This is a genomic window from Rhodococcus sp. PvR044, from assembly GCF_040548995.1.
Classification (GTDB): domain Bacteria; phylum Actinomycetota; class Actinomycetes; order Mycobacteriales; family Mycobacteriaceae; genus Rhodococcus_G; species Rhodococcus_G oryzae.
In genome coordinates this window covers 340,389-396,659 of sequence record NZ_JBEPSX010000004.1, presented here as the reverse complement: position 1 = coordinate 396,659, position 56,271 = coordinate 340,389, and the positions used below count along the sequence as shown (strand labels likewise).

Here is a 56,271-nt window from a genome sequence, read left to right as displayed (position 1 = left end):
ATGCGCTCCAGCCGGGTCGGCTGGGCGGGCTCGGAACCTGCAGGCGGGAACGACGCAGTCATGGCGTCAGCCTGCCACACCCGAGCCCGCGCGGCTTAGGCCTGGACGCGTTGGTGTTCGGCGTCAACCGGGGGCTTGTCCCCTTCCCGGATCGGCCGCGAGAAGCACAGCGACGCAACGAAACCGATCAGCAGCACACCCGCGGGCAGCAGCACCGCCTGCGCCATCGAGGTGCTGAACCCGTCGACGATGAAGCTCGGCATCGCACCGCCCGCCTCGTGCTCACCGCCGGTGGGTACCCCGTTGACGGTCAGCCGCGAGGTGATCAGGGCACCGATGCCTGCGCTACCGAGCACCGCACCGACCTGGCGGGTGGTGTTGTACACACCCGAGCCCGCGCCTGCCGCGTTCATCGGCAGGTTCCTGGTGGCGGTTGCCGCCAGCGGCGACCAGATGAAGGCGTTCGCGACGCCCATCAGGGCGATGGGCAGCAGCAGCTCCCAGATCGCGACGTGCGGCTGCATCACCAACGCGAGCCAGCCGAGCGAGATCGAGAGCATCAGGAAGCCGGGCGCGGCGATGTAGCGCGGGTGCACCCGGTCCACCAGCTTGCCGACGTTCGGCGCCAGCGCGCCGGTGAGCACCGCCATCGGGACCATCAGCAGCGCCGAACCGGTCGGCGAGAGCCCACGGACGGCCTGCGCGTAGAACATCAGCGGCACCACCATCGCGGTGATCGAGAAGCCCATCGACGTGATCGCGATATTGGCCAGGGAGAAGTTGCGGTCCTTGAACAGTCCCAGCGGCAGCAGGGGCTCGTTCTTGTTCCACGACTGGTACCAGATGAAGACCGCGAGCAGGATCAGGCCGGCGACGATCGACAGCCAGACCAGCCCGGACCAGTCGTAGGTGTTGCCCTCCTGAAGGCCGAAAACCAGGAAGAACATGCCAGCGGCGCTCAGGATCACCCCGGGGATGTCGAAACGGTGCTGATGGGTCTCGAGCGACGGCACGAACCGCCACGCGGCGAAGAAGGCGATGATGCCGACCGGGACGTTGACGATGAAGATCCACTGCCAGCCGAGTCCGTCGACCAGGACGCCGCCCGCGAGCGGGCCGACCAGGGTGGCGACACCGGCGACGGCACCCCACAGCCCCATCGCGGTACCGCGCTTGTCCGGCGGGAAGATCCGGGTGATCACGGCCATCGTCTGCGGGGTCATCAGCGCGGCGCCGAAGCCCTGGAACACGCGGGCGACGATGAGCATCTCGATGTTGCCGGACAGTCCGCACCAGAGCGAGGACGCGGTGAACAGCGTGAGCCCGATCAGGTAGAGGTTCTTGGGACCGAACCGGTCACCGAGTCTGCCCGTGACGAGCAGGGGGACCGCATAGGCCAACAGATAGGCGCTGGTCACCCACACGACGCTGTTGATGTCGGTCTGCAGATCCTCCATGATCGCCGGGTTCGCGACCGCGACGATGGTGGAGTCCACCAGGATCATGAAGAACCCGAGGCACAGCGCCCAGAGCGCCGGCCATTGCTTGATCTCGGTTTGCATGTCAATCCTTCGCAAGTTGGGGATTGCGCTTACTGATGAGTTCCTCTGTGAGCCAAGGTAGTTCGCCGCTCTCGATCTCCACGATCAGGCCCCGCAGCCAGTCGGCCTCGGCCTTGGCAACTGCCCGCAGGTAGTCCATCCCGAACCAGAAGACCCGCGGGATGTCCTCGGCCACCACCGCCTGCCGCATCCCTTCGAGTTCCCGGATGTCCTCGTCGATCCGGGACACCCGTTCGCCGAGCAGCTCGCAGACGGTGTCCGCGTCGAGATTGTGCGCCTCCGCGAGGGCCACCGGGAACTGCGGGTACTCACTGACCGGGGTGGCCAGGATCTCGCGGATCCGCACGGTCAGCGCCGCCCGTCCCGCCTCGGTGATGGCGTAGGTGGTGCGCTCGGGACGGTTGCCCTCACGCTCCGTGCCGAGCACTGCGACGAGTTCCTGCCGCTCCAACCGGTCGACGGTGTGATAGAGCGAGCCCGGCCGGATCTTCACCAGCCGATCATCGCGCCGCTGGATGAGCAGTTGGAACATCTCGTACGGATGCATGGGCCGCTCGAACAGCAGCGCCAGCACCGTGATCCCGAGGGGAGTCAACGCCGTTGCCGCCACGTCCACGCCTTCCTATTCCGCGCCAATTAATCCAGATGGAATATACGGCGCGGAGGGATGGTTCGGCAACAGCTTTCTCATGAAGCTCTCATCTGGGCGCGGCATCCTGATCCGAATGGGGATCCAGAAGGCGAAGGCCCGTGGCCGCGTATCGCGGTTCATGCCGGGCGCGACGATCGCGGCGACGTGCGCGATCGCGTTGATGCTCGTGCACTCGGTGTTCGTCACCACCGAAGGCGGCCAGCTCCTCGACCAGCAGATCATGCGCACCGCGAACGCCGCACCCGACTCCTGGCACGAGGCGGGCTTCACCCTGCTCGGAGCGGTGAACGCGACGGTCATCGCCGCGGCGATCGGCGCGATCGTCCTCATCGGGCTGATCCGTCGTCGACCTCGCTCGATCGTGGTCGCGCTGGCGGTGATCGCCGGCGCGAACCTCACCACGCAGGCGGTCAAGGTGCTGCTCGACCGGCCGTATCTCGGCTGGGGCGCGCAGAACACGCTCCCCAGTGGGCACGTCACCGTGATCACCTCGCTGGCGGTCGGGCTGGCGATGGTCCTGACCCCGGGCTCGCGGTCGGCGGCCGCCGCGCTGATGTGTGGGGCCGCCGCCGCGGCCGGGTCCGCTGTGATGATCTGCCAGTGGCACCGGCCGAGCGACGTGATCGCCGCGGTGCTCGTCGTCGTCGGCTGGGCGGCGATGCTGTGGCCGGCGTGCGCCGCGCGCCGGGACCGATACCGTGACGAGGGTGGACGCCCATCAGATCGACATCATCGCCCTGGCCTGGGCCAGGGAACTGGGACTGCCGGACCTCGGCCTGGTGCGGCCGGGTACCCGTCACATCCGGGTGGACCAGAGCTCCGACCGGGTCCGGTTCCTCCGGCTGGCTGGAGCGAGCGCGCTGGTGGGCCCGGACTGGGCGATCGAGCGGGCGGAGCGCTACAGCGACGATGAGCTGACCGACGGCGCGACGATGCTCACGATCACCAAGGACCACGGCGGCAGTTGTTCGGGCCCGCGGCTGCTGTCCTTCGCCGCCGACGTGGGCACCGAGATCGGCCGCGAGGACCCACTGATCTCGCACGACCTCGAACACGTGCTTGCCCTGCAGTCGGCCTGCCCGCCCGACGACACGGCGGAGGCCGATCTCACCGGCAAGCGGAACTGGTTCACGCTCGTCGATGCCGCCGGGACGCCGCTGTCCTCGTCCGGGTACGCGGAGTGGCAGGGCATCCTGGCCCACATGGGCACACTCACGTCGCCGGACCATCGCAGGCGCGGACACGGAGCCGTGGTGGCCCGGCTGACGACGAACGACGCGATCGACGTGGGCCTGATCCCGCAGTGGCGCAGCCACCCCGGCAACACGGCCTCACGCCGACTGGCCGCGTCGCTTGGCTACGAAGAACTGGGCGTCCATACCGTGGCCACGCTCCCCCGAAGTACCGTGTGATTGTTGCCCACTATCGACGGAGTTGATGAACAGTGACCGACGAGAACAGCACCGCGGGGTCGTATGTCGAAGCGGGCCAGGAGTTCACCCGCGACACCCGCTACATCACCACCCGGATCACCGCGGACGGCCGTGACGGCTACCCGGTCGAGCCCGGTCGCTACCGACTCGTCGTCGCGCGGGCCTGCCCCTGGGCGAATCGCGCCATCATCGTGCGGCGACTGCTCGGCCTCGAGGACGTCCTGTCGATGGGCATCTGCGGGCCGACCCACGACCAGCGGAGCTGGACCTTCGACCTCGATCCGGGCGGGCTGGACCCGGTGCTGAAGATCCCGCGCCTGCAGGACGCGTACTTCGCCCGCTTCCCCGACTATCCGCGCGGGATCACGGTGCCCGCGATCGTCGACATCCCGACCGGTCAGGTGGTGACCAACAACTACCCGCAGCTCACCCTCGATCTCTCGACCGAGTGGAAGCAGTTCCACCGCGAGGGCGCACCCGACCTGTACCCGGAGGCGCTGCGACCGGAGATCGACGAGGTCGCCGAGCTGGTGTTCAAGGACGTCAACAACGGCGTGTACCGCTGCGGATTCGCCGGCACCCAGGAGTCGTACGAAGAGGCCTACGACCGTCTCTTCGCGAGGCTGGACTGGCTGACCCACCGGCTCGCGACGCAGCGATTCCTGGTGGGCGACACCATCACCGAGGCGGACGTCCGGCTGTTCACCACCCTGGTCCGGTTCGATCCGGTCTACCACGGGCACTTCAAGTGCAACCGCAGCAAGCTCACCGAGATGCACGTGCTGTGGGACTACGCGCGGGACCTGTTCCAGACGCCGGGCTTCGGCGACACCATCGACTTCGCGCAGATCAAGAAGCACTACTACGTGGTGCACTCCGACGTGAACCCGACCCAGATCATCCCCAAGGGGCCGGATCTCGCCAACTGGCTCGAGCCGCACGGGAGGGAAGCGTTGGGCGGCAGACCGTTCGGCGACGGCACGCCGCCGCATCCGCCGAAGCCCGACGAGGTGGTCCCCGCCGATCACTGGGTCCTGGGCGGCTCGCCTGCGTAGGTGCCGAAACTCCAGTACACGCCTTCGGGATCGCGGCAGGTGAACCCGCGGGAGCCGTAGTCCTCGTCGGTGAGCCCCTTCACGATGGTGGCCCCGCCATCGACGGCACGCAGGTACAGCGCGTCGGGGTCCGGGACGACGATGTACACCGAACCGACCCCCGTCGGCAGGTCCCCCACCGCGGAGTCGGGGCGTTGCGAGCCGAGCATGACGCCGCCGCCGCCCGGCCAGTCGAGCTGGGCATGGTCGACCCGCTCCCCCTCGCCGTAGACGGCGGTCTCGATGAATCCGAAGGCGTCCACGAGGAACGCGATGGCCCCTCGCGCGTTCGCGTAGCTGAGCGTGGGCCAGATCGTGGTGGTGTTGATCGTTTGTGTGCTCATGCCCTCGACACTGCTCCTTCCGATGTCTGGTCCGCTTGGATGAATGAGAACAGCTCCTCGGCCCGCCACCTCGACGGCGGGATCCCGACGATGTCCCGCCAATCGCGCGCCAGGTGGGCCTGGTCGTAGAAGCCGGACCGGGCGGCGACGTCGGCGAGGGAGATGGACGGCCGGCTCCGCAGGAGTTGATGCGAGCGGTGGAAGCGAGCAAGCTTGGCCGCCTCCTTGGGGCTGACTCCGAACTCCGCGGCGAACCGGCCGACCAGGTGCCTTCTGCTCCAACCGATCTCGCGGGCCACCTGGCCGACCCGGACCACACCGTCGGCGGCCGTCAGGAGCTGCCACGCGTGCTCGAGGTGCGGATCGATCTCGGCGTCGGCGAGGCGGCGGGACAGCACCTCGTCTAGCACCGCGAAGCGGGCCTCCCAGGAGTGCTGCGCCGCGATCCGGTCGCTCAGCTCGGCGGCGTCGGTGCCGAGCAGGTCCTCGAGCTCGACGACCCAGGCACCGAGCTCGGCGGCGGGCACACCGAGGAGCGCCCTTGAACCGGCCGGGGTGAGGGCGAGCTGGACACCGTGCTGGTTGCCGTCGTGCCGGATCGTGACCGGCGCGGTGGACAGGCCGCTGGCGAGGGTGCCCCAGGCGCCGGGCTGCTGCCGCGGATCGGACATCCGTGCGAGTTCGAGCGGGGCGTCGAGCGCGATGATCACCGTCAGGTACGGCGAGGGCAGGCCCAGGTGCGAGCCGGGCTCGAACCCGGTCAGTCGATAGCCCTCGTAGGGACCGACGAACGGGCGCAGGGCCTGCGCGGGCGATGCCCGTCTACCCTCCGAGTGCCCGGTCATGATCTCAGCGTAGGCAGTGATCTGCGTCGCATCCAGGGACGACGTGCCCGGGCCAGGAACAAACACGACGAGGCCGACCGTTGGACAGGAGTTCGGCCGCGGACGGTGCTGGCCGTGACGGAGGGGAAGACCATGGCGGACAAGCTGGGACGCATCGAGCAGGTCATCGTGTCGCTGCTCGACAACGGCGCCAAGCTGCAGGGACCCGCGATCCAGAAGTACGTGGACCGGGTTCGCCGGGCCCATCCCGACGAGAATCCCCAGCAGATCGTCGAGCGGATGGAGAAGATCTTCCTCACCGCGGTGACCGGTAGCGGCGGCGCGGTGGGCGCCGCCGCGGCGGTGCCCGGCATCGGCACGGTCGGCTCCATCGCGGCGGTCGGCGCGGAGTCGGTGTTCTTCCTGGAGGCCTCGGCCCTGTTGACGCTGGCGATCGCCTCGGTGCACGGCATCTCGGTGCAGCAGCACGAGCAGCGCCGGGCGCTGGTACTCGCGGTGGCGCTGGGCGCCTCGGGCATGGAGATCGTGGAGAAGGCCGTCGGCGCGACCACGAAGAACTGGGGCTCACTCATCACCAATCGGCTCCCGGCGCAGACGATGACCGGGATGAACCGGACGCTGATCCACAAGTTCGTCACCAAGTACGCGGCCCGCCGGAGTGCGCTGATCCTGGGCAAGCTGGTACCCGCGGGCATCGGAGCGGCGATCGGCGGCACCGGCAACCGAGTGATCGGCAAGGGCGTGATCAACAACGCGCGCGACGCCTTCGGGCCCGCACCCGCGCGGTGGCCGCTGGAGCTCACTACCTGACCCCCGCAGGGTATGGTCTAGGCATGGACCGGGTCCGCCTCGCCCCGCAGCGCGCCGCACTGTCGTGCGCGCTGCTGCTCGGCGCGCTGGTCTGCGGCCTGCTGGCGATGCATCACGTGGCGGCGGCAGTGAAGGACGCCGGGCAGGCGCACGGTTCGCGGGCCGCGGTCAGCGCGGCTGCGGTGGATACGCGCGACGCGGGCACCCCGGGCGCAGCTCACGGGGCGATGACCGGATACGAGTCACCCGTCATGGCACCGGACCTGCCGACGCCCGATACCGAGATGTCGGCCCATGTGGCCGCGCCCGCGGACCAGCGGCCGGCCGACCACACCGGCGGCCACCACATGCTCAACGCGTGCGTCGCAGTCCTGCTCTCGGCGGTGCTGCTGGCGATGTCCCTGATCGCGTTCGGCCTCCCGTCGGGCGCGGGCACCCGGATTCGCCGCGGCCGGTCCGCGGTCACCTACACCGGTCGCGGGCCACCGTTTGCCGTGCCCACCTCGAATCGCCTTGCCACCTTGTGCCTTCTGCGGGTCTGACAGGGCCACTGCGTCGCGCTCGACGCAGTTCGGCCACTGTCCCACTCGAAAGACCAAGGAAGAACGATGAACACACGTACCAAGACCACCGGCATGATCGCAGCGGCCGCTGCCGCCGTCGCACTGATCGCGGGCTGCTCCAACGACGACTCCGGATCCGGCCACTCGATGGATTCGATGGGCTCGATGTCGATGACCTCGAGTGCGGCGCCGTCCGCATCGGCGGGCACCCACAACAACGCCGATGTCATGTGGGTGCAGATGATGATTCCGCACCACCAGCAGGCCGTGGAGATGGCGGCGCTGACCGAGGGCCGCACCGAGAATGCGGAACTGCTGGCGCTGGCCGGCCAGATCAAGGCCGCCCAGGACCCCGAGATCGTGCAGATGACGGGGTGGCTCGCCGAGTGGGGGGTGCCGACGATGACAGCAGACATGAGCCACGCCGATATGGGCCACGGCGACGGCGGCGACGGGATGATGACTGCGGAGCAGATGACGCAGCTCGAGCAGTCGTCGGGAGCCGATTTCGACCGGGCGTGGCTGGAGATGATGATCGCCCACCATCAGGGCGCGGTGGAGTCCTCGTCCGCGATCCTGACTGACGGACAGAGCGAGCAGGTGCAGGAGCTCGCGAAGAAGATCATCGCAGGCCAGCAGACCGAGATCACCCAGATGAAGGCGATGCTCGGGCAGTAGTCGCGCGCGAGCCTCACCCGCTGAACGTCCCCGTGGTCACCCTGGTGGCCGCGGGGACATTCGCGTTCAGAACGGTGGCGGCACTGGTGGTGTTTCCGGTTTCGGCAATGGGGTCCGGCCGCGGCGGCCCGTGATGCGCGGGGTTGGGGTTGCGAGGGTGTGGCTGCCGTGGGCGCCGGTGGGGAGGGTGAGGGCGGTGGTGCCGGTCCTTGAGGTCCAGAGCATTGTGTGGCCGGGTAATGCGGTCACCGTCCAGAGGCCGAGGGTCTTGAGTTGATGATGGAACTGGCAGAGGCAGTGCAGGTTGGCGACGATGGTCCAGCCGCCGCCGAGGGGATCGTGGGCCCGGTACTCGATGATGTGGTCGAGTTGGCATCCGGCCGCGGGGCGGGTGCAGCCAGGGAATCGGCAGTGCCCGTCGCGTGCGTGGACGAGCGCTGTGGTGGCGGCGTCGGGGCGGTAGGTGAGGGCGCCGGCAGGTGGGGCGGTCAGGCCGCCGTGTCCGTCGGGGTGTTCCGGTCGGGCCAGGGTCGGATCGGCATCGATGGCAGCGAGGACCGCGTCGGTGATGGTGCCGATGCTCGTCGGTGGTGGTGGTGAAGTGCACGATCGCGGTGGAGCAAGCGTTCCGAAATCGGGGATGTAGCCGGCTTTCCGGCGACTGCCGCGGGCGAGGTACGAGCGCACGCAGAACCGCGGCGGCAGTGACGGGGGCAATGCCTCGGGGCCGGGCGGGTCGGCCTTGATATGGGCAGACCTCTCCCCATCGGTTTGGTCTATTGCTTCTTCGCCGACCCCCGCGGCTGGCACTGACTCGGACTCTGGCTGCGGGGCAATGTCATTGACAGTTCCTAGAGCCGCGCGGTCGCCGTTGCCATCGCCGGCGGCGGCGTCCTCGCCATGGGCGATCAGCCCTAGTTCCTCGGCCAGGTTGAGTGCCTCGGTGAGCAGTGCCTGCCAGGTTCCGTCCGCGGCCAGTTTGCGCGCCAGCTCGGGGTCGATCAGCCCGTGGCCGTGCAGGTAGGCGGGTTCGGACAGTAGCCCCACCAGCGTCGGGACATCGATGGTGATCTGCGTCAGCGGCGCCCGCCGACCCGGCAACGCGGCCCGACCCGCCTGCGCGCAGTCGGCGCGGTCGCAGCTGCACCGCAGGTACGACTCGCCGTGCATCATCGCCAACACCGCATCCACCAACCGGCACTGCTTGCCGCGCTTGTCATGAGGGCAGACCGTGGCCGCGAACTCCGCGACCAGCTGCATCACCTGCTCGGCCTCCTCCGGCGACACATTCACCTCGATGGTCGAAGTGTTGCCGCGGGAACGCTTGACGACCCGGCGCCCCACCTCCTGCGCGGTCTCCCGCTGCGCGGCCGCCTCCTCCGCCGAATATTCGGCTACGAGCCGGCCGATCTCGCCGGCGAGCGGGCCCGGCGTCAGCCGCCGCGCGGCCGCCACAATCCCCGGCTCCAACGCCGCCACCGTCTCCGGCTTCAGCCCCGTCGTCTCGCGGCCGATGGCCCGCACCCGCGGCAGGTCCAGCTCACCGGCCTCGAACGCCGCACGCGCCAGCGGCAGCCGCAACCGCAAGTCCATGCCCAGCGAGGCAAGGGACTCCGCGACGGTCTTCGAACAGCCCATCCGCACCGCCAACTCCGCGACCGCACCATTGCCGCAATCGACGATGTCACCCGACCCCAACCGGATATCGCGCTCGATCCACGACTCCCAGAACCGGCCCGCCGCCAACACCTTCCGCGCCGCGAACCGATTCTCCGCCCGGCAGGACCCGACCACCTCGTCGAGGGCAGCGGCGTCGGCCAGCAGCGAGGCGGCCTCCGCCTCGACACCGGACCTCACCCCGCCACCGATCTCGAACATACATTCGATTCTACGCCGGGAGCCTGACATAAATCAGGGCTTGCACGAAGTCCAGCCCTGCGCCGAGTCGTCTACTATCCACCGTAGTAGCCGATGAGTTGCGAGGGGGCCTCATGCCGGTTGACACCACACTGGCGCAGTACAGCGATTTCGCGTTCGCGTCCGCGTTCGCGATCTACGTTCTTGCTCTGGGTCTTTCGGCATTCGATTTTGCGGGCACTTCCGTTCGCCGCCGCACCGCAGCGGACGCCCAGGTGCGGGCCGTGGCCGCTGTCGGCGCATCAGCCTCGAACATGCCGGGGCGAATCTCGGCCGCGGACAGCTACCGCCCGCCAAGCGAGCGAGCTGGACGTGCCGCCATCGCCCTCACACTCGTTGCCCTGACACTGAACGTGGCCGCGATCGTTCTGCGTGGCCTGGCGACCGACCGCTGGCCGCTGGGCAACCTCTACGAGTACGCACTCTTCCTGAGCGCAGCGACTGTCGTGTGTTGGCTGGTCGCCGTGAGGCAGTACCCGATCCGCAACCTGACGGTCTTCGTACTCGCACCGGTGGTCGTACTCCTGTTCATCGCCGCATCGGCGATGTACAACGACGCCGCCCCCCTCGTGCCGGCGTTGCGCTCCTACTGGATCGCCATCCACGTCACCATCATCGTGTCCGCCTGCGGGATCCTCACCTTCGCCAGCACAGCCAGCCTGCTCCACATCGTCGCCGTCCATGGACACGCCAACGACCGCGGCCCGAAAGCCTGGATCGCCAACCGGCTTCCATCCGCAGACCTGCTCGACCGAGTCGCCTACCGCACGACCATCGTCGGCTTCCCGCTCTACACCATCGGTGTCATCTGCGGCGCGATCTGGGCCGAGGCCGCATGGGGACGCTTCTGGGGCTGGGATCCGAAGGAGACCGTTTCCTTCATCGCGTGGGTGCTCTACGCCGCCTACCTACACGCGCGAGCTACGAGCGGGTGGGGGACCCTTCGCGCGTCGTGGATCAACGTCGCAGCCCTCGCCACCACACTGTTCAACATGTTCGCCATCAACTTCGTCGTCTCGGGCCTGCACTCCTACGCAGGAATCAACTAGCGCACGACCACGCGCTCCGACTCCGGTACCTCCGCCCGAGCAGAACGGAGCAGCGGCACAAGGAACGCCAACCCGAGCACCAGGATTCCGGCCGCAAGGGCGAGCGACCGCGAGTAACCGGTGTCGAGCAACGGGGCCACCATCAGGGGGCCGAGCACCTGGCCGAGCCCGTACAGCGCCGTTCCGATCGCGGGGGCGCGCGGGCCCACCAGCTCGGTACCCTCCGCGAGCGTCAGCATCACGATTCCCATGAACGTGCCGCCGAAGGCCAGCGCAGCCAACAATTGCACGGCCGTCGCGTCGAACAGGGCCGAGGCCCCCACCCCGATGATCTGGACGGCGAACGCCACCGCCAGCATCGCCACCCGGGAGTGCCTGCGTGACAGCCTGATCCACAGCACGCAGGACGGGAGCCCGGCCAGCCCGACCGCGATCCACACCGCGCCGCCCAACCAGGTCGCCGTTCCGATGGAGGCCACCGCGGCGACGATGAAGGTGGCCGACACGATGTAGCCGATGCCCTCACAGAAGTAGGCCGCCATCAGCCAGGCGAATCGCGTCCGGTCCCGGCGCGACACCGGCGACTGCTCACCCGCCGAGGTCGCGGTCGCCGGGTCACCGCCGGGCAGCGACCACGCGAACAGCGCCAGGACCGCCGCCAACGCGGCCACCACCAGCCAACTCACCCGCCACGATCCGCCGGACCCCAACGCGAGAAGCGCGCAGCCGGACAACGCGATTCCGGCCCCGATGCCACCGAACACCCAACCGACACCGTCCCCGCCGCTCCTGACCTGCTGGTGCGCCACCCGCGCAGTGAACACGAACAGCACCGCGCTGGCGATACCGGCCAGGAACCGCAACGTCAGCCACAACGACATCGACTCTGCCGCCGGCATCAGCGCCAGCGTCGCGATCAGCAGGACAAGCGAGACCCGCAGCGCCGCCCTGCTCCTGGGAATCCAGTGCGCGAAGATCGCCGCCACCGCACCCACCAGGTAGCCGAGGTAGTTCGCCGTCGCCAGCGTGGCCGCGGACTCAGCGGTCAGCCCCGTCTGACCCACCATCAACGGCAGAATCGGCGTGAACGCGAACCGGCCCAGCCCCATGGCGACGGCCAGCGTGAGGCTCGCGCGCAGCACGAGCAGCCGATCCTTGCCCCCGGTAACCACCATGATCAGCAGGCTACGACCCTCCGAAGATCGCCGAATCAGGTGCCGGAATGAACTCCGGCATCGCGGGGTTGCGCAAAGCATCCCTATGGCAAGCCAATCGGACGGAGAGCCCATGAGCGTCATCGAAGAAACCCCCGACCTCGGCCGAATCGGTGTGTGGCAGCCCGCATACTTCGCGACTCCCGAGTTCGGTCAGGCGCTGGAACGGCTGGGTTACGGCACCGTCTGGCTCGGCGGCTCCCCGCCCGCGGACCTGAAGACCGCCGAGGCCCTGCTCGACGCGACCACCGGTCTCACCGTCGCCACCGGGATCACCAACATCTGGGTCTCCCCCGCCGCCGAGGTCGCCGCGTCGTTCCACCGACTGGAGGCGCGCCACCCGGGCAGGTTCCTGCTCGGCATCGGCGCCGGTCATCCCGAGCACTCCGCACAGGTCTACGCGAAGCCCTATCAGGCACTCGTCGCCTACCTCGACGAGCTCGACGCGGCCGGAGTCCCCGCCGGGCGCCGCGTCCTCGCGGCCCTCGGGCCGCGCGTGCTCAGGCTCGCGGCGGACCGCACCGCAGGCGCGCACCCCTACCTGACCACCCCGGAGCACACCCGCGAGGCGCGCGAGTTGCTCGGCCCCGAACCACTTCTCGCACCCGAGCACAAGATCGTGCTCGACACCGACGCCGCGGCCGCAAGGGCGATCGGCCGCCCCGTCGTGGAGAACCCGTACCTGCACCTACAGAACTACATCGCGAACCTCACCCGGCTCGGATTCACCGAGGCCGAACTCGCCGACGGCGGCAGCGACCGGGTGATCGACGCCCTCGTCGCGCACGGCGATGCCGCCGCGATCGCCGCCCGCCTCACCGAACACCTCGACGCGGGCGCGAACCATGTCGCCATCCAGGCGCTCCCCGTCGACGGCGACCAGCTGCCCGCCCTCACCGCGCTCGCCGTCGCGCTCGGCCTGCAGAACTGAAACCACGCGGGAGATCCGCCCACCCCTCCCTCCGCGGATAGGCTGGCGCCCATCACGGAGGGAGGGCACGGCATGAGCGCAGGGGGACACCCGGCGGCACTCGAGGCGATCGGACTGTCCAAGCAGTTCAAAACCGTTGACGCCGTATCGGATCTGAGCTTCACCGTGCCGCAGGGATCGATCACCGGGTTCCTCGGCCCGAACGGCGCAGGCAAGACCACCACGCTGCGCATGTTGCTAGGCCTGGTGCGGCCGACCGCGGGCACCGCCACCATCGCCGGCGTGCCGTTCGCGGCGCTCACACAACCCGCGCGCGTGGTCGGCGCTGTTCTCGATTCGCTTAGCCTGCACCCGAACCGCACCGCGCTCGGCCATCTCCTCGTCTACACCGCCGCGACCGGGCTCCCCGATTCGCGCGCCCGACAGGTCCTGGCGCTGGTCGGGCTCGAACAGGCCGCACACCAGAAGGCAGGCACCTTCTCGCTCGGCATGCGGCAGCGGCTCGCGCTGGCCACCGCCCTGCTCGGCGACCCCCAGATGCTGGTCCTCGACGAACCCGCGAACGGCCTCGACCCCGAGGGCATCGCCTGGCTGCGCGAGTTCCTCAAGGCATTCGCCCGGTCCGGCCGCACGGTCCTGGTCTCCAGCCACATCCTGCGCGAGGTGGAGCAGACCGTCGACCGCCTGGTCATCGTGAGCGAGGGCCGCCTTGTCTACCAGGGCGGCATCGATGACCTTCGGCGTTCTCGCCAGGGCCGCATCCTGATCGCGGGATCCGATCCCGCCACCCTTGCGATCGCCCTGGCCGCCAACGGGATCACCGACGCGCAGGTGCTGCCCGACGGCCGCCTGGCCGTCACCGGCGCCGAACTCGACACGATCGCCGCCATCGCACAGCCCGCAGGCGTGCGCATCTTCGGCGCCACCGCCGAGCCGGTCGACCTCGAGCAGGTGTTCCTGTCGATGACATCCGGCCGGTACGCGGCCGACTACCAGCCGGGCCAGCACTACGGAGGTCCCCGATGACCGCGCTGCTCACCGCGGAACTCCGCAAGGTCACCACCCTGCGCTTCTGGTGGGCCCTGGCGATCGCACCGCTGGCGGTCGCCCTGTTCGCCGGAGCGATCTTCGCGGCGGTCGACGACACCCTCACCACCATGGACGCCGAACTCACCACCAGCGCGGCGAACGTCGGGCTCTTCATCACCATCGGCTGGGTGGCCCTGTTCGCCGGCCTCTTCGGCGCGGTGAACGCGGGTACCGAATTCCGGTACAGCACACTGACTCCCACCTTCCTCATGGCCTCGGACCGGGACCGGGTGCTCGCCGCGAAACTGATCGTGACGGCGGCCTTCGGCGCGCTGTACGCGATCGCGGCCATGGCGCTCGCGGCGATCTGCCTGACGGCGTTCGGCGGCGCACTGGAATTCGACGGCTCGTTGGCGGAACTGTTCGCCGCCGGGGTGCTGACGTCCATCGCCTGGTCGCTGATCGGGGCCGGGCTGGGACTGGCGTTCGCCTCCTCGATCGGCGCGGCGATCGCGCTGCTGGCCTGGTACCCGGTCGGCGAGATGATCGTCGGCGCGATACTCGCCGGGTTCGGTGCGGGATCGGTCGCGGCGTGGTTGCCGGGCGCGCTCACCCTGTCCACCGTGCTGGGCGCGGCCACCGACGGGCTCTCGGACACCGCGCCGTGGCCGCTCGCGCCGATCGTGCTGCTGGCCTGGGCCGCACTGTCGGCCGGCCTCGGCTGGTGGCTGACGCGAGCCCGCGACATCACCTAGCCCTGAGGCGTCCGCGTCGGACCCCGGGGCTACCGTGGATTTCGATGGTGACCTCGGAGAGCAAACGCGGCTGGATACGTCGGCTGACGGCCGAATGCTGGGCCCACCGGACCGTCGTGCTCGGCGCACTCGCGGTCACGGTGATCGCCGCGATCATCGACATCTCGTTCCCGCTCCTGACCCGGATCGCGATCGACGACGCCACCAGCGGCGCCACCGAGATGATCGCGACCGTGGCCGCGAGCATCGCGGCGCTGGCCGTGGTCCGGTTCGGATGCCAGTTCGGCCGCCGGATGCTCGCCGGCCGGCTCTCCATCGATGTGCAGCACGACCTCCGCCTCGGTCTGCTCAGCTCGCTGCAACGCCTCGACGGCGCGGGCCAGGACCAGATCCGCACCGGACAGGTGGTGTCCCGCTCGATCACCGATCTACAGCTGGTGCAGGGCCTGCTCGCCATGGTCCCGCTGTCCGCGGGCGCGCTGATCCAGTTCCTGCTCGCGGTCGTGGTGATGGCCTACCTCTCCCCCCTACTCACCGTCGTCGCGCTGCTCGTGGTGCCTGCGGTCTCGCTCGTGGTCTGGCTGATCCGACCCAAGCTGTACGCGGCCACCTGGTCCGCCCAGCAACGCGCAGCCGACCTCGCGCAGCACGTCGAGGAGACCGTCACCGGCGTCCGGGTGGTCAAGGGGTTCGGCCAGGAGGCCAGGGCGGTGCAGCGCCTCGAGGGCCTCGGCCGCGACCTCTACGCCGAACGGATGCGGGCCGCCCGGATCAACTCTCGCTTCGCTCCGACCATGGCCGCGCTGCCGCAGCTCGGGCTGGTCGGGGTGATCGCCCTCGGCGGCGCGTTGGCGCTGCAGGGCTCGATCTCGGTGGGCACCTTCCTGGCGTTCGCGACCTACGTGGCGACGATGTCGAACATCAGCCGCCTGCTGTCGTCGGTGGTGATCATGGCCCAGCTGTCGCGGGCGGCGGTCGAACGCGTCTACGAGGTGATCGACACCGAGCCCTCGGTCGCGGACCCGGCGCACCCGATCCCGTTGCCCGCCGGGCCGATCGGGGTCCGGCTGCGCGGGGTCACCTTCGGCTTCGAGTCCGGCCGCGAGGTGCTTCGGGACCTGGATCTCGACATCGCTCCCGGCGAGACGGTGGCCGTCGTTGGCCGGGCCGGATCCGGCAAGACCGCGCTGTCGCTGCTGCTCCCCCGCTTCTATGCGCCCACCGAGGGCAGCGTGGGACTCACCTCGGACGGACAGGCCATCAACGTGGCGGACCTGCGGGCCGATCAGCTGCGCGAGGCCGTCGGGTTGGTCTTCGACGAGCCGTTCCTGTTCTCCGACACCATCTCCGCGAACATCGCGCTCGGCCGCTCCGACGCCAGCGCCGAGGAGATCGCGATCGCCGCGAAGATGGCGCAGGCCGACGAGTTCATCGAGGCGCTGCCCGACGGCTACGACACCGTCGTCGGCGAGCGTGGTCTCACCCTCTCAGGCGGCCAGCGCCAGCGGGTCGCACTGGCGCGCGCGCTGCTGGTCGATCCGCGGCTGCTCATCCTCGACGACGCCACCTCCGCCGTCGACGCAGCCACCGAGGCCGCGATCTTCGACACCCTGCGCTCCCAACGCGACCGGACCACGCTGATCCTGGCGCACCGGCGCTCGACGCTGACCCTGGCGGACCGGGTCGCCGTCCTCGACGAGGGCCGGATCATCGACAGCGGGACGATCGCCGAGCTCGACGAGCGCTGTCCGTTGTTCCGGGCGCTGCTCGCCGACCCGGACCCGGAAGGCGCGCACTCGGACCCGACGCCGGTGCCGACGGGGCCCGAACCCACCGACACCCAACTGTGGCCCGAGACCGTGCCGTCCACCGAGTTCGACGCGATCGTCTCCGACAACCCGGCCGCGTCCGCGGGGCACGGCGGCGCCCCCGGCCGCGGCGGAGGGGGTGGCGGAGGCGGAGGGCCGATGGCGGGCGCCCTCGGCGATGTCGCGGCGACCCCCGAGCTGCGGGCCGCGGTCGAGGCGCTGCCGCCAGCGGTCGAGAACCCCCGGATGGACGACGCCGGCCTCCGCAGGCCCGATCCCGACTTCCGGTTGTCCTCGCTGCTGCGGCCGGTCCGCTGGATCCTCGCAGCGGTGGTCGTCTGCCTCGCGCTCGATTCGCTCGCGGGTGTGCTGTTCCCGTCGATCGTGAAGTTCGCCATCGATCACGGCGTGGTCCCCGACCAGCCGTCGGCGCTGTGGTGGGCCACCCTCGCGGGGGTCGCGCTGGTGGCCACCAACTGGGTGGTGGTCGCGGTGATGACGGTGATCACCGCCCGCGCGGGCGAGAAGGTCCTCTACGGCCTGCGCGTGCGCAGCTATGCCCACCTGCAGCGGCTCGGACTCGACTACTACGAGCGCGAGCTGTCCGGCCGGATCATGACGCGGATGACCACCGACGTCGACGCGCTGTCGTCGTTCCTCCAGACCGGCCTGTCCACCGCCGTGGTCAGCGTGCTGACCGTCGTCGGCATCTCGGTGGCGCTGCTGCTCACCGATGTCGTCCTCGCGCTCGTCGCCCTCGCCGTGGTGCCGCCACTGATCGTCGCCACCCTGATCTTCCGGCGGGTGTCCTCCGTCGCGTACTCGGTCTCCCGCGAACGCATCTCCATCGTGAACGCCGACTTCCAGGAGAACATCGCCGGCCTGCGCGCCGCCCAGGCGTATCGCCGTGAGGACTTCGCGGCGGAACGGTTCGCCGCCAGGGCGGACAGCTACCGCCACAGCCGGATGCGCTCGCAGCTCGCGATCTCGATCTTCTTTCCGTTCATCACGCTGCTCTCCGACCTGGCACTCGCCGCCGTGGTCCTTGTCGGTTCGCGCGAGGTCGCGAGCGGCGACGCCACCGCGGGGACGCTCGTCGCGTTCGTCCTCTACCTGGGGCTGCTGTTCGGTCCCATCCAGCAGCTCTCGCAGGTGTTCGACGGCTACCAGCAGGCGAGCGTCGGCCTCACCCGCATCGGCGACCTGCTGCGCACCTCGAGTTCCATCGAGACCGCCAACCAGCCCGACACCGTTCCCATCGAAGGCCACCTGCGCGGCGACGTCTCCTTCGGCGCCGTGAGCTTCCGCTACAGCGGTGCCGAACGGGAGGCGCTGAGCGGGGTGGATCTGCGGATCGAGTCCGGCACCACCGTCGCTCTCGTCGGCAAGACCGGCGCGGGCAAGTCGACGGTGGTCAAGCTGCTCGCCCGGTTCTACGACCCGAGCACCGGTTCCGTTCGCGTCGACGACGTCGACCTGCGCGCCTATCCACTGCACCGATACCGCGGCCGCCTCGGTGTGGTCCCACAGGAGGCGCACCTCTTCTCGGGGGACGTGGCGAGCAACATCGCCTACGGGAAACCCGACGCCACCCGTGACGAGATCGTCGCCGCGGCCCGCGCGGTCGGGGCGCTGCAGACCATCGCCGGATTCCGGGGCGGGATGTTCCAGCCGATCGGGGAACGCGGCCAGGGGCTGTCGGCCGGGCAGCGACAACTGATCGCCTTGGCCCGCGCCGAGCTGGTCGACCCCGACCTCCTGCTGCTCGACGAGGCCACCGCGACGCTCGATCCCGCGACCGAGCGGACCGTGCTGGAGGCGGGCCGACTGCTCACCCGCAGGCGGACCGCGGTCATCGTGGCGCACCGCCTTGCCACTGCCGCCCAAGCCGACCTCGTGGTCGTGATCGACGACGGGCGGATCGTGGAGAAGGGACGGCATCGCGATTTGCGGCGTGCCGGTGGTCACTATGAGCGGCTCTGGGATGCAGCGCAGAGCCAAGAAGGGAATAATTCGCGGGGACTAACCGTCATCGATAGTAGTGAACCCGGCGGCCTGAAGTGATGTACTTCACTCGGCGGGCGCCCGGTGCGCGCTCGTCACAGATGGGGTCTAGCCTCAGGTCTATCCGCGCTGATCTGGGACCAAGAGAGAAACGAGGCGAACACCTGCCGTGAGCAGCAGTTCTACGTCACAATTCGGACAGAACCAGTGGCTGGTCGACGAGATGTACCAGAGGTTCCAAAAGGACCCGGCATCAGTCGACGCGAGTTGGCACGAATTCCTCACCGATTACACGCCAGATGCTTCCGGAGCCGGCAACGGCGTGAGCAGCCCCGCTGTTCCCGCGGCGCCCGCCCCGACGAACGGCACCGCCGCACCCGCAGCGACGAACGGCACGCCGCCCGCCCCGGCCGCCGCCGCACCGCCTGCCGCCGCACCCCCTGCCCCCGCCCCGGCAGCCCCGGCGCCTGCCCCCGCAGCAGCCACACCGGCAGCAGCGCCCGCGCCCGCAGCCCCGGCCCCCGCTGCCAAGCCCGCGGCCGCGGCCCCGGCTCCCGCAGCCAAGCCCGCGCCCGCAGCCCCGGCTGCCAGCACCGACGAGTCCAAGGTCCTGCGTGGCGCCGCGGCCTCGCTCGCGCGCAACATGTCCGCCTCGCTCGCGATCCCGACCGCCACCAGCGTGCGCGCCATCCCGGCGAAGCTGATGTTCGACAACCGCGTCGTCATCAACAATCACCTCGCCCGGACCCGCGGCGGCAAGATCTCGTTCACCCACCTGCTGGGCTACGCCATCGTCCAGGCCGTCAAGGCCTTCCCGAACATGAACCGGCATTTCGCCGAGGTGGACGGCAAGCCGAACGCGATCACCCCCGCGCACACCAACCTCGGTCTGGCCATCGACCTGCCCGGCAAGGACGGCAGCCGCTCGCTGGTCGTCGCCGCCATCAAGGGCACCGAGGCGATGAACTTCGCCCAGTTCCACGGCGCGTACGAGGACATCGTCCGCCGCGCCAGGGACGGCAAGCTCACCGCGGAGGACTTCGCGGGCGTCACCATCTCGCTCACCAACCCCGGCACCATCGGCACCGTGCACTCCGTGCCGCGCCTGATGCAGGGCCAGGGCGCCATCATCGGCGCGGGCGCGATGGAGTACCCGGCCGAGTTCCAGGGCGCCAGCAACGAGAAGATCGCCGAGATGGGCGTCGGCAAGCTCATGACGCTGACCTCGACCTACGATCACCGCATCATTCAGGGCGCGGAGTCCGGGGACTTCCTTCGGACCATCCACAACCTGCTGATCAGCGATGACTTCTACGACGAGCTGTTCCACGCGCTGCACATCCCGTACGAGCCCGTGCGGTGGCGCCAGGACATCTCCGCGACGGACATCGACAAGAGCACCCGTGTTCTCGAGCTGATCGCGGCGTACCGCAACCGCGGACACCTGATGGCGGACACCGATCCGTTGCAGTTCGTGAAGGACAAGTTCCGCAGCCACCCCGACCTCGACGTCACCACCCACGACCTGACGCTGTGGGACCTCGACCGCGAGTTCAACGTCGGCGGCTTCCACGGCAAGCAGCGAATGAAGCTGCGCGACGTGCTGTCGATCCTGCGCGACGCGTACTGCCGGCACATCGGCGTCGAGTACACGCACATCCTCGACCCCAAGCAGCAGCAGTGGCTGCAGGAGCGCGTCGAGGCCAAGCACGTCAAGCCGACCGTCGCTCAGCAGAAGTACATCCTGAGCAAGCTCAACGCCGCCGAGGCCTTCGAGACCTTCCTGCAGACCAAGTACGTCGGCCAGAAGCGGTTCTCGCTCGAGGGCGCCGAGTCGGTCATCCCGATGATGGACGCCGTCATCGACCAGAGCGCCGAGCACGAGCTCGACGAGGTCGTCATCGGCATGCCGCACCGCGGTCGCCTCAACGTGCTCGCCAACATCGTCGGCAAGCCGTACTCGAAGATCTTCACCGAGTTCGAGGGCAACATGAACCCGGCGGCCGCACACGGCTCCGGCGACGTGAAGTACCACCTCGGCGCCGAGGGCACCTACATCCAGATGTTCGGCGACAACGACATCAAGGTCTCGCTCACCGCGAACCCGTCGCACCTCGAGGCCGTCGACCCGGTCCTCGAGGGCCTCGTCCGCGCCAAGCAGGACATCCTCGACAAGGGCGAGGAAGGCTTCACCGTGCTGCCGCTGATGCTGCACGGCGACGCCGCCTTCGCCGGCCAGGGCGTGGTCGCGGAGACGCTGAACCTGTCGCTGCTGCGCGGCTACCGCACCGGTGGCACCGTGCACATCGTCGTCAACAACCAGGTCGGCTTCACCACCGCCCCGGAGCACTCGCGCTCCTCGGAGTACTGCACCGACGTCGCGAAGATGATCGCCGCGCCGGTCTTCCACGTGAACGGCGACGACCCCGAGGCCTGTGTCTGGGTCGCGCAGCTCGCCGTGGACTACCGCGAGGAGTTCGGCAAGGACGTCGTCATCGACATGATCTGCTACCGCCGCCGCGGCCACAACGAGGGCGACGACCCGTCGATGACGCAGCCGGCGATGTACGACCTGATCGACACCAAGCGCAGCGTCCGCAAGAGCTACACCGAGGCCTTGATCGGCCGTGGCGACATCTCGCTCAAGGAAGCGGAAGATGCGCTGCGTGACTACCAGGGTCAGCTGGAGCGGGTGTTCAACGAGGTCCGCGAGCTGGAGAAGTTCAAGCCCGAGCCGTCGGAGTCGGTCGAGCTCGACCAGACCCCGCCCGCCCGCCTGACCACCGCCGTCGAGCCGGCCGTCCTCGAGCGGATCGGCGACGCGTTCGTCAACGTGCCCGAGGGCTTCACGGTGCACCCGCGCGTCAAGCCGGTCATCGAGAAGCGCCAGGAGATGTCGCGCGACGGCAAGATCGACTGGGCGTACGCGGAGCTGCTGGCGTTCGGTTCGCTGGTCGAGCAGGGCGCGCTGGTGCGCCTGACCGGTCAGGACTCGCGCCGCGGCACGTTCACCCAGCGCCATTCGGTGCTGATCGACCGCAAGACCGGCGGCGAGTACAACCCGATCTCCGCGATCGCGGCGAACGCGGGCAACGGCGGCAAGTTCATGGTCTACGACTCGGCACTGACCGAGTACGCGGGTGTGGGCTTCGAGTACGGCTACTCGGTGGGCAACCCCGACGCGCTGGTGCTGTGGGAGGCGCAGTTCGGCGACTTCGTCAACGGCGCCCAGACGATCATCGACGAGTTCATCTCCTCCGGTGAGGCCAAGTGGGGCCAGCTCTCCGACGTCGTGCTGCTGCTGCCGCACGGCCACGAGGGCCAGGGCCCGGACCACACGTCCGGCCGCATCGAGCGCTTCCTCCAGCTGTGCGCGGAGGGCTCGATGACCGTGGCGGTGCCGTCCACCCCGGCGTCGTACTTCCATCTGCTGCGTCGTCACCACCTCGACGGCATCCGGCGTCCGCTGGTGGTCTTCACCCCGAAGTCGATGCTGCGCAACAAGGCCGCGGTCAGCGATCTCGCGGACTTCACCACCGGCAAGTTCCGCTCGGTGTTCGAGGAGCCGGAGTACGAGACCGGCGGCGGCGAGCGCGACAAGGTCAAGCGCGTGCTGCTGGTCAGCGGAAAGCTGTACTGGGAGCTGCTGGCCCGCAAGCAGAAGGACAACCGCGAGGACATCGCGATCGTGCGGATCGAGCAGCTGTACCCGCTGCCGAGCCGGCGCCTGCGCGAGACCCTCGACCGGTACCCGAACGCGACCGAGTTCCGTTGGGTCCAGGAGGAACCGGCGAACCAGGGTGCCTGGCCGCTGTTCGGTCTGGCGCTGCCGGAGCTGATCCCCGACAAGCTGACCGGCATCAAGCGGATCTCTCGCCGCGCCATGTCGGCCCCGTCCTCGGGCTCGAGCAAGGTGCACGCCGTCGAGCAGCAGGAGATCATCGACGAGGCGTTCAAGCCGATCGCGTAGTTTGACCGCACCAGACCTGCCACTGAGCCGGGTCGAATTCACTCGAAGGAGTGGATTCGACCCGGCTTCGTGGTATCTCGACCTGCCCTCGATCGGCGAACTGTGCAGGGACGGAATCGATTTCACCAGCCCGGTGACGGTCGTCGTGGGCGAGAACGGCGTGGGCAAGTCGACCCTGGTCGAGGCCATCGCCGGCGCCTGGCAGAACGGATTCCGCGGCGCCCAGGACCGGCTGTGGTCGGCGGGCGGCAGCGCCGAGGACACGGACCTGCCCCGTCACCTCACCTGCATCGGCGCGCAGCCCAGGCCGTACGGCGGCTGTTTCCTGCGGGCCGAGTCCATGCACTCGCTCTTCGACCGGGCCGACACCGATCGCGTCCGGGACACCGACCAGGGGCTCAACGAGCTCTCCCACGGCCAGTCGTTCCTGCGCTATGTGGCGGACCGGCCGATCGGTGTCGGCCTGTGGATCCTGGACGAGCCGGAGGCCGCGCTCTCGTTCCAGTCCTGCCTGGCGCTGCTCGGGGTGATCAAGGACCTGGCGGCCGAGGGCTCCCAGGTGATCATGGCGACCCACTCCCCCGTGCTGGCCGCCTGTCCCGGCGCCGAGATCTGGGAGCTGACCGAGGACGGCATCGAGTACCCGCGGTGGGACGAGCTCGACCTGGTCCGGAACTGGCGCTCATTCCTGGACGGCCCCGACCGGTTCCTGCGGCACCTGTAGCGGCTGCGCCACCCGTGCGCGAGTCGTACCGCTACCGGGGTGAAACGCACGCACGGCAGCGACCCCGAGCACCGTGGCCGCGATCAGGGCGCCGCCCGCCGCGAGGGTGAGCGCGTCGGGGTCCGTGAGCGGCTGCCCCCGCAGCGCCTGCCACGACAGCAGCGCCAGCAGGCCCGTGTAGCCACCGGCGAGCACCCCCATCACCGCGGCCCGCGAGCCCTCCTCCCGGAGCCACGCGACGCGCGGGGCGAGCGCAGCCAGAACGACCGCGGCCAGCAGCAGGACCTGCAGCGCGTGCAGCCCGACGAAGTGCGGGATACGCAGGTCCCCACCGGTGGTGCTCCAGTTGGTGATCGGCATGCCGGGTCGGTCGTCGGTCGCTCCGACGGTGTGCCTGGCGCCGAGCTCGACCATGCGACCGTTCGCGTCGCGCGCCGTTTGATCGCCCTGGAAGCCCACCATGTATGCGATCGCCATTCCGGCCAGCGCGAGCCACAGCCCGGCCTTGACGGCCCTGGTGGTCGGGTGGTCGGCCAGCCGCTGCCGCAGCAGGATCACGGCGATCACGAGGTTGGCGGCGAACAGCCCCAACACGCCGAACCCGAAGATCGTCTGCCCCACCGAGTTGACGATGTCGTCGGAATTGTTGAAATGGCTGAAGGTTCCGCGGGCCGCCTGGACCGCGATGAAAGCGACATCGGTGAGGCCGGCCACCGCGAAGACGAGAGCCAGCAGACGCGTCCAGCGACTCCCCCGGTGAGGCAGGTTCAGCAGCCACGCCAGGGTGGCGCCGTAGAGCGCGAAGGCGATCGCGAACTTGAACGGTTTCACCCAGACCGACACCCCCAGCAGCGTGCGGTCGTCGACCACCATGCCGACGGCGCAGGCGAACGCGAGCAACATCATCGCGGTGACCATCACCATGAGGGGCCGCTGCCGGGCGAACAGGGAGCGAACCTGCGATCCGAGGGTGTCCATGCACCGACGGTATGGACGCGGACCCGATCGGCACCTCCCGCTGCGGAGTGAGATCGGATCCCATACCCGGGTATGAGAAGGGCGCGACTAGATCTCGTAGGAGATGTTGCCCATCATGCCCGAATCCTGGTGAAAGCTGTTGTGACAGTGGAAGGCCCACACCCCCGGATTGTCGGCGTCGAAGTGGGTCGTCATCGTGGTCCTCGGCAGCACGAGGACGGTGTCCTTGCGGGCACCCGACTCGGCGAGCTGAAAGGTGTGGCCGTGCAGGTGCATGGGGTGCCACATATCGTCCGCCGAGCGCCACCCGGAATGCCGTGTCGGCGCCCGCGTTGACGATGCGCAGTCGGGCACGGTCGCCGGGCTTCGCGGTGAACTGCGGCGGATCGGCCGGGATCCTGCCGTTCACCAGGTAATAGGGGTAGTTCACCTCACCGGTGTCGCCGCCGAACCCCCGGGTGTTCGCCGCGACTCCGCCGAGGTCCACGGTCACCGGCCTGGCCGACAGGGCCATCGGGACCACCGTCGCCGAACGAGCCAGCGCCCGATCGCGCGCCGCGATCTCGGGGTCGGCGGGGGTGATGAAGCGCGGCTGCGGCGGCGAACTCGCGCACGCCACGGCGAGGCCGCCCGACACCGTCGCCACGGCAGCGTACTTCAGGAAGACCCTGCGAGACACGGCATCCATCGCGGCACCCTCCGCTGTGAACTGCGACAAGTCAATCCGTGACCGGGCAGCGCACAATGCCCGCGGAGCACCCCGTCACAGACGCTTCAGACCACGCAGGACTCTCATGAACGACACGGAGCTGAGCAGGGTGTTGGAGAGGCGAAGGTGCACGAAGGATGCGGCGTTGGCGAGGACGGGATACCGCATCCCGTGGTCACGCCACTCGGCCAGACGATCCAGAATCTCGGCAGGCGTGCCCACCAAGAAGACCTCTCGCAGCAGCGATTGGGGCGTCCGCTCGGCGTAACTCATCACGGTCGCCTCATCGAGGGCCTGGGGCAGCAGATCCTGCATTCCCGAGAAGTCAGCGCCGAGGGGGTGCTCGGCACCGTGCCGTGACCACACCTCGGCCGACGCGCACAACGCGAATGCCTTCATCCCCACGGTCCCCAGCATCTCGTCGACCTCGTCCCGATTTCGACCTGCGCAGACCGGAAACCACGCCGCTGGGGTGATCGCATCGGGATCCCGGCCCGCATCCGATGCGGCGCTGCACACCGCGGCCAGCCTTGCACCGTAATCCTTCGGTCGTTGAGCGAAGGCCGGGAACCAGGCGTCGGCGTGCCGCCCCGCACATCGCAGCATTCTCGGCCCGTGAGCGCCCATCCATATCTCCGGCCTGGTTCCCCGATGCGGCGGGATGTCGAAGGTCGCATCGCGGAGCGGGAAGAAGTCGGACTCCCTACTGACGGCGCTCCCGCCCGAGTTCCACAGTGTTCGGATCGTCGCCATCGCCTCTTCGAACCTCGCGACCGGCTTGGACCAGTCGACTCCGTAGGGTTCGTTGCCCTCCCGCTCGCCCGGGCCGATCCCGAGGATGGCCCGACCGCGGGTCAGCAGGTGCAGGGTGGCCGCCGCCTGGGCGGTGACGGCAGGATTGCGCCGCCCGCTGTCCGTGACGCCAACCCCGAGACGCAGCCTGGGGATCCGGTTGCGCGCCGCGAGGTAACCCAGCGCCGTCCACGGCTCGTAGATCGCGTCCACCTTAGGTGCCAGCCGGGCCGCGGCGGTGTATTTCGGCTCCCACATCGAGGCAGGCAGAAGACCGTTCAGGTGATCTGGCAGCCACAGCGAGTCGGCGCCGGTTGCCGCAGCAATGAATTTGCTGATTCGAAAGAAGAGGTCGGGGGCCAACCGCGGGATCGTGGCCGACTCCATCACACCGGTACGCATGTCACGCTCCTTCGCGCACGCACGCCGCGCCGCGTGCCGACGCCGAGCGGTCGTGCCGTCCCTCGATCGTCCACCGGCAAAGCCCAGCCGACGCGCGTAGTCGGCTACCCGACTTCCTCGGCAGATCCCTCTGGCGTTACGCGCCGAGCAGCGCCGCCGCCTCCTCCGAGCTCAGCGCGACCGCGGGCAGCGCGGTGACGATCAGGTCGATCAGTTCCTCGCGGGCGATCTCTGGGTCCTTGAGCCAGCTGATCGTGGCCTCCTCGACGAACGCGATCCAGCCCCGGACCGCGAGGGTGATCCGGGGTCCCGGTTCGATGCCCAGCTTCGGCAGCTGCAGCGTTATCCGCTCCGCCATGATCGCCCGGGTCCGCTCGAATTCGTCGCGCATCTCGGGGTCCCCGCTCGCGGTGCCGCGGAGCAGCGAGACGTAGGTGTTCCGGTTCTCCGAGACGTAGTCGACGTAGGAGGTGATCGCGGACCTCAGGATCTCGAGCGGCTCCAGGCTGAGGTCTGGTTCGGTGTGGGCGAGCATCTCGACGTTGGTGTGGCGCACGATGGCGAGATGAAAGTCGCGCTTGGACGCGAAGTAGTGGAAGAGCAGTCCCCTGGAGACGCCGGCCTGGTCCGCGATGTCCTCGACCGACACCTGCTCGAGTGGTCGCTCCGCCAGCATGCGCGCGCCCAGGTCGATGAGCTGAGCGCGCCTCTCCTCGGGGCTGAGCCGGGTGCGCTTGGTGACCGCCATGACCATCAGCTTACTGAATTTTTGTCAATAAGCTATTGACTGTGACTCAACAAGCCCCTACTGTGTGGTACATGAGTCTTTCAGTTACAGATACCGCCGTGAAGCCGGGTGGAGCTCCGCGACACGTCGACACGCTGATCATCGGCAGTGGCTTCGCGGGCCTGGGCGCCGCGATCAAGCTGGTTCAAGAGGGCAAGCGGGACTTCGTGGTCCTCGAGCGCGGCAGCGAGGTGGGCGGTACCTGGCGCGACAACACCTACCCCGGCGCGGCCTGCGACGTCCCGTCGCATCTGTACTCGTACTCATTCGCGCTGAACCCGACCTGGACCCGGTCGTTCTCCAAGCAGCAGGAGATCCAGAACTACATCAGCTCCGTCGCGCGCAAGTACAACGTGCTCGACAAGCACGTCTTCGACTGCGACGTCCAGGAGGCGCGCTGGAACGACGTCAGCGCACGCTGGGAGGTGCAGACCTCGCAGGGCTCGTTCACCGCCAAGATCGTGATCACCGCCGTCGGCGCGCTGTGCGAGCCGTCGCTGCCGGACATCAAGGGCATCGACGGCTTCGAGGGCGAGATCTTCCACTCCGCCCGCTGGAACCACGACGCCGATCTGACGGGCAAGCGCATCGCCGTGATCGGCACCGGCGCCTCCGCCATCCAGATCGTCCCCCAGCTCGCCGCGAAGGCCGGCCGGCTCGACGTGTACCAGCGCACCGCGCCGTGGGTCCTGCCCCGCGCGGACCGCGAGTACACCACTCTCGAGAAGCTCGCGTTCAAGTACGTGCCCGGGTTCCAGAAGCTCTCCCGCACCGGTATCTACTGGATGCGCGAGACCCAGGTCGTCGGCCTGGCCAAGGCCCCGATCTTCATGAAGCCGCTGCAGTTCGCGGCCGAGCGCCACCTGCGCATGCAGATCAAGGACCGGGACCTGCGCGAGAAGGTCACCCCGAACTTCCAGATCGGCTGCAAGCGCATGCTGATCTCCAACAACTACTACCCCGCGCTGACCCAGCCGAACGTCGACCTGGTCACCGACGGCATCGCGGAGGTCACGGCCAACGGGATCGTCGACCGCAACGGCGCCACCCGCGAGGTCGACGCGATCGTGGTGGCCACCGGCTTCCACGTGACCGACTCCCCCACCTTCGCCGGGATCATCGGCAAGGACGGCCGTTCCGCCGCGGAGGTCTTCGAGGCCAGCGGACAGCAGGGCTACAAGGGATCGGCGATCGCCAACTTCCCCAACATGTTCTTCCTCGTCGGCCCGAACACCGGCCTTGGCCACACCTCGATGGTCTTCATGATCGAGTCGCAGCTCAACTACGTCATCGACGCAATCAACACCATCGAGCGCAACGGCATCGGGACCATCGAGGTCCGCCAGGACGTGCAGGACGCCTACAACAAGGACCTGCAGGACAAGCTCGCGCGCAGCGTCTGGAACAACGGCGGCTGTGCCAGCTGGTACCTCGACAAGCACGGCAACAACACCACGCTGTGGCCGGGCTTCACCTTCCAGTTCCGCAACACGACAAAGAAGTTCGACCTCGCCGCGTACCGCAGCGTGGCCACCAAGGATCTGCCCGCGATCACCGGCGACGAGATCGCCGCCGAAATCGAACGCGGGACGGCATCCACTGTCGGCATCGCCGACGACGATGAGAAGGTTGTTGCACAGTGAGCGATTTCGCAGGCAAGGTCGTCGTCATCACCGGAGCGGGATCCGGCATCGGTCGCGCGCTCGCGCTGAACCTGGCCAAGAAGGGTGCGCGGCTCGCCCTCTCCGACTTCGACAGCGTCGGACTGGCCGAGACCGTTCGCCAGGCCGAGGCGCTCGGCGCCGAGGTCAGGTCCGATCACCTGGACGTGACCCAGCGCGAGGCCGTGCTGCAGTACGCCGAGACGATCGCGGCTCACTTCGGCAAGGTCAACCAGATCTACAACAACGCGGGTATCGCGTACCACGGCGAGTTCGAGAAGTCCGAGTTCAAGGACATCGAGAAGATCATGGACGTGGACTTCTGGGGAGTCGTCAACGGCACCAAGGCATTCCTGCCGCACCTGCTCGCCTCCGGCGACGGTCACGTGGTGAACGTCTCCAGCCTGTTCGGCCTGCTCTCGATGCCCGGCCAGTCCGCATACAACTCCGCGAAGTTCGCGGTTCGCGGCTTCACCGAGTCCCTGCGGCAGGAGATGCTGATCGCCAAGCACCCGGTCAAGGTGACCTGTGTGCACCCCGGCGGCATCAAGACCGCCATCGCCCGCAACGCGACCGCCGGGCCAGGGGAAGATCTCGCCGCCTTCTCCGAGTTCTTCGACAAGAAGCTCGCGCGCACCACGCCCGAGCAGGCCGCGAAGGTCATCGTGAACGGCGTGCAGAAGGGCAAGGCGCGGGTGCTGATCGGCGCCGACGCCAAGTTCCTCGATGCCTGGGTCCGCCTGGTCGGCTCGAGCTACCAGCGTGTGGTGGCCGAGATCGCCGGCCGCGTGATGCCGAAGGGGAAGTAGCCCAGTGGTGTTCCTGCCCCGACCGCTGGTCGCCGCGAACCTCGGCGCGTTCTACCGGGTGGCCCTGCACGCGAAGATGCCGGTACCCGCGGCGCGCGCGCTGCTCGACGCCGGATCCCCGCTGCAGCGGCTCCCGCGCGACACCGTCGTGCGCGAGCTGACCCTGGCTGGCCGCAGGGCCGAGCGCATCACGGTCGGCGCCAGCGAGCGCCGCACCGCCGTGCTGTACCTGCACGGCGGCGGCTACACCCTCGGATCGCTCGCCACCCACCGGTCGCTCGCCGCGTACCTGGCACGGGAGTCCGAATCCGCGGTGTACCTGCTCGACTACCGTCTCGCCCCGGAGAATCCGTACCCGGCCGGGCTGGAGGACGCGGTCGACGCGTACCTCGAGCTGCTGGTCGAGCACGGGTACACCGCCGATCAGGTTGCCATCGCAGGGGATTCGGCGGGCGGCGGACTGTCGCTGGCCACCGCGCGGCGCCTGATCGACGCGCACGACGTGCACCCGGCGGCCCTCGGATTGATCGCGCCCTGGGTCGACCCCGGCGCCCGCGACGCCCCGAAGGATCGCGATCTCGTGGTCAACACGGCGTGGTCGTTCGTCGCGGCCGAGGCGTACCTCGACGGGGGCGACCCGACCGACCCGGGCTTCGCGCCGCTGCATGCCGACATGGAAGGCCTGCCGCCGACCATCGTGCACGTCGGCACCTCCGAGGTGCTGTACCCACAGGTGGTGGAACTGGTGGGCAAGCTGCGCGCCGCCGACGTCACGGTTCGGTTCACCGAGTACCCGAAGCTGTGGCACGTCGCGCATCTGCAGGCGTCGATCCTGCGGGAGGCCAACGACGCCGTGCGCGAGCTCGGCGGCTTCCTACGCGAGGCGCTCGAACGCACCAGGGTCTAGCTCACGCATCGAACGGGTGGTTACCGGGACGATTGCCGAGACGCGAACCCGGTAACCGCCCGTTCGTGCGTCACCGCCGCCAGCCGTCTACCTTCGGCGCCTGCGCACGGCGACCCAGCCGATGAGCGTGCCGCACAACACGACTCCGGCCACCGCCACGGCGATCACGGCGGTCGACGAACTCGAGTCCGAGGTGCCTGCCCCGCCCGCCGCCTCGACCACCACGGTGTCGGCAGCAGGACCGCCGGTGGGCGGGGCGTTCACAGCCTGCGTCGTCGCGTTCTCGCCGAAGATCCCGTTCGCAACCCCGGACGAATACGAGGGACCCTCCTCAACCTTCCCCCCGACAGTCAGGTCCAGCCGGATCGGCACCGGACGCTTCTCGCCCTCCGCCGCAGTCGAGCCCACCTTGACCGCGATGTAATACGACCCGGCCACGGCTTCCTTGCGGGTGTCCAGGACATCGGATGTGCGGTTGTTGTAGCGGATCGGCACCGTGGCGAATGCCCCGTTCGACGGCAGCATCCGGTCGGTGCCGGTGTACGACCCGGTATCCAGGTCGATCTCCTCGCGGACCGGGGAGTACACGGCGGTCTGGATGTTGGAGATGTTCTCCACGCCTCGGCCGCCGTTCTCCCCGTAGTGCACCCGATACGCGAGCCCCTGCCCCCAATCCAGCGGAACCCGGTAAAACACGAACTCGCCGGGCTGCAGGGTGTCGGTGTACCGACCACTGCCGTCGAGCTCGGTGGCCACATTGAAGGACCCGCCGCCGACGACCGGGGTACCCGGACCGGCCTGCTCGGTAGAGGCGATCGGCGGAGCCACGGCGATCGGCCCGGGATCGGTTGCGGCGGGCTCGATGCCGATGAGCAGTTCGATCGGCAGCCGTTCCGGCACACCGTGGGACACCGTGGCCCAGGTCGGCGCGAAGTAGTAACGCCCGCCGCCCCTGCACTTGTCGGCACCGCTGCCGTCGTCCGCGCGCTTCTCGGTCGCCCCGTCGAAGGTCTCGGCCACCGTCAGTGCCGCGCCATCGCTCGAACTCGTCACCTGTTCGAACACGAACTCGTTGCAGTCTCGGCCGTCCCTGCCGTAAACCCGCAGGTTGAGAACATTCATGTCCTCGGTGCTCGAGATGTCGGGCAGGCGGGGAAAGGAGATCGTGCCGCTGAAATAGGCGGTGGCCCCGTCGGGAACATCGACCGCGTAGTAGCGCGTCTCCTTCTGGCCCATGGTGTCGAGGTATTGACCGGGCTTCGCCACCGGGGCGGTCTCGTACGTGGGCGTTCCGGCGATCGGTGTCCCGGCCGCCGTGTAGTTGCGCAGCGCAGCGGCCGTTACCCGTGGCAGCGTCCGCTCCAGCGCGGGTCCGTCGGCGGCGTCGGTGTAGGTGCCGCCGGTGGCCTGCGCCATGCAGGTGAGCTGGGCGCGGGCCTTTCCGTCCACCGCGAAGCCGATCGCGTGCATCACCAGGTCGACGCCTCGCTGTTTCAACTCCCTGGCGACCTCACACGGATCCGGTGGGGAACAGGTGTCGTCGCCATCGGAGACGAGCACGATCGAGCGCGGTCCCGAGTCCGGGAGGGCGGCGGCCGCCTGGCGCATTGCGGTGCCCATCGGCGTCCACCCGCTGGCCTTGATTCCGTCGACCGCATTGGTCAACGCGGCACGGTCAAGGGTGTCGGGCTTGTGCAGCACCTGCACGTCACGACATCCTGCGGACTTGTCCGCCTCGGTGTTGCCTGTGCCGGTGCCGTACACCGTCAGTCCTACCTTCGATTCGGCAGGCGCGGCGCCGACAAAGGTGCGGACGGCGTTCTTCGCGGCGTCCATCATCGTGCCCGCCGGATCGGGACGTTGCATGGATCCGGACGCGTCGAGAATGAGCATGGTCGGCGCATACTGCGGAGCCGACTCGGAGCTCGCCTGCGCTTGGACAGGTGGTGCGGCAATCGAAAGGCCGATCAAGGCCAGCGCCAGCCCTGCGATCAGCTTGGTCGGTAACTCGGCAATCCTCGGCATTGGCCCCCGCCTGCTTTGTGTGCTCTGCTGCATCGGGGTTCGACATTACAGACGCGATTCGGGCGGCCTCATTGCCCACCGATCACCGACAGAGCCGATCCGCCTGGTTGCCGGATCCGCTTCCGCGGCAGCTCACTACGTGCAGGGGATCCTCTCAGCGAGCCGCCCGCCATTCGTCCGCGGCCTGCTCGGGGGTGAGCTCGCCTACGCGAACCCGCTCCGCCATCGACGCCAGGTCGTCCGAGGTCAGCTCGCCCGCAACGACGTTGAGCGCCTTGACCTGATCCTCGGTGAGCACGCCGTTGCGCATGAGGGGCACCACGTTCTCCGCGGGTGCCGAATCATCGGCCTCCAGCTCCGCCTCGCTGTAGTCGGAGACCGAGAGCCCCTCCGGCAGAGACCTGTTCAGCTCCTCGAAGACCTCATCGGGATCGGTGAGCGCCGAGTCCGGCTGGAAGTAGTGCAGGAGCTGCCCGGTGAAGTCCGGCACCAGCGTGATGTCCGCCGCCCCGAGTCCCTCCACGTACTCCGCCCTGGTCTCCGGTGAACCCACCTCGACAGGGGATCCGGTGCCACGCAGGATCCCCGCGTAGATCTCCGCGACGACCTGTGACTCCGCGCTCTCCCCGGATCCGACGGTGATCGCCGCCGGTGCCTGCGTCTGGTCGAGCCGGGAATTGTCCACCGTGCATCCGGCGAGCGCGCACACAACGGCCGCGGACATCGCTGTCATCGCGGCCTTCCTCCACCGAGCCGTCATGGCGCGCCACGCTCCCTCTCCTCACCCAGCGAATGTCCTCCCTATCGTTACACTCGGTGGCCAGCACCATCTCGAGCGGCCGAGAGATCCGGCTTGTCGACGCCGCAGCAACCAGTCCGAAGGGGACGGGTGCTACCGCCGGAACCGATGGAAGGACGCCATGAGGTTCTCAGCTCTCCGCTCCGCCCGCCTGCGCTCGATGGGCATTCCGCAGGCTCCACGCCTGCGCTCGATGGGCATTCCGCAGGCTCCACGCCTGCGCTCGATGGGCATTCCGCAGGGTCCACGCCTGCTCCCCTTCGCCGTCGTCGCGGCGGTCACCTCCCTTGCCCTCGCCGGCTGCGGCGGTGACTCCGACCCGCTCAGCAGCAGCGGAGGCACCAGCTCGGACCCGAACGCGATCATCGTGGGGTCGGCGAACTTCCCCGAGTCCGAGACCGTGGCGAACATCTACGCGGAGGCACTGCGTGCCAACGGCTTCGACGTGCAGACCAAGCTGAACATCGGCAGCCGGGAGACCTACATCCCCGCGGTCAAGGACGGGTCCATCGACGTGATCCCGGACTACACCGGCAATCTGCTGCAGTACCTCGACAAGGACACGACCGCGACCAGCGCCGCCGAGGTGGACGCGGCCCTGCCCGCGGCGCTCGGCCCCGACCTGGCGATCACCACGCCCGCGCCAGGTGAGGACAAGGACGCGGTGGTTGTCACCCGCGAGACCGCCGACAAGTGGCAGCTGACCTCGATCGCGGATCTGGCGCCGCACTCCGCCGAGGTGAAGTTCGGCGCACCCGCCGAGTTCCAGGAGCGCGCGGGAGGGCTGCCCGGACTCGAGGCCGACTACGGCCTCGTCATCAGCCCGCAGAACTTCGTGCCGATCGCGGACGGCGGCGGACCGGCCACGGTGGCCGCCCTCTCCTCCGGCCAGGTCACCGCGGCGAACATCTTCACCACCTCGCCTGCCATCGCCAAGAACAACTTCGTGGTCCTCCAGGACCCGAAGTACAACTTCCCGGCGCAGAACGTGGTGCCGGTGCTGCGCGCCGACAAGCAGTCCGAGAAGCTGGCAGCGGTCCTGAATGCGGTGTCGGCCAAGCTGACCACCGACGAGCTCATCGCACTGAACACCTCGGTCTCCGGCGACTCGAAGACCGAACCGGACGCCGCCGCCACCGAGTGGGTGTCGGCCAAGGGGCTCGACAAGCCGGTGTCGTAGGCGGCAGGCCTTGATCTCTTTCGAGTCGGTCACCAAGCGCTATCCGGACGGCACCACCGCTGTCGACGATCTCGACCTGGTCATCGAGCCCGAGTCCTTCACCGTGTTCGTCGGGCCGTCGGGCTGCGGTAAGACCACGTCCATGCGGATGATCAACAGGATGATCACGCCCACCTCCGGCAAGGTGATCGTGAACGGCCAGGACGTCACCCGCACGGACGCGGTCAAGCTCCGCCTCGGCATCGGCTACGTGATCCAGAGCGCGGGCCTGTTGCCGCACCGGACCGTGGTCGACAACGTGGCCACCGTGCCTGTGCTGCGCGGCGATTCGCGGCGCGCGGCCCGCAAGGCCGCGCTCGAGGTGCTCGAGCGGGTCGGGCTCGACCCCGCACTGGCCACCCGCTACCCGTCCCAGCTCTCCGGCGGCCAGCAGCAGCGCGTCGGCGTCGCAAGGGCGCTGGCGGCCGACCCGCCGATCCTGCTGATGGACGAGCCGTTCAGCGCGGTCGATCCGGTGGTCCGCGAGGACCTACAGGCCGAGATGCAGCGCCTGCAGGCCGAACTGCGCAAGACCATCGTGTTCGTCACCCACGACATCGACGAGGCGGTCCGGCTCGGCGACCGCGTCGCGGTGTTCGGCCCGCACGGCAGGCTCCAGCAATACGCCGATCCGCAGACCGTGCTCGCTTCCCCCGCAACGGATTTCGTCGCCGACTTCGTGGGACGCGATCGCGGGTACCGCGGGCTGTCGTTCCGACCCGCCGACGAGGTGCCGGTACACGAGATCCGCACCGCCGTCGAGTCCGAGCTCGCCGCGCTTCGCCTCGACCAGGGCGAGTGGGTGCTCGTGGTCACCGAGGACGGCGCGCCGCGCGGCTGGATCGACGTCACCGGCGTCGAGGGCATCCGGGCAGGCAACACACTGGCCGAGAGCACATCCGCGGGCGGTTCGTTGTTCACGCGGGGCGGGGACCTGCGGCAGGCGCTGGACGCTGCGATCTCGTCGCCGTCCGGAATCGGCGTCGTGGTGGACGAATCCGGCTCGGTGGTGGGCGGGGTCAACGGATCCGAGGTGATCCGCAAGCTCGCGGACCAGCGACAGGCCGAGGACCGGGCCAGGAACCGGCACTTCTTCAACGGCGAGACGGCCGGCTGATGCGCTGGTTGATCGACAACTTCTCGCAGGTTGTCGACCTCGCGAAGACGCACCTCTACCTGGCGCTGCTGCCGCTGCTGATCGGGCTGGTGATCGCGGTGCCCGCCGGCATCGCCATCCGAAATGTCCCGTGGCTGCGCAAGACCACCATGACGCTCGCCTCGCTCGCGTTCACGATCCCCTCGCTCGCGCTGTTCGTCACCATCCCGCCCCTGCTCGGGCTGAACATCCTCGACGAGATGAACGTGGTGATCGCGCTGTCGATCTACTCGACCGCGCTGCTGGTGCGCGCGGTGCCCGAGGCGCTCGACTCGGTGCCAGAGTCGGTGATCGACTCGGCCACCGCGATGGGCTTCACCCCGCTGCGCCGCGCGCTGACCGTCGAACTGCCGCTTGCCGTCCCGGTCCTGATCTCCAGCATCCGGGTCGTCGCCGTCACCAACATCTCGCTGGTGTCGGTCGGCTCGCTGATCGGCATCGGCGGACTAGGTGAACTGTTCACCAAGGGCTACCAGCGCGACTACCCGGACCAGATCCTGGCGGGGATCATCGCGATCGTCTTCCTGGCGTTGGTGATCGACGGCCTGCTCTACCTCGCGGGTCGCGTGCTGACGCCCTGGACCAGGACCGCCCGCAGCCGCAAGGCCGAGGAGCCGGCCGCGGTCCTGCGCGCGACGGAGGGCCCCGCATGAACCTCTTCGGCTCCGCCTTCGACTTCATCGCCGACCCGTCGAACTGGTCCGGCCCAACCGGCATCGGCGCCCGCATCGTCGAACACCTCTGGTACAGCCTGCTCGCGGTGGCCGTCTCCGCGGCCATCGCGATCCCACTGGGCCTGCTCATCGGGCACTTCCGCAAGGGCGACGCCATCCTGGTCGGTCTGGTCAACTCGCTCCGCTCGCTACCGACCCTCGGCATCCTGACGTTCCTGGTGCTGCTCCTCGGGCTCGGCCTGATCCCGCCGATCATCGCGCTGGTCCTGCTCGGCATCCCGCCGATCCTGGCAGGCACCTATGCGGGCGTCGCGAACGTCGACCCTGTCGTGGTCGACGCCGCGCGGGCGATGGGGATGACCAGGGCACAGGTGCTCGGCCGGGTGGAGGTCCCGAACGCGCTGCCGCTGATCGTCGGCGGGCTGCGCAATGCGACGCTGCAGGTCATCGCCACGGCCACGGTCGCCGCCTATGTCAATCTGGGCGGACTGGGGCGGTACATGTTCGACGGCTTGGCGCTCGGTGACTATGCCCGCGTCCTGGTGGGTGCGATCCTCGTCGCGGCGCTGGCCCTGATCCTCGACGGCATCCTCGCGGTCGCGGTGTGGGCCTCGGTACCCGGCACCGGGAGGCTGCGCCGCACGCCGACGCTGAGCTGAGCCCGCGTCCGGCAAGACCGGACACCCCGAACGCGAAGGGGCCCCATCGTGCGGTGTCAACCGCACGACGGGGCCCCTCGAGCTCTGGGCTGGAGGCTCAGGCCTGGGCGACGCCCTCGGCCTTGGCCGCGGCCGCGACGGCCTCGGCGACCGCGGGGGCGACCCGCGGATCGAGCGGGCTCGGCACGATCTTGTCGACGGCCAGCTCGTCGGCGACGACGGACAGGATCGCCTCCGCCGCGGCGAGCTTCATGCCCTCGGTGATGCGGCGGGCGCCTGCGTCGAGCGCGCCCTTGAACACGCCGGGGAAGGCGAGCACATTGTTGATCTGGTTCGGGAAGTCGCTGCGGCCGGTCGCGACGATCGCGGCGTGCTTGCGTGCGATGTCCGGGTGGATCTCCGGGTCCGGGTTGGACATCGCGAAGATGATCGCCTCGGGGGCCATCGTCGCGATGATCTCCTCCGGCACGGTGCCCGCGGACACGCCGAGGAACACGTCGGCGCCGTCGAGCGCCTCGACGATGCCGCCGGTGCGGCCTGCCGGGTTGGTGCGGGCGGCGAGGTCGGCCTTGATCTCGTTCAGGTCGCCGCGGTCGCTGGACACGATGCCCTTGGAGTCGAGGACGGTGACGTCGGCGATGCCGGCCGCGAGCAGGATGTTCGCGCAGGCGACGCCTGCCGCGCCCGCACCGGAGATCACCACGCGCAGCGCGGTGATGTCACGGTCCTGGACCTTGACCGCGCCCTTGAGCGCGGCGAGCGCGACGATGGCGGTGCCGTGCTGGTCGTCGTGCATGACGGGGCAGTCGAGGGCCTCGATGACCCGCTTCTCGATCTCGAAACAGCGCGGGGCCGAGATGTCCTCGAGGTTCACGGCGCCGAAGCTCGGGCGGAGCCGGATGAGGGTCTCGACGATCTCGTCGGGGTCCTTGGTGTCGAGCACCAGCGGGATCGAGTTCAGGCCCGCGAATTGCTTGAACAGCGCGGACTTGCCCTCCATCACCGGCAGCGAGGCGCGCGGTCCGATGTCGCCCAGTCCGAGCACCGCGGTGCCGTCGCTCACGACGACGACGAGACGGCTGGTCCACGTGTAGCGGTCCGCGAGCGTCTCGTCCGCCGCGATCGCGCGGCTGACCTGTGCCACACCGGGCGTGTATGCGATCGACAGGGCGCGCTGAGAATCGAGGGGGGCGGTCGTCTCGACAGAGAGCTTGCCGCCGACATGGCCCGCGAAGATCTCTTCGTCGGTCAGCTCAACCTTTTTCGGTGTGGTTGCTTCAGACACAAGAGACACGATTGCACTCCTACTCATGCCGCTCCCACTCGGGGGCGGGTTACTGGGAAGTAGCAGCGCCGAGGTGGAAATCGACGCAGCCGCAGGTTTTTGGTCGAGATGGGGGTGAGGCTAACCGAGGGTGCACGATCAATTCCCGATTGGTCTACGGGCCGCTGCACTCAACTCGGAAGCGCGAAGGCGCCAGGCGGGGTGAGCCCGGGCGCGAAATCTGCCGCTGGTGAATCCGACTCTCGCTCCGTTACCGGGGGGTAGCACCGGCGCGAAGTGCAACAAGTGTGCCACCGCGGCCTCACCGCACGCAAATCTCACCGGTGAGTAGCTTTTTTGGTGAGCTAACGCCACCACTGGGTCCACAGCAACAGGCCTGTGACCAAGAACACGCCCACCGAGCCGAAGACGGCCGTGACACCCCGCCGGTGATCGGCCACCCGCTGCGCCAGCAACACCAACACGACCGCGACGATGTGCGCGCCGACCGAGACCTTCCCCGGCCCCGGGAACCCGCGCTGGCCGCCGAGATACGACGTGCCGAGGACGACCACCGCCAGCACCACAACGCCCGCCGCCATGGCACCGCTCAGCGCCCGCAGTCCGCGGGCGACTCCCCCGCTGCTCTCTGCGTGGTCCTCGTACTCGTCGACCGACACGTCCCTACCCACCTGCGATGAATCCGCGGACCGAGTCCGCAATGAGCTGCACCGCGATCGCGGCCAGCAGGAGTCCGGCGATCCTGGCCAGCAGCGAGATTCCGCTCACGCCCAGCAGCCGGATCAGCACCGTGGAGAACCGCAGCACCACGAACAGGATGAGGTGAATCGTCAGAATCGCCAACCCCACGGCCAGCGGGGCACCCGAATGCCCCTCGGCCTGGTTCACGAAGACGATCACCGCGGCGATCGCGCCGGGCCCCGCCATCAGCGGCGTCCCGAGCGGCACCAGCGCGACGTTGACGTCCTCATTGCCCTTCGGCTGATTCGCGTCCCGGCCGGTCAACAGCTCCAACGCGATCAGCAACAGCAGCAGGCCGCCCGCGCCCTGCAGCGCGGGGATCCCGATGTGCAGGTAGTTGAGGATCGCCTGGCCGCCGATCGCGAACACCGTGATGACGGCAAGCGAGACCGCGGGCGCCTGCCATGCGGCCCGGTTGCGCGCCTCCTTGCTCTTGCGGCCGACCAGGGACAGGAAGACGGGGATGGCGCCCGGCGGGTCCATGATCACGAAGAGAGTGATCACGGCCGTCATGTACAGGGTCGTGTCGAAGGACATCAGCACTCCTCCCTCATGCCGAGATCACGTCGATGCCGGTGGCCCTGGCCACGATCCGTTCGAACTCGCTGGGCGCGGTGAGAAATTCGCCGAGCTTCACCGCCTTGTTGACGCCGTGATAATCCGAGGACCCGGTCACGATGAGTCCGTGTTCGCGGGCGATCCCGGCGAGGATCTCCCGATCCGCGGGCAGGTGGTCGTGATGGTCGATCTCCACCCCTGCGAGACCGTCCGCCACGAGTTCGCCGATCTGCTCCATCGCGAGCAGGCGGCCGCGGCTCGCGGCCCGCCCGTGCGCGATCACACTCACCCCGCCCGCGTCGGACACCATCCGCACCGCCTCGGGCAGCGGCGTATCCGCCTTGTGCACGTAGTAGCGGCCACCGGTCTTGAGCAGGTCACCGAACGCCTCGTCGACGGATCCGACCACCCCCGCCGCCACCAGCGCCCGCGCCAGGTGCGGGCGACCGGCCGCGGGCCCCGCCGCAGCCATCACCTCGTCCGGGTCCACCGGCAGGCCGTCGAGTGCCATCCGCTCGGCCATCGCCCGCAGCCGCGACGTCCGCTCGGATCGCAGCCGTCCACGTTCCGCGGCGAAGGCCGCGTTCGTCGGGTCGAAGAGGTAGGCGAGCAGGTGAACCGCGACCGGCCTGCCGTCCTCGCCGCGGCCCTCGCACGACATCTCCATGCCACGGACCAGGCTCAGCCCGGCCGGCAGCGCGGCGGCGGCCTCCGCCCAGCCGGCGGTGGTGTCGTGGTCCGTCAGGGCCACCACGTCGAGCCCGGCGTCCGCGGCGTGCCGCACCAGGTCAGCGGGGCTGTCCGTCCCGTCCGAGGCAGTTGTGTGAGTGTGGAGGTCGATGCGCACCGAGCCATTGTCTCAGGCTGTGGGAAGCGGTTCGACACCTCGCAGCTCAGCGTCCGCCCGATTCCACCGGGGCTAGGATTGACCCCAGATCATCGCCGGGCTCGAGAGGGAGTGGCTGCTGTGCCGTCCATGCCGTCGCTACGCCCGACCCGCAGGTCGCCCGGCATCACCCCGGCACGGATCCCCGTCCCGACCGCAAGGGCCATCGTGGACTGCGCCGTGTACATCGACGGCGAGCGACTGCCGGGGAAGTTCACCCACTCCGCCGCCCTCGCCGAGGTCCGCGCCCGCGGCAAGGGCTTCGCCTGGGTGGGCTTGCACGCCCCCGACGAATATCAGATGGGCAGTGTCGCAGAGGTTTTCGGCTTGCACGAGCTGACAGTCGAGGACGCCGTGCATGCCCACCAGCGGCCCAAGCTCGAGCTATACGACGATGTGCTCTTCCTGGTACTGAGGACCGTGAATTACGTTGAGCACGAGTCGATCACCACGGCCAACGAGGTGGTCGAGACCGGCGAGATCATGATCTTCCTCGGCGCCGACTTCGTGGTCACCGTGCGGCACGGCGAACACTCCGGCCTGGCCGGTGTCCGGGCGCTGATGGAGGCCAACCCCGGTCGGCTCGCGCTGGGTCCGTCGGCCGTGTTGCACGCGATCGCCGACCACGTGGTGGATCAGTACCTCGCAGTCACCGAATCCGTCGAGAAGGACGTCGATCTCATGGAGGAGGAGGTCTTCAGCCCCCGCACCCGGGTCCCGATCGAGCAGATCTACCTACTCAAGAGGGAGATCGTCGAGCTACGCAAGTCTGTGAACCCGCTCGCCAGTCCCCTGCAGCGGCTGAGCCAGGACACCACCACCGGGGTGCCGAAGGAGGTCAGGCGCTACCTACGCGACGTGCAGGACCACCACACCATCGTCGCCGAGCGGATCGCCGAGTTCGACGAGGTGCTCAGCACCCTCGTCGAGGCCGCCCTGGCCAAGGTGGCCGTGCAGCAGAACACCGACATGCGCAAGATCTCGGCCTGGGTCGCGATCGCCGCGGTGCCGACGATGATCGCGGGCATCTACGGGATGAACTTCGACCACATGCCGGAGCTGCGCTGGAGCTACGGCTATTACGGTGTTGTCGCGGTGATCGTGATCGCGTGCGCCGGCCTGTTCGTCACGTTCCGCCGCAACAACTGGCTCTGACTAGAGCGAGGCCGCCCCGCGCGCCGGGTCGCGCACGTCGATCCCTGCCTCCGCCCACGCCTCCCGCAGCGCCGCGGCTCCGCGCAGCCGCACCCAGGCGGCCTCGGTCCCGGTGATCGGCACCGCGGCGAGGAAGCGCACCGGATCGGCCGGCTCGGGCAGCTCGAGGTCCTCGACGTCGCTCTCCCCCAGCAGCACCGCGGTGAACGGGGCGCCCTTCCACAGCGGCTCGCCCACGTCGAGCAGGCCGTCGACCGTGAGGACCACGCCCTCCACCGCGGGCGCGGCGGCCAGGATCGCCAGCGTCTTGTGCACGCCCGAGGCGACGCCGACGCCGCCGCGCAGGGTCAGCATCAGCTCCGCGCGTGGCCCGCGCACCGGGTCCGCGATGGCGTCGCTCGGATCACCCATCGGATGCCGCGAACAGCCGAGCGAGACGTACCGGACCAGGTCGTCGGAGTCGGCGGGAAAGCGGAGTACCTCCAGCGGTTCCAGCCCGAGGAAGGTTACGGAGGCGGCGGAGGGCGCGGGCCCACCGATCCGCTCGGTGAGGTGCGCACGGACGGAGGCGATGACGCTGTCACTCACCCGTTCATCTAACACCCCACGCCCGTCAGGCACCGATCAGGGCGCCGGGGTGAGCGTCACGGTGACGTCCTCGTCCGCCTGCGGCTGCCGGAGGGTGAGCAGCCGGGATTGCTGATCCCAGGCCAGCACCTCGCCGCCGTCGACCGCCACGCCCGCGGGGAAGCCGCGCTGCGGCAGGTAGATCTCGGTGGGCGCCGAGATGTCGCGGTCGGGCCGGAAGGTCAGCTGGAGCCGGTCCGCGGACGCCTCCCACGAGATCGGCGTGCCCGCGACCGCGCGCGGGTACGGCGTGTCGAGTGCGGTGACGAGGTTGCGGGCGGTGCCGTCCTCCCCGTACGGACCCCACGGACCCGGATCGCGCGACCAGTAGCTCACGCCCGCACCGATCTCCGCCGCCGTGGCGTAGATCCGGTCCACGTAGTCGAGCGCACCGGGGAGCGTGGTGTCGAGCCCGAACTCCCCCAGGATGATCGGGGCGTCGCCGAGGGCGGCCGCGGTGCGCACGGTGTTGTCACGCCAGGAGGCGACGGTCGCGTCGACCAGGTCGCGGGAGGTGCCCTCGTAGCCCCCACCGAGGTCCATCGGCAGCGGATAGATGTGGGGGCAGTAGGCGATCCGCGCGTCGCCCTCGCGGCTGTCGGTGATCGCGCCGAGGCCGCTCGGGGTGCCCCAGTTGTTGCCCATCGCCTGCGGCGCCACACAGACCCAGCTGTCCTGGTCGACGGTGCGGATCGCGTCCGCCGACTTCTGGTAGAGCGACGTGAGCGGCCCTGACTCGAAGACGGGGCCCTGCAGGGTGCCGCCGTAGGGCTCGTTCATCAGGTCGTAGGCGACGACGGCGGGATGGTCGGCGAATCGCTCGGCCACCGCCCGCCACGCATTCGCGTAGTGCTCGGAGAGTTCGGGGTGCGCTCCGGTGGTGTTCCAGAAGTTGTCGAAGGCGCGGATCACGCCTGCGTCGAGGTAGTACTGCTCCCACATGTCGTGCGATCCGACCGGCAACCCGTCCATGTACGTGGCCCACGCGGGGGCACCGTTGCCGGCCTTGCCGCCCGGGGTGATCGCGGCCCCCCAGGTGTCCTGGTGCATATCGAGCATGACGTGATAGCCGCGGTCCGCGTACCAGTCGATGCGGTCCTCCACCCGGTCCAGGTATTCCTGGCTGTAGACGCCGGGCTCCGGCTCCACCGAGCGCCAGGAGATCAGGAACCGGACGAAGTTGGTGCCCATGTCGGTGTGTTCCCGCTCGAGGTCGGCCTCGGTGAACTCCGGCATGCCGTCGGGGGTGCTCTTCGCGCTGGATGCCGTGTTGAATCCGCGGAGGACGAGCGAACGTCCCTGGCCGTCGGTGAGGTACGACTCGGCAGGCGCCGGATCTGATCGCAGCACCGCGCCGACACCACCGGCGAGGACGAGCGCACCGGCCGCAACGAGGGACACCACTCTGGTTCGCCGCACAGGACTCACACCCAACTTTCTGCATGATTCTGGACGCTTGGTCCATTCGATCCCGTTAATGTTGCGGCATGTCTGACGCCAGCGCTGCTGTTTCGGTGAATCCGCAGGTCGATGCCGGTTTCCGCGCCCCGTGGCCGGCTGTCGCGACGCTTGCGGCGATCTCGGTCCTGTTCGGGGTCTGGTCGATCACGGGCGCCGTGCTCACCCGGATCCCGGAGCTGCTCGTCCCGAGCGCGATCGGGCTGCCCTTCGGCATCCCGGCGCTGCGGTTGTTCCCGCTGGGCGAGACGACCACCACCAACTGGCTCGTCGATTGCGCCGCGGCACTGGTGATGCTCGCCGTCGTCTGGATGCGGCTGACCGACTCGGCGCGCAGGCACCCCGGCGGCGGGGTCGGGCGCGCCTTCTTGGCGGGCCTTGGCGCCACCGTGACCGGCGTCCTCGCAGGCAACCTGATCCGCACGGTGTACCTGAGCTTCGTGCTGCAGGAGGGACCGGGCGCCTACCTGGCCTCGCTCGTCGGCGGCGCGCTCGTGTCGGCGGTCTGGGGCGCGATCGTCGGGCTGTTCGTTGGCGCGGCCCACGCGCTCGCGCGGCGGATCTCGCGGGGTACGGCGGCGGCGGAAGCGGGCAACGACCTTCCCGCAGCGGGCGAGTCGTCGATGGCGGAGGCGGCTACCGCGCGTCGGTGAACCGGATGTCGTGATCGTCGGCGTCGGGGTGCGCGAACGTCAGCAACCGCTGCGCCTCGGCCTCGAGCGCCGACGTGGCGCCCTTCGCGACCGGGGCGAATGTCGCGATCTCGACTGCCGCCGAACGCTTCTTGGCGGTGACCGTGACGAACCCGGCAACCTGGCCGCCCACCAGGACCGTCGGCTTGATGATCCCGTTCACGGTGAACACCACCTTGCGGTGCTCGTCGGCGATCACCCGACTCCGGTTCGCGTGGCCCAGCAGGACGCTGTCGTAGGGCGCGAGGATCCGTGGCGGCAGGCTTCCTGCCGGGTCAGGCCGCGGGGCGTCGGGCAGATCGAACAGTTCGGCACCGTCCTCGTCGACGAACACCCGCAACCTCGGGCGAAGTCGGTCGAACACCTCCCCCAGCCTGGTCAGGCCGGACCAGGCCTGTGCGTCCGCCGCCGACGCCGGGCCGTAGGCCGCCAGGTAACGCAGGATGATCTCGTCCGGAATCGGTTCGGACAGTGGCGTGTCCGTCCACCGCTCCAGGGTGGTGCAGACCGGCTGACCGGACCTGCCCCAGATCCCCCGCGGGGGCACCTGCACGAGCGGGAGCAGGGCCCGGACCGCATGTGCGAGGGCCACCGGGTCGCGGTCCGGCCAACGCTCGGCCAGCAGCGGCCGAAGGTCGGCCAGGCTCAGCGGGGTGCCCTCGAGGGTCGCCCGACTCCAGTCCGTCAGCGCCGCGAGGTCCATCCCGACGAGGGCGGCCTTGTGCTGGGTGTTCGTTCGCAGGTCCGCGTCCATGATGGGCCGCACCCACGGCCGCAGCGAGAGGGCATCGGCCGCGGTGACGGCGTGCACCGTGCCGCGCATCAGGGCGATCCGTACGACGTCCCGGTTCTCGATCGGCGCGGACAGGTCGGCGGGCCGAAATCCCTTGAGCCGAGCCCACAACGCGAAGTACGGCGCCATCGGCGCCTGCGCCTGCAGGCCGAACAGGTGGCCGACCAACTCGAGCGCGGTGCCGCTCGTGCGGCGCAGCAGGTGCTGACGGTCGAGCGTCGCGCGGCTCAGGGCCCTGCGGGACAATCGTTCTCGCCTGGCCTCGAGCCCCGCTGACATTGCACTCCCCTACCGCCGAAAGACTTCCGTCGCCGCACCAAGGGTAGGACATCGCACCACGAAACCCTCGGCACCGCGCACTCACGCGATGCGGCCGGAACGAAGTTCGGTCACCGCGATGTGAGCGGCCCGTCCGATCGCCCGGTCGACCACGGGCAGCACAGGATCGGCGCGCGCCGCCCGTGTGAAAATGGCTACGGCAACCGGAGTCTCGCCAGGGAAACCCACGACTGCCACCTCGTTGCGGATGGCCCCGATCGTCCCGGTCTTCCCCGCCACGGTCACCCCCGCATAGGGAAATCCCGAGCGGATTCGATGCGGCCAGATCTGTCCCGCCATGACCTCCCGGATGAACTGACCCTGATCCGCAGACACCACACCGTCGGTCCAGATCGCGTCGAGTAGCGACGTCATCTCTCTCGGGGTCGTCGCGCTCGTGAACGCCGGATCGTAGGCGGAGCCCGCCCACGCCTCGTCATTGTCGGCGAGTACCTCGAACGCTTCCCTCGTCGTGTGCGAATTCGCCTCCTCGAGCATGGTCCGATGGATATCCGCTGTGCCGCCGACGATTCGCGTGCGGAGCAGTCCGAGTTCGGCGAGCACCCGATCGATGCCGTCGAGTCCCACTCGTCCGAGGATGAGGTCCGCGGCGGCGTTATCGGACACCGTCATCATCGACAGGGCCAGATCGCGCCAACTCATCACCACCGGGTCCCGGAAGGTCGACACCCCGGTCGGCCCCGGCGTGCAGTCCGCGGGATTGATACGTACCGTCGCTGTCGGGGAGAGGGACCCCACGTCGAAAGCCCTGCACAGGGCAACCAAGAGTGGGAGTTTGTAGACGGACGCCGTCACGACGAGTTCGTCGGCACCGACCGAGACGGCGTCTTCGTCGTCGTCCGCTCGCCGCGTTCCGATGCGCCTGGCGTGAAGCCAGCCGGTGCAGCCGGCGTCGGCGAACACGTCGCGGATCCGCTTCTCCGCGGTCGTGCTCATCGTCCCGCCTTGAGGAGCACCCGGTCCAGTGCGCCTGCCGACAGCGCGAGATCGGCACCCGCCCGCCAGACGATACGAAGGCGCAGCGCAAGTTCCTCTCGCACCATGTCGACCCAGGACACGCCGGGCATCGTTGTCGGCGGAGTCGTCGTCACCCCGAAAGTGCCACCGGCCGCCACGCGGGCGAGCAGGTCTCGCGGCCCCGTCGAGACGACCACGTCCGGGTCAAGGCCACGGGCCCGCCACATGTCCACGAACAGGTCGTGAGCGGGGGGATTGTCCGATCGTGGACCTGTCGACAACGTCAGTCCCCGAAGCATCCGGACCTGCGCCTTCTTCGCGATCGCGGCCGGATTGTCGTCCGGCACGACCACCCAACGCCGAATCTTCAGTACGGGCCCACTATCGAGACCCGTGAGCAGCGCCGGGTGTTCGACCACAGCGACGTCGAGACTCCCTGTTCGGACGCTCTCCACCAGTTCGGTGGTGGTCGCAGTGGTGGTGACGACCCTGGTGGGCCTTGCCTTGTCGGCGTCGCGGAGCGCGCGGACACACCGCACCACCACGTCGTCGCCAAGCGAGTGCGTGACACCCCATCTCACCGCTGCGTCATGTCCGCCCGTGATGCGCCGAGCCTCGTCCTCGAATCTGGCAGCGTCGGAGACCAGGAGCCGTGCTCGCGGAAGCAACTGTCGCCCAGCGTCCGTGAGCCCGACGCCACGAGCGCTGCGGTGGACGAGCTCGGTGCCCAGCCTCTGTTCGAGACGCCGCAGGCCCTGCGACAACGGCGGTTGTGTCATTCCCAATCGTGCCGCGGCATTTCCGAAATGCCCCTCTTCCGCAACTGCGACAAAGAAATTCAAATGGCGGACCAGATCCATGGCCACCATTGAATCAGCCGATCAGGGGGCGTCAGGGGCGCGCGACGAATTGCTCCACACAGAATTGCCTCCTGAACTGGCGAGATAGCATTCTCGACTCGTCTCGACGCTGTGACCGTCTTTGCGCACGGCGGCGCCGACCCCGACATTGGGGTCATGACCAGAAATCGAGTTCATCCGAAATCGAAGCGGGGCAGCATCGGACATCACGGTGCCCGCACCCTCGCTCTCACTCTTCCGCTGCTTCTTGGCGCGTGCACGGCCGCCGCGGATCAGACCGTCCAGGACACTTCGGTGGCCGTGACACCGGAACTGCCCTCACTCGACACGAAACTCGACGCGCTGGAGGCCCGCTACTCCACGCGAATCGGGGTCACCGCAATCGATCCCGCGACCGGCCAGATCTACCAGCATCGGGGCGACGAACGATTCGCCCTGTGTTCGACGTTCAAGACGTACGCGGCCGCCGAGGTACTCCGCCGGACGCGGGCGGGCACATCGTCACTCGACAAACCGGTCCTGGTCGAACCCGGTGACCTCGTGGAGAATTCACCCGTCACCGCGGCCGCCGTCGGCACCCCGATGACACTGCGGCAGATTGCCGAAGCGGCGCTGACCCGGAGTGACAACACGGCAGGAAACTATCTACTCGAGGAGATCGGCGGGCCGCCCGCGATCACCTCACTCGCCCGCGAGATCGGAGACGAGAGCACCCGCCTGGACCGGTGGGAGACCGAACTGAACAGCGCGCTCCGCGGGGACCCGCGGGACACCTCCACACCGAAAGAACTCGCGGACGGCTACCAGGCACTGCTCCTGGGGGACGCGCTCGGATCTCCCGAACGCGCGCAACTCGTCGACTGGATGCGGGCGAGCAAGACGTCGGACAAGCGAATTCGCGCCGGTCTGCCGGACGGGTGGACCGCTGCGGCAAAATCCGGCGCAGGCCGGTTCGGGACCGTCAACGACGCAGGCGTCGCCTGGGACCGGGACGGCAACCCCCTGGTTCTCGCTATCCTCACCGACAGCCTGACCAATCAGGAGGATGCACAGGGGAACAATGAGGTGGTTGCCGACACCACCGCTGCGGTGGTCGAGGCCATGACTTCGCCGTGAGTCACCCGTGTGGAGACCCCTGGTGCGGCGGGAACCGTCAGATGGCCAGCTTGGCGAGCAGATCCCGCGCCCGCTCGGCGGTCTTCGGCTCGCACAGCACGTCGTAGCGGCCGGCCACCAACTGCATGGTGGACGCGAAATCACGCTGACCACGCGTGGCGGCGTACGGGATGGTGGTGGAGATCAATCCGAAGATGATGCCGCCGATGATGCCCGCGACCAGCGGGCCGAGGAGGCTGTCGGTGAAGAGTCCGAGCAGCAGGCCAAGGAACACACCCAACCAGGCTCCCGAAACGATTCCGCCACCAATCACTTTCGCCCAGGTGAGCCGTCCGAGAACGCGCTCGACCTGCATCAGGTCCACGCCGACGATGGTGACGTCCTCGACCGGGAAGGCCTGGTCCGACAGGTGATCGACGGCGCGCTGCGCCTCGGCATAGGTCGGGTACGAACCGATCGGCCAACCGGTGGGAGGGGTCGGCAGCGGCCCGCCGCGTCCGGTCCGATTCGGCTGTGCGAGCGGATTGGTCATCGTCTGTGCTCCCTCATCGGTGATTCAGCTCGTGAGAACTGCACTCTCGTCGATGTCCATCTTACTGAGAGTTCGGGTCGAACCGTGTGGTCCGCACCATGCCTGCCGCGCGCCCCTTGCCCGCGACGACCAGCGCCATCTTGGCGCTCGCCTCGTCGATCATCTCGTCACCGAGCATCGCGGCGCCGCGCCCGCCGCCCGCCGCCGAGGTGTGGAACTCGTACGCGTCGAGGATCATCTCGGCGTGGTCGTAGTCGGCCTGACGCGGGCTGAAAACCTCGTTGGCCGCATCGATCTGGCCGGGGTGGAGCACCCACTTGCCGTCGAAACCGAGCGCCGCGGTCCGCCCGGCGGCGCGCCGGAAGGCCTCGACGTCGCGGATCTGCAGGTACGGCCCGTCGATCGCCTCGAGCCCGTGCGCCCGCGCCGCCATCAGGATCGTCATCAGGATGTGGTGGTAGGCGTCGCCCGGCTCGTAACCCTCCGGCTGCTCGCCGACGACAAGGGTGCGCATGTTGATGCTCGCCATGAAGTCGGCGGGCCCGAAGACCAGCGTCTGCACCCGCGGGCTGGCGGTCGCGATGGCGTTGATGTTGGTCAGGCCGATCGCGTTCTCGATCTGCGCCTCGATGCCGATCCGGCCCACCTCGAGCCCATTGGCCCGCTCGACCTGGGTGAGCAGCAGATCGAGTGCCTGCACGTGACTCGCGTCGGTCACCTTCGGCAACAGGATGGCGTCGATCCGGGCACCTGCGCCGGAGACCACCTCGATGACGTCGGCGTGGGTCCACTCGGTGGTCCAGTCGTTGACCCGGACGACCCGGATCTGCTCACCCCATCCGTCGGAGTTCAGCGCATCGACGATCTCGGCCCTGGCCTGTGCCTTGGCGATCGGTGCGACGGCGTCCTCGAGATCGAGGAAGATCTCGTCGGCCGGCAATCCCTTGGCCTTGTCGATCATCTTCCTGCTGCTGCCGGGAACGGCAAGAATCGACCGACGCGGACGCGCGACCTGCATGTGGACCTCCAGTGTGAATTAGCCTGGCCATCATGGCAGCAGTGAGCAAGGTCTTCGTAGCCAGGCTCGCCGGCCTGGTGGTGCTCGGGCCCGACGGAGAATCGATCGGTCGCGTCCGCGACGTCGTCATCACCATCCGGGTCGGCCGACAACGCCCCCGAGTCCTCGGCCTGGTCGTCGAATTGCTCACCCGGCGAAGGATATTCATCCCGATGCTGCGGGTGACGGCCATCGAGCCCGGCTCGGTGACACTGACCGGCAACGTGAGCCTGCGCCGGTTCACCCAGAAACCCGGCGAGGTGTTGGCCCTGGCCCAGATACTCGACAGCCGGGTGCGTGTCGACGACCCCGAACACGACGACCTGGCCGGTCAGGAGGTTCTGGTCGCGGACCTGGGCATCGAGCTGACCAGGACGCGGGACTGGGTGGTCTCCCGCGTTGCGGTCCGCAAGCCCCGAGGCAGGCTCGCCCGCCGCACCGCGATGCAGATCGTCGACTGGCAGCACGTGCAGGGGCTGACGCAATCTCAGCTGGCCCTGCCGGGACAGGGCGTCTCGCAGCTGTTGGCACAGTTCGAGGGCATGCGTCCCGCCGACGTCGCCGAGGCCATCCGCGAGCTTCCCGACAAGCGCCGTCACGAGGTCGCGGTCGCGCTCGACGACGAGCGGCTCGCGGATGTGCTGCAGGAGTTGCCGTCCGACGATCAGACCGACCTGCTCACCCACCTCGAGGTGGAACGCGCGGCCGACGTGCTCGAGGCGATGGACCCCGACGACGCCGCGGACCTGCTGGGCGAGCTGCCCGACGCCGAGGCCGAGTCGCTGCTGCAGCTGATGGATCCCGAGGACTCCGAGCCCGTGCGCCGGCTGCTCGAGCACTCCCCCGACACCGCGGGCGGCCTGATGACGCCCGAACCGGTGATCCTCACGCCCTCGACCACCGTCGCCGAGGCGCTGGCCCGGGTCCGGAACCCGGATCTGACGCCTGCGCTGGCCAGCCTGGTGTTCGTCGTCCGGCCGCCGATCTCGACGCCGACCGGCCGATATCTCGGTTGCGTGCACCTACAGCAGCTGCTGCGGGAGCCGCCCGCGACCCTGGTCGGCGGGGTGCTGGACACCGACCTCACCCGGCTCGACCCGGACGAGTCGCTGACGGCGGTGACCCGCTACTTCGCGAGATACAACCTGGTGTGCGGACCGGTCGTCGATGACGAGGAACACCTGCTCGGCGCCGTCACCGTCGACGACGTGCTCGATCACCTGCTCCCTGAGGACTGGCGCGAACAGGAAGTGGCCGATGAGTGAGAAGCGGACATCGTCGGAGAAGACGACTGCACTGAGCGCACGTCAACGGCTCGACACACCGCGCGGATCCCGGCTGTTCAATTTCCAGATCGACGTCGAAGCCGTCGGCCGGGTCGGCGAGCGGTTCGCTCGGTTCCTCGGAACCGGGCGGTACCTGGCCATCCAGACGATCGTGGTGATCGTCTGGATCACCCTCAACGTGTTCGCGGTGCGGCTGCAGTGGGATCCGTACCCGTTCATCCTGCTCAACCTGGCGTTCTCCACCCAGGCCGCGTACGCCGCGCCGCTGATCCTGCTGGCGCAGAACCGGCAGGAGAACCGGGACCGCGTCTCGCTCGGGGAGGACCGGGCCAGGGCGGAACAGACCAAGGCCGACACCGAGTTCCTGGCCCGCGAGCTCGCCGCGCTGCGCCTGGCCGTCGGCGAGGTGGCCACAAGGGACTACCTGCGCCGCGAGCTCGAGGAGATCAAGTCCCTGCTGACCCCGCAGGATGAGGAAGAGCCGAGGCCCCCGCGCCGGTAGCACCACCCGAAAGGGCCACCACCTGCGTATCCACTCTGTAATCTGGGTCACATTTCGTGGGTTCGGGCATTGCGAAGGGTGGGCGCATGCGGATCAGGGGTCTCGCGGCCGGGTCGACGGCGACGTTGGTCGCGGTCGGGGCCGCTGCCACGGTCGTGGGCGCCGCGCTCGGCTTCGGACCGTTCGGTACCGCCGCACCCGCCCTGGCCGGGGTCGCGGTCACGACGCAGGACGCCCCCGATCCCGCGGGCACGGTCGGGTGCTGCCACCCGCGCCCAGGCCGGCCCGCGCACCGCACGCATACACCCCGCCCCCACCGGTCCAGTTCGAGCTGCCGCCCGCGCTGGCGCCCCGCCTGTCGCCGATGCCCGCGGCGATCACGGTGAGCGAACTCGGCATCCCCGAACTGGTGCTCGGCGCGTACCGGATGGCCGAGTCGACGATGGCCACGGAGGCACCGGACTGCGGGGTGACGTGGCATCTCCTGGCCGGGATCGGCCGGATCGAGTCCGGGCACGCGGGCGGCGGCCGTACCGACGCGGCGGGCACCACGCTGACCCCGATCCTGGGACCGGTCCTGAACGGGCACCTCGCGGGAAACCAGGTCATCACCGACACCGACGACGGCGCCCTGGACGGCGACAAGAAGCACGATCGCGCGGTCGGGCCCATGCAGTTCATCCCCAGCACCTGGACGCGGTACGCCGCCGACGGGAACGGCGACGGCACCGCCGACCCGAACAACGTCTTCGACGCCTCGCTCGCGGCCGCCCGGTACCTCTGCTCGGGTGGACTGAACCTGCGCGACAGCGCCCAAGAAGTCCGGGCGGTCCTGCGCTACAACAATTCGATGGCCTACGCCGCCAATGTGCTGGCGTGGTCCGCGGCATATGCGGGCGGCGGGACGCCCGCCCCCGGTTCGATCCCGGAGGTCCGGCCGGAGCCGGCCGAGCCGACGTCGGCACCCGAACCGGGACGCGCCGTCGATGCGGCCGCACCCGTCGCGCCCGCCGCACCGGCCCCAGCACCGGCGCCACTGATCCCCGGCCTGCCCGAGCTGCCGTGCCTGATCTTCTGTCCGCCGCCCGGCGGCACTCCCGCCGCGCCGGCGACGCCGCCTCCCCCGCCCGCACCCTGACAGTCCGGACGGAACGCTCGGCATCCCTTCGCCAGGTCTCGAACGGGTTCACTTTTCGGTCTCGACGCGCCCTCGGCGTGACCTAACTGAAACTATCCAATTTTCTTCGCTGACCAGTGATTACCTCCAGAATCCCGTTACGCAGATCACGGTAAAGTAACGGAAGTATCTCGAATTCGGGTAGCCTCGGCTCCGGTCGATAACAAATCAGTGCCCCGACCGGGACGCAGGAGGATCACCGTGGGTCGCCACAGCAAGAAGAACGATTCGAATCTTCGCCGCAACTCCGTCGTGGCACTCGCCGGGTTAGTCCCCGCCGGGCTGGTCGTCGGGACCACGGCAAGTGCCTCCCCCTCGCTCCCGTTCACGGTCGCCGCCGACTCCGCACCGATCGCCGACGTTCCCGCCGCCCCGCAGCCCGAGGCCGAGCCCGCCGCCGTGGCCACGCCCGCCGCCGAGGCCGCCCCGGTCCTCGCGCCCGCCCCCGAGCCCGCACCGGCGCCCGCGCCCGCCCCCCTGCCCGAGGGACCGCTCGGCATCCCCGGCGTCAACTTCGCCGCCTACCAGTCCGCCGAGAAGCTGCTCGCCAAGGACCTGCCCGGCTGTGGCATCAGCTGGATGCAGATCGCCGGCATCGGCATGGTCGAGTCGCACCACGCCAACGGCGGCAAGGCCCACGACAACGGCGACGTGTTCGAGCCGGTCATCGGCCTGCCGCTCAACGGCAGCCTGCCCGGACAGGCCGTCATCATGGACACCGACGGCGGCGCCCTCGACGGCGACACCGTCTACGACCGCGCGGTCGGCCCCACCCAGTTCATCCCCACCACCTGGGCGCAGTTCGGCGCCGACGGCAACGGCGACGGCAAGATCGACCCGCAGAACCTGTTCGACTCCGCCGCCGCGACCGGCAAGTACCTGTGCGACCGCGGGACCAACATGCGCGACATCGGCTCGGCCACCATGGCGATCCACCGCTACAACAACTCGATGGCGTACGTGGCCAACGTGACCGCATGGGCGCTGGCCTACTCGACCGGCATCACCCCCACCGCGGACGCCCTGCCGCGTATCCACTGAGTCCAGGCCACCTAGGATTAGGGCATGCCAGTAGTGACCGAGTCCGACGTTCGTAGCGCGCTGTCCCGGGTGCTCGATCCGGAGATCCGCAAACCCATCACCGAGCTGGGGATGGTCAAGAGCGTCGCGCTGTCCGACGACGCCAGCGTCGACATCGAGATCTACCTGACGACCGCGGGCTGCCCCATGCGGACCGAGATCACCGATCGGGTCACCAAGGCGGTCGCCGATGTGTCCGGCATCGGCGCCATCCGCGTCGAGCTCGACGTGATGAACGACGAGCAGCGCACCGAGCTGCGCAAGTCACTGCGCGGCGACTCGGCCGAGCCGGTCATCCCGTTCGCCCAGCCCGGCTCGCTGACCCGCGTGTATGCCGTGGCATCCGGCAAGGGCGGCGTCGGAAAGTCTTCCGTCACAGTCAATCTCGCGGCCGCCATGGCCGCCCGCGGCCTCTCGGTCGGTGTCCTCGACGCGGACATCTACGGCCACTCGGTCCCCCGGATGCTCGGCACCGACGCCAAGCCGACGCAGGTCGAGCGGATGATCATGCCGCCGCAGGCGCACGACGTGAAGCTCATCTCGATCGCGCAGTTCACCCAGGGCAACACCCCCGTCGTCTGGCGCGGGCCGATGCTGCACCGCGCGCTCCAGCAGTTCCTGGCCGACGTGTTCTGGGGCGACCTGGACGTGCTGCTGCTCGACCTGCCGCCCGGCACCGGTGACGTGGCGATCTCCGTCGCCCAGCTGATCCCCGGCGCGGAGATCCTGGTGGTCACCACCCCGCAGCAGGCCGCGGCCGAGGTGGCCGAGCGGGCGGGCGCGATCGCGCTGCAGACCCGCCAGCGCATCGTCGGCGTCGTGGAGAACATGTCCTGGATGGAGCTGCCGGACGGCACCAGGATGGAGGTGTTCGGCTCCGGGGGCGGTCAGGCCGTGTCCGACCGGCTCACCAAGGCCGTCGGAGCGAAGGTCCCGCTGCTCGGACAGATCCCGCTCGAGCAGGCGGTCCGCGAGGGCGGCGACGAGGGCGTCCCGATCGTGCTCAGCGATCCCGACTCCCCGGCAGGCACCGCGCTGCGGGATATCGCCGAGAAGCTCTCGGTCCGCTCGCGCGGCCTGGCGGGCATGTCGCTCGGCATCGACACCACGCGGCACCTGTAGGTCCGGCGCTCAACGGCCGCGCCACGCGGCGGCACCGATCACCTCGAGCGCCTCACGCACCGAGATCAGGGTGTCGGCGGCCAGCAGCCGGTCGCAGTACGGGAGCGCCGCGGCCATCGCCCCGACCAGCGGCTCGAACCCCGTCGCCCCCGCGCGTGGGTTGAGCCAGATCACGCGGTACGCCCTGCGGTGCAGGCGGGCCATCGCGGCGCCCAGCTGCTGCGGGCTGTCGCTGTCCCAGCCGTCCGAGGCGATGAGCACCACCGCCCCACGCAGCGCGTTGCCGTGGTGCGACGCGAGCAGGTCGCGCACGCTGCCGCCGATGTGGGTGCCGCCGAACCGGTCGACCACCCTGTCGTTGGCGTGCGCGACCGCGGCCTCGGCGGATCGGTGTGCGAGCACGGCGGTCAGCCTGGTCAGCCGCGTCGAGAAGGCGAAGACCTCCGCGTCGCCACGGGTCACGGCGGCACGCATCAGGTGCAGGTAGACGTCGGCATAGGGCTGCATGGACTGGCTCACGTCGCAGAGCATCACCATCCGCCGGGGCCGGATCACCGGCCTGGTGCGCACGATCGTCAGGGTCTCCCAGCCGGTGCGCCGAGACCGGGCGATCGTCTCCCGGAGCGCGATCCGCCTGCCCGCCGGGTGGCGTCGCCTTCGCCTCGTGCGTCGCCTCGGCCAGGCGACCGATGCCTCGTCCAACCAGCTGCGTAGTGCCCGCAACTCGTCCTCCCTGAACTCCCCGAACGGCCGGCCCTCCACCGCCTCCAGGCGGCCAGGCAATCGCAGGGGCAGGCTCGGCCCCTCCTCGCCGCGGTCGCGGGTGACCCGGACCGCCTCCATCGTCGCCCAGGGCAGTCCGACGCCCTGCGATTGCGTCGAGTCGCTCCCCGCGCGCGACACCAGCGCCGCAATGTGGGAATCGGGCAGCGAATGACGCAGCGCGCGGTGTGCATTCGGGTCCATCGCCAACAGCGACGCCCCGAAGACGCCCGTGAAGACCCGGTCGAAGCCGGCGAGATCGGCCTGCCTGCGCACCAGAGTCAGGCGCGCCGCCCAGTACAGGCGGGACATCGACGTCGGCCGCAA

The 56,271-nt window shown here is 69.1% G+C and carries 52 protein-coding genes, 2 pseudogenes and 1 riboswitch (2 of these 55 running past the window's edge); of the genes and pseudogenes, 28 read left to right on the top strand and 26 right to left on the bottom strand.

The window, feature by feature from the left end; all coding sequences use genetic code 11:
• The 3 genes in view from ABIC28_RS12800 to ABIC28_RS12790 are tightly spaced (at most 33 nt apart) and all read right to left on the bottom strand, a layout consistent with a single transcriptional unit that may run on beyond the window.
• Nucleotides 1–62, bottom strand: partial view of an enoyl-CoA hydratase/isomerase family protein gene (locus tag ABIC28_RS12800; RefSeq protein WP_209927175.1) — the 5' end (the start) only. The gene continues 760 nt to the left of window position 1, outside the view; only the first 62 of its 822 coding nucleotides appear in the window; its start codon is at nt 60–62; the stop codon falls past the left edge of the window.
• A gap of 33 nt (nt 63–95) precedes the next feature.
• Entirely contained in the window at nt 96–1,562 is a 1,467-nt protein-coding gene (locus ABIC28_RS12795; RefSeq protein WP_354579149.1) for an MFS transporter, read from the bottom strand.
• 1 nt (nt 1,563) lies between these two features.
• A complete protein-coding gene (locus ABIC28_RS12790; protein WP_209927178.1) occupies nt 1,564–2,172 on the bottom strand; it encodes a PadR family transcriptional regulator in 609 nt (202 codons plus the stop codon).
• 115 nt (nt 2,173–2,287) lie between these two features.
• Between ABIC28_RS12790 and ABIC28_RS12785 the strand changes: the two genes are divergently transcribed.
• Genes ABIC28_RS12785 through ABIC28_RS12775 form a run of 3 tightly spaced genes read left to right on the top strand, consistent with a single transcriptional unit; the run spans nt 2,288 to nt 4,702 of the window.
• Nucleotides 2,288–3,127, top strand: coding sequence for a phosphatase PAP2 family protein (locus ABIC28_RS12785; RefSeq protein ID WP_269589343.1), 840 nt, complete (start codon nt 2,288–2,290; stop codon nt 3,125–3,127).
• Entirely contained in the window at nt 3,078–3,626 is a 549-nt protein-coding gene (locus tag ABIC28_RS12780) for a GNAT family N-acetyltransferase (protein WP_257017534.1), read from the top strand. The genes ABIC28_RS12785 and ABIC28_RS12780 overlap by 50 nt, the downstream gene beginning before the upstream one ends.
• Before the next feature lie 32 nt (nt 3,627–3,658).
• Nucleotides 3,659–4,702, top strand: a complete 1,044-nt coding sequence (locus ABIC28_RS12775; protein ID WP_354579147.1) for a glutathione S-transferase family protein — start codon at nt 3,659–3,661, stop codon at nt 4,700–4,702.
• On the opposite strand, the gene ABIC28_RS12770 is transcribed toward ABIC28_RS12775, so the two are convergent.
• Together ABIC28_RS12770 and ABIC28_RS12765 are read right to left on the bottom strand one after the other, a co-directional pair.
• Nucleotides 4,672–5,085, bottom strand: coding sequence for a VOC family protein (locus ABIC28_RS12770; protein ID WP_097212479.1), 414 nt, complete (start codon nt 5,083–5,085; stop codon nt 4,672–4,674). The genes ABIC28_RS12775 and ABIC28_RS12770 overlap by 31 nt on opposite strands.
• Nucleotides 5,082–5,930: an AraC family transcriptional regulator gene (locus tag ABIC28_RS12765; RefSeq protein WP_354579144.1), complete on the bottom strand. Its 849-nt coding sequence runs from the start codon at nt 5,928–5,930 to the stop codon at nt 5,082–5,084. The genes ABIC28_RS12770 and ABIC28_RS12765 overlap by 4 nt, the downstream gene beginning before the upstream one ends.
• Nucleotides 5,931–6,062: 132 nt before the next feature.
• Between ABIC28_RS12765 and ABIC28_RS12760 the strand changes: the two genes are divergently transcribed.
• The 3 genes from ABIC28_RS12760 (at nt 6,063) to ABIC28_RS12750 (ending at nt 7,981) form a co-directional block, all read left to right on the top strand.
• A complete protein-coding gene (locus ABIC28_RS12760) occupies nt 6,063–6,740 on the top strand; it encodes a hypothetical protein (RefSeq protein ID WP_097212611.1) in 678 nt (225 codons plus the stop codon).
• Between the two features lie 23 nt (nt 6,741–6,763).
• Nucleotides 6,764–7,282: a hypothetical protein gene (locus ABIC28_RS12755; RefSeq protein ID WP_354579142.1), complete on the top strand. Its 519-nt coding sequence runs from the start codon at nt 6,764–6,766 to the stop codon at nt 7,280–7,282.
• A 66-nt stretch (nt 7,283–7,348) separates the two neighbouring features.
• On the top strand, nt 7,349–7,981 hold the full coding sequence (locus ABIC28_RS12750; RefSeq protein WP_354579140.1) for a DUF305 domain-containing protein: 633 nt from the start codon (nt 7,349–7,351) through the stop codon (nt 7,979–7,981).
• 66 nt (nt 7,982–8,047) lie between these two features.
• Here ABIC28_RS12750 and ABIC28_RS12745 read toward each other — a convergent pair whose 3' ends face one another.
• The gene (locus ABIC28_RS12745) at nt 8,048–9,859 is read right to left on the bottom strand and encodes an HNH endonuclease signature motif containing protein (RefSeq protein WP_354579138.1); all 1,812 of its coding nucleotides are present in this window, start codon (nt 9,857–9,859) and stop codon (nt 8,048–8,050) included.
• Between the two features lie 113 nt (nt 9,860–9,972).
• On the opposite strand from ABIC28_RS12745, the gene ccsB reads away from it, so the two are divergent.
• Entirely contained in the window at nt 9,973–10,947 is a 975-nt protein-coding gene (ccsB, locus tag ABIC28_RS12740; RefSeq protein WP_354579136.1) for a c-type cytochrome biogenesis protein CcsB, read from the top strand.
• On the opposite strand, the gene ABIC28_RS12735 is transcribed toward ccsB, so the two are convergent.
• On the bottom strand, nt 10,944–12,122 hold the full coding sequence (locus ABIC28_RS12735; protein ID WP_354579134.1) for a YbfB/YjiJ family MFS transporter: 1,179 nt from the start codon (nt 12,120–12,122) through the stop codon (nt 10,944–10,946). The two genes, ccsB and ABIC28_RS12735, sit on opposite strands and share 4 nt — an antisense overlap.
• Before the next feature lie 112 nt (nt 12,123–12,234).
• Between ABIC28_RS12735 and ABIC28_RS12730 the strand changes: the two genes are divergently transcribed.
• The 6 genes from ABIC28_RS12730 (at nt 12,235) to ABIC28_RS12705 (ending at nt 23,382) form a co-directional block, all read left to right on the top strand.
• Entirely contained in the window at nt 12,235–13,092 is an 858-nt protein-coding gene (locus ABIC28_RS12730) for an LLM class F420-dependent oxidoreductase (protein WP_354579132.1), read from the top strand.
• A 72-nt stretch (nt 13,093–13,164) separates the two neighbouring features.
• Nucleotides 13,165–14,118, top strand: coding sequence for an ABC transporter ATP-binding protein (locus ABIC28_RS12725; RefSeq protein ID WP_097212487.1), 954 nt, complete (start codon nt 13,165–13,167; stop codon nt 14,116–14,118).
• Nucleotides 14,115–14,876: an ABC transporter permease gene (locus ABIC28_RS12720; RefSeq protein ID WP_097212488.1), complete on the top strand. Its 762-nt coding sequence runs from the start codon at nt 14,115–14,117 to the stop codon at nt 14,874–14,876. Before ABIC28_RS12725 ends, ABIC28_RS12720 begins: the two co-directional genes overlap by 4 nt.
• A gap of 44 nt (nt 14,877–14,920) precedes the next feature.
• Nucleotides 14,921–18,748, top strand: a complete 3,828-nt coding sequence (locus tag ABIC28_RS12715; RefSeq protein WP_354579129.1) for an ABC transporter ATP-binding protein — start codon at nt 14,921–14,923, stop codon at nt 18,746–18,748.
• A gap of 109 nt (nt 18,749–18,857) precedes the next feature.
• On the top strand, nt 18,858–22,658 hold the full coding sequence (locus ABIC28_RS12710; protein ID WP_354579127.1) for a multifunctional oxoglutarate decarboxylase/oxoglutarate dehydrogenase thiamine pyrophosphate-binding subunit/dihydrolipoyllysine-residue succinyltransferase subunit: 3,801 nt from the start codon (nt 18,858–18,860) through the stop codon (nt 22,656–22,658).
• A 22-nt stretch (nt 22,659–22,680) separates the two neighbouring features.
• Nucleotides 22,681–23,382 (top strand): AAA family ATPase, encoded by a 702-nt coding sequence (locus tag ABIC28_RS12705; RefSeq protein ID WP_354579215.1) that lies wholly within the window; start codon nt 22,681–22,683, stop codon nt 23,380–23,382.
• On the opposite strand, the gene ABIC28_RS12700 is transcribed toward ABIC28_RS12705, so the two are convergent.
• The 5 genes and pseudogenes from ABIC28_RS12700 to ABIC28_RS12680 form a co-directional block, all read right to left on the bottom strand.
• Nucleotides 23,341–24,360, bottom strand: a complete 1,020-nt coding sequence (locus ABIC28_RS12700; protein WP_354579125.1) for an MFS transporter — start codon at nt 24,358–24,360, stop codon at nt 23,341–23,343. The two genes, ABIC28_RS12705 and ABIC28_RS12700, sit on opposite strands and share 42 nt — an antisense overlap.
• Before the next feature lie 87 nt (nt 24,361–24,447).
• Nucleotides 24,448–24,808 (bottom strand): annotated as a pseudogene (locus ABIC28_RS12695) (multicopper oxidase domain-containing protein); the annotation flags it as partial.
• Nucleotides 24,809–24,970: 162 nt separating this feature from the next.
• Nucleotides 24,971–25,048: pseudogene (locus ABIC28_RS12690) on the bottom strand (twin-arginine translocation signal domain-containing protein); the annotation flags it as partial.
• A gap of 75 nt (nt 25,049–25,123) precedes the next feature.
• Nucleotides 25,124–26,263: an LLM class flavin-dependent oxidoreductase gene (locus ABIC28_RS12685; RefSeq protein WP_354579123.1), complete on the bottom strand. Its 1,140-nt coding sequence runs from the start codon at nt 26,261–26,263 to the stop codon at nt 25,124–25,126.
• 136 nt (nt 26,264–26,399) lie between these two features.
• Nucleotides 26,400–27,011 (bottom strand): TetR/AcrR family transcriptional regulator, encoded by a 612-nt coding sequence (locus tag ABIC28_RS12680; RefSeq protein WP_354579121.1) that lies wholly within the window; start codon nt 27,009–27,011, stop codon nt 26,400–26,402.
• Nucleotides 27,012–27,082: 71 nt separating this feature from the next.
• Between ABIC28_RS12680 and ABIC28_RS12675 the strand changes: the two genes are divergently transcribed.
• The 3 genes from ABIC28_RS12675 to ABIC28_RS12665 are packed head-to-tail and all read left to right on the top strand — an operon-like array spanning nt 27,083 to nt 30,427.
• The gene (locus ABIC28_RS12675) at nt 27,083–28,693 is read left to right on the top strand and encodes a flavin-containing monooxygenase (protein WP_354579119.1); all 1,611 of its coding nucleotides are present in this window, start codon (nt 27,083–27,085) and stop codon (nt 28,691–28,693) included.
• Nucleotides 28,690–29,520, top strand: coding sequence for an SDR family NAD(P)-dependent oxidoreductase (locus ABIC28_RS12670; RefSeq protein WP_354579117.1), 831 nt, complete (start codon nt 28,690–28,692; stop codon nt 29,518–29,520). The genes ABIC28_RS12675 and ABIC28_RS12670 overlap by 4 nt, the downstream gene beginning before the upstream one ends.
• Before the next feature lie 7 nt (nt 29,521–29,527).
• A complete protein-coding gene (locus ABIC28_RS12665) occupies nt 29,528–30,427 on the top strand; it encodes an alpha/beta hydrolase (protein ID WP_374102892.1) in 900 nt (299 codons plus the stop codon).
• An 87-nt stretch (nt 30,428–30,514) separates the two neighbouring features.
• On the opposite strand, the gene ABIC28_RS12660 is transcribed toward ABIC28_RS12665, so the two are convergent.
• Both ABIC28_RS12660 and ABIC28_RS12655 read right to left on the bottom strand, forming a co-directional pair.
• The gene (locus tag ABIC28_RS12660; protein WP_209927196.1) at nt 30,515–32,452 is read right to left on the bottom strand and encodes a vWA domain-containing protein; all 1,938 of its coding nucleotides are present in this window, start codon (nt 32,450–32,452) and stop codon (nt 30,515–30,517) included.
• A 154-nt stretch (nt 32,453–32,606) separates the two neighbouring features.
• Nucleotides 32,607–33,185, bottom strand: a complete 579-nt coding sequence (locus ABIC28_RS12655) for a glycine betaine ABC transporter substrate-binding protein (protein ID WP_108168840.1) — start codon at nt 33,183–33,185, stop codon at nt 32,607–32,609.
• Between the two features lie 90 nt (nt 33,186–33,275).
• Nucleotides 33,276–33,366: riboswitch (SAM riboswitch) on the top strand.
• Between the two features lie 111 nt (nt 33,367–33,477).
• Here ABIC28_RS12655 and ABIC28_RS12650 point away from each other — a divergent pair.
• The 4 genes from ABIC28_RS12650 to ABIC28_RS12635 are packed head-to-tail and all read left to right on the top strand — an operon-like array spanning nt 33,478 to nt 36,959.
• Entirely contained in the window at nt 33,478–34,431 is a 954-nt protein-coding gene (locus ABIC28_RS12650) for an ABC transporter substrate-binding protein (RefSeq protein WP_097212496.1), read from the top strand.
• Nucleotides 34,432–34,441: 10 nt separating this feature from the next.
• Entirely contained in the window at nt 34,442–35,587 is a 1,146-nt protein-coding gene (locus tag ABIC28_RS12645; RefSeq protein WP_097212497.1) for an ABC transporter ATP-binding protein, read from the top strand.
• Entirely contained in the window at nt 35,587–36,279 is a 693-nt protein-coding gene (locus tag ABIC28_RS12640) for an ABC transporter permease (RefSeq protein WP_097212498.1), read from the top strand. The genes ABIC28_RS12645 and ABIC28_RS12640 overlap by 1 nt, the downstream gene beginning before the upstream one ends.
• Nucleotides 36,276–36,959, top strand: a complete 684-nt coding sequence (locus ABIC28_RS12635) for an ABC transporter permease (RefSeq protein WP_097212499.1) — start codon at nt 36,276–36,278, stop codon at nt 36,957–36,959. The genes ABIC28_RS12640 and ABIC28_RS12635 overlap by 4 nt, the downstream gene beginning before the upstream one ends.
• A gap of 97 nt (nt 36,960–37,056) precedes the next feature.
• Here the strand turns inward: ABIC28_RS12635 and ABIC28_RS12630 are convergent, their stop codons facing one another.
• From ABIC28_RS12630 to ABIC28_RS12615, 4 genes are all read right to left on the bottom strand, one after another.
• Nucleotides 37,057–38,253 carry an NAD(P)-dependent malic enzyme gene (locus ABIC28_RS12630; protein WP_097212500.1) on the bottom strand — a complete coding sequence of 399 codons (1,197 nt, stop codon included), beginning with the start codon at nt 38,251–38,253 and terminating at the stop codon, nt 37,057–37,059.
• A 335-nt stretch (nt 38,254–38,588) separates the two neighbouring features.
• The gene (locus ABIC28_RS12625; protein ID WP_257017537.1) at nt 38,589–38,903 is read right to left on the bottom strand and encodes a hypothetical protein; all 315 of its coding nucleotides are present in this window, start codon (nt 38,901–38,903) and stop codon (nt 38,589–38,591) included.
• Between the two features lie 4 nt (nt 38,904–38,907).
• Nucleotides 38,908–39,522: a MarC family protein gene (locus tag ABIC28_RS12620; RefSeq protein WP_077042423.1), complete on the bottom strand. Its 615-nt coding sequence runs from the start codon at nt 39,520–39,522 to the stop codon at nt 38,908–38,910.
• Nucleotides 39,523–39,535: 13 nt separating this feature from the next.
• A complete protein-coding gene (locus ABIC28_RS12615) occupies nt 39,536–40,390 on the bottom strand; it encodes a PHP domain-containing protein (protein ID WP_097212501.1) in 855 nt (284 codons plus the stop codon).
• 120 nt (nt 40,391–40,510) lie between these two features.
• Here ABIC28_RS12615 and corA point away from each other — a divergent pair, with 120 nt between their 5' ends.
• Nucleotides 40,511–41,584, top strand: a complete 1,074-nt coding sequence (corA, locus tag ABIC28_RS12610) for a magnesium/cobalt transporter CorA (protein ID WP_097212502.1) — start codon at nt 40,511–40,513, stop codon at nt 41,582–41,584.
• Here the strand turns inward: corA and ABIC28_RS12605 are convergent, their stop codons facing one another.
• Entirely contained in the window at nt 41,585–42,172 is a 588-nt protein-coding gene (locus ABIC28_RS12605; RefSeq protein ID WP_097212503.1) for a suppressor of fused domain protein, read from the bottom strand. It lies immediately after the preceding gene.
• 36 nt (nt 42,173–42,208) lie between these two features.
• Nucleotides 42,209–43,615, bottom strand: coding sequence for a cellulase family glycosylhydrolase (locus ABIC28_RS12600; protein ID WP_257017538.1), 1,407 nt, complete (start codon nt 43,613–43,615; stop codon nt 42,209–42,211).
• A gap of 83 nt (nt 43,616–43,698) precedes the next feature.
• Here ABIC28_RS12600 and ABIC28_RS12595 point away from each other — a divergent pair, with 83 nt between their 5' ends.
• Nucleotides 43,699–44,322 (top strand): hypothetical protein, encoded by a 624-nt coding sequence (locus tag ABIC28_RS12595; RefSeq protein WP_097212504.1) that lies wholly within the window; start codon nt 43,699–43,701, stop codon nt 44,320–44,322.
• On the opposite strand, the gene ABIC28_RS12590 is transcribed toward ABIC28_RS12595, so the two are convergent.
• The 3 genes from ABIC28_RS12590 to ABIC28_RS12580 all read right to left on the bottom strand — a co-directional run bounded on the left by ABIC28_RS12590 (nt 44,306) and on the right by ABIC28_RS12580 (nt 47,319).
• Nucleotides 44,306–45,433, bottom strand: a complete 1,128-nt coding sequence (locus ABIC28_RS12590) for a winged helix DNA-binding domain-containing protein (protein ID WP_097212505.1) — start codon at nt 45,431–45,433, stop codon at nt 44,306–44,308. The two genes, ABIC28_RS12595 and ABIC28_RS12590, sit on opposite strands and share 17 nt — an antisense overlap.
• Nucleotides 45,434–45,514: 81 nt before the next feature.
• Nucleotides 45,515–46,429, bottom strand: coding sequence for a serine hydrolase (locus ABIC28_RS12585; RefSeq protein ID WP_097212506.1), 915 nt, complete (start codon nt 46,427–46,429; stop codon nt 45,515–45,517).
• Nucleotides 46,426–47,319, bottom strand: coding sequence for a LysR family transcriptional regulator (locus ABIC28_RS12580; protein ID WP_354579109.1), 894 nt, complete (start codon nt 47,317–47,319; stop codon nt 46,426–46,428). The genes ABIC28_RS12585 and ABIC28_RS12580 overlap by 4 nt, the downstream gene beginning before the upstream one ends.
• A gap of 147 nt (nt 47,320–47,466) precedes the next feature.
• On the opposite strand from ABIC28_RS12580, the gene bla reads away from it, so the two are divergent.
• Complete coding sequence (bla, locus tag ABIC28_RS12575) at nt 47,467–48,426, top strand: class A beta-lactamase (RefSeq protein WP_209927200.1); 960 nt, start codon at nt 47,467–47,469, stop codon at nt 48,424–48,426.
• Between the two features lie 37 nt (nt 48,427–48,463).
• Here the strand turns inward: bla and ABIC28_RS12570 are convergent, their stop codons facing one another.
• Both ABIC28_RS12570 and ABIC28_RS12565 read right to left on the bottom strand, forming a co-directional pair.
• The gene (locus ABIC28_RS12570; RefSeq protein WP_077042429.1) at nt 48,464–48,958 is read right to left on the bottom strand and encodes a YflT domain-containing protein; all 495 of its coding nucleotides are present in this window, start codon (nt 48,956–48,958) and stop codon (nt 48,464–48,466) included.
• 61 nt (nt 48,959–49,019) lie between these two features.
• Complete coding sequence (locus ABIC28_RS12565) at nt 49,020–49,976, bottom strand: HpcH/HpaI aldolase/citrate lyase family protein (RefSeq protein ID WP_077042430.1); 957 nt, start codon at nt 49,974–49,976, stop codon at nt 49,020–49,022.
• A gap of 32 nt (nt 49,977–50,008) precedes the next feature.
• On the opposite strand from ABIC28_RS12565, the gene ABIC28_RS12560 reads away from it, so the two are divergent.
• The 5 genes from ABIC28_RS12560 to ABIC28_RS12540 all read left to right on the top strand — a co-directional run bounded on the left by ABIC28_RS12560 (nt 50,009) and on the right by ABIC28_RS12540 (nt 55,182).
• Nucleotides 50,009–51,280 carry a magnesium transporter MgtE N-terminal domain-containing protein gene (locus tag ABIC28_RS12560; protein WP_077042431.1) on the top strand — a complete coding sequence of 424 codons (1,272 nt, stop codon included), beginning with the start codon at nt 50,009–50,011 and terminating at the stop codon, nt 51,278–51,280.
• Complete coding sequence (locus ABIC28_RS12555) at nt 51,273–51,803, top strand: DUF1003 domain-containing protein (protein ID WP_097212508.1); 531 nt, start codon at nt 51,273–51,275, stop codon at nt 51,801–51,803. Before ABIC28_RS12560 ends, ABIC28_RS12555 begins: the two co-directional genes overlap by 8 nt.
• 259 nt (nt 51,804–52,062) lie before the next feature.
• Nucleotides 52,063–52,941, top strand: a complete 879-nt coding sequence (locus ABIC28_RS12550; protein WP_354579103.1) for a lytic transglycosylase domain-containing protein — start codon at nt 52,063–52,065, stop codon at nt 52,939–52,941.
• Nucleotides 52,942–53,181: 240 nt separating this feature from the next.
• Complete coding sequence (locus ABIC28_RS12545) at nt 53,182–54,021, top strand: lytic transglycosylase domain-containing protein (RefSeq protein ID WP_097212510.1); 840 nt, start codon at nt 53,182–53,184, stop codon at nt 54,019–54,021.
• Nucleotides 54,022–54,045: 24 nt separating this feature from the next.
• On the top strand, nt 54,046–55,182 hold the full coding sequence (locus ABIC28_RS12540) for an Mrp/NBP35 family ATP-binding protein (protein ID WP_097212511.1): 1,137 nt from the start codon (nt 54,046–54,048) through the stop codon (nt 55,180–55,182).
• Nucleotides 55,183–55,191: 9 nt separating this feature from the next.
• On the opposite strand, the gene ABIC28_RS12535 is transcribed toward ABIC28_RS12540, so the two are convergent.
• A protein-coding gene (locus ABIC28_RS12535) for a vWA domain-containing protein (protein ID WP_097212618.1) crosses the window boundary here: on the bottom strand, nt 55,192–56,271 show its 3' portion. The gene runs 132 nt beyond the window's last position; the window shows 1,080 of its 1,212 coding nt (coding positions 133–1,212); its start codon lies off the right edge, out of view — the gene reads right to left on this strand; its stop codon occupies nt 55,192–55,194.

Bases quoted from the DNA above. Each gene is read 5' to 3' on its own strand.
- ABIC28_RS12620 (WP_077042423.1), bottom strand. From the start codon at position 39,522: ATGTCCTTCGACACGACCCTGTACATGACGGCCGTGATCACTCTCTTC.
- ABIC28_RS12660 (WP_209927196.1), bottom strand. From the start codon at position 32,452: ATGCCGAGGATTGCCGAGTTACCGACCAAGCTGATCGCAGGGCTGGCG.
- bla (WP_209927200.1), top strand. From the start codon at position 47,467: ATGACCAGAAATCGAGTTCATCCGAAATCGAAGCGGGGCAGCATCGGA.
- ABIC28_RS12635 (WP_097212499.1), top strand. From the start codon at position 36,276: ATGAACCTCTTCGGCTCCGCCTTCGACTTCATCGCCGACCCGTCGAAC.
- ABIC28_RS12730 (WP_354579132.1), top strand. From the start codon at position 12,235: ATGAGCGTCATCGAAGAAACCCCCGACCTCGGCCGAATCGGTGTGTGG.
- ABIC28_RS12585 (WP_097212506.1), bottom strand. From the start codon at position 46,429: ATGAGCACGACCGCGGAGAAGCGGATCCGCGACGTGTTCGCCGACGCC.
- ABIC28_RS12725 (WP_097212487.1), top strand. From the start codon at position 13,165: ATGAGCGCAGGGGGACACCCGGCGGCACTCGAGGCGATCGGACTGTCC.
- ABIC28_RS12655 (WP_108168840.1), bottom strand. From the start codon at position 33,185: ATGACAGCGATGTCCGCGGCCGTTGTGTGCGCGCTCGCCGGATGCACG.
- ABIC28_RS12565 (WP_077042430.1), bottom strand. From the start codon at position 49,976: ATGCAGGTCGCGCGTCCGCGTCGGTCGATTCTTGCCGTTCCCGGCAGC.
- ABIC28_RS12675 (WP_354579119.1), top strand. From the start codon at position 27,083: ATGAGTCTTTCAGTTACAGATACCGCCGTGAAGCCGGGTGGAGCTCCG.
- ABIC28_RS12735 (WP_354579134.1), bottom strand. From the start codon at position 12,122: ATGGTGGTTACCGGGGGCAAGGATCGGCTGCTCGTGCTGCGCGCGAGC.
- ABIC28_RS12750 (WP_354579140.1), top strand. From the start codon at position 7,349: ATGAACACACGTACCAAGACCACCGGCATGATCGCAGCGGCCGCTGCC.
- ABIC28_RS12640 (WP_097212498.1), top strand. From the start codon at position 35,587: ATGCGCTGGTTGATCGACAACTTCTCGCAGGTTGTCGACCTCGCGAAG.
- ABIC28_RS12785 (WP_269589343.1), top strand. From the start codon at position 2,288: ATGGGGATCCAGAAGGCGAAGGCCCGTGGCCGCGTATCGCGGTTCATG.
- ccsB (WP_354579136.1), top strand. From the start codon at position 9,973: ATGCCGGTTGACACCACACTGGCGCAGTACAGCGATTTCGCGTTCGCG.
- ABIC28_RS12540 (WP_097212511.1), top strand. From the start codon at position 54,046: ATGCCAGTAGTGACCGAGTCCGACGTTCGTAGCGCGCTGTCCCGGGTG.
- ABIC28_RS12580 (WP_354579109.1), bottom strand. From the start codon at position 47,319: ATGGTGGCCATGGATCTGGTCCGCCATTTGAATTTCTTTGTCGCAGTT.
- ABIC28_RS12755 (WP_354579142.1), top strand. From the start codon at position 6,764: ATGGACCGGGTCCGCCTCGCCCCGCAGCGCGCCGCACTGTCGTGCGCG.
- ABIC28_RS12715 (WP_354579129.1), top strand. From the start codon at position 14,921: ATGGTGACCTCGGAGAGCAAACGCGGCTGGATACGTCGGCTGACGGCC.
- ABIC28_RS12745 (WP_354579138.1), bottom strand. From the start codon at position 9,859: ATGTTCGAGATCGGTGGCGGGGTGAGGTCCGGTGTCGAGGCGGAGGCC.
- ABIC28_RS12555 (WP_097212508.1), top strand. From the start codon at position 51,273: ATGAGTGAGAAGCGGACATCGTCGGAGAAGACGACTGCACTGAGCGCA.
- ABIC28_RS12700 (WP_354579125.1), bottom strand. From the start codon at position 24,360: ATGGACACCCTCGGATCGCAGGTTCGCTCCCTGTTCGCCCGGCAGCGG.
- ABIC28_RS12590 (WP_097212505.1), bottom strand. From the start codon at position 45,433: ATGTCAGCGGGGCTCGAGGCCAGGCGAGAACGATTGTCCCGCAGGGCC.
- ABIC28_RS12795 (WP_354579149.1), bottom strand. From the start codon at position 1,562: ATGCAAACCGAGATCAAGCAATGGCCGGCGCTCTGGGCGCTGTGCCTC.
- ABIC28_RS12560 (WP_077042431.1), top strand. From the start codon at position 50,009: ATGGCAGCAGTGAGCAAGGTCTTCGTAGCCAGGCTCGCCGGCCTGGTG.
- ABIC28_RS12595 (WP_097212504.1), top strand. From the start codon at position 43,699: ATGTCTGACGCCAGCGCTGCTGTTTCGGTGAATCCGCAGGTCGATGCC.
- ABIC28_RS12770 (WP_097212479.1), bottom strand. From the start codon at position 5,085: ATGAGCACACAAACGATCAACACCACCACGATCTGGCCCACGCTCAGC.
- ABIC28_RS12765 (WP_354579144.1), bottom strand. From the start codon at position 5,930: ATGACCGGGCACTCGGAGGGTAGACGGGCATCGCCCGCGCAGGCCCTG.
- ABIC28_RS12570 (WP_077042429.1), bottom strand. From the start codon at position 48,958: ATGACCAATCCGCTCGCACAGCCGAATCGGACCGGACGCGGCGGGCCG.
- ABIC28_RS12760 (WP_097212611.1), top strand. From the start codon at position 6,063: ATGGCGGACAAGCTGGGACGCATCGAGCAGGTCATCGTGTCGCTGCTC.
- ABIC28_RS12720 (WP_097212488.1), top strand. From the start codon at position 14,115: ATGACCGCGCTGCTCACCGCGGAACTCCGCAAGGTCACCACCCTGCGC.
- ABIC28_RS12680 (WP_354579121.1), bottom strand. From the start codon at position 27,011: ATGGCGGTCACCAAGCGCACCCGGCTCAGCCCCGAGGAGAGGCGCGCT.
- ABIC28_RS12685 (WP_354579123.1), bottom strand. From the start codon at position 26,263: ATGCGTACCGGTGTGATGGAGTCGGCCACGATCCCGCGGTTGGCCCCC.
- ABIC28_RS12650 (WP_097212496.1), top strand. From the start codon at position 33,478: ATGGGCATTCCGCAGGGTCCACGCCTGCTCCCCTTCGCCGTCGTCGCG.